The sequence below is a fragment of the Winogradskyella sp. MH6 genome (genome assembly GCF_022810765.1).
Classification (GTDB): Bacteria; Bacteroidota; Bacteroidia; order Flavobacteriales; family Flavobacteriaceae; genus Winogradskyella.
In genome coordinates this window covers 288,358-346,028 of the sequence record NZ_CP094494.1, presented here as the reverse complement: position 1 = coordinate 346,028, position 57,671 = coordinate 288,358, and the positions used below count along the sequence as shown (strand labels likewise).

The following is a 57,671-nucleotide window of genomic DNA, read 5'->3' as shown; positions in this document are numbered from 1 at the left end:
AACTGACTTTCGAATATCCTTAAGCTGTTCGAATAGTTTTTCTGTTGTCATTCCATTTTTTAGTGCAGCGGTTGAACTGGCTTGAATGGTTGGTCCATCCGCAAGTGGATCGCTAAACGGTAGACCGATTTCAATCATGTCCACACCACTTTGTTCTAAATTCTGAATAATAGAAACCGTGTCATCTATATTTGGGTATCCTGCTGTAAAGTATATGGACAATAGCTTTTTATCTTCGTTTAGTTTTTGGTTTATTCTGTTCATAATTTTATAGAAATGAGATATGAGAATATAGATATTAGACATTTATTTAAAGTCTTATGTTTCTTTTCTCACATCTAGCGTCTTTTAAAGCTTGAAATAATCAATATAATTCTGTAAATCCTTATCACCACGACCAGATAAGCTGATGACAACAATATCATCTGGTTGAAATGTTTTATGTTTAAAAACAGCCAAAGCATGAGAACTTTCTATTGCAGGAATAATACCTTCCAATTTGGTTAATTCTAATCCGGCTTTCATAGCTTCATCATCTGTTGCAGAGTAAAATTCACCACGACCAGATTTGTATAAATGCGAATGTAATGGACCAACACCAGGATAATCTAAACCTGCAGAAATAGAGTATGGTTCTGTGATTTGACCATCGTCAGTTTGCATTAACAAGGTTTTACAACCATGAATAATACCTTCTTTTCCTAATGCAGAAGTTGCTGCGCTTTCTCCAGAATGAATGCCTTTACCTGCAGCTTCTACAGCAATAATACCAACGTTTTCATCATCTAAAAAGTGATAATATGTTCCAGCTGCATTGCTACCACCACCAATACAAGCAACCACATAATCTGGGTTTTCTTTACCTTCTTTTTCTTTCAGCTGCCATTTTATTTCTTCTGAAATTACAGATTGAAATCGTGTTACCATATCAGGATATGGATGAGGTCCAATAGCTGAGCCAATAATGTAATGTGTATCGACTGGATTGTTAATCCAATCTCTAATCGCTTCGTTGGTGGCATCTTTTAAGGTTCTGCTACCTGATAATGCAGGTCTCACTTCTGCTCCCAACATTTTCATACGAGCAACGTTTGGTGCTTGTCTGGCAATATCGATTTCACCCATGTATACGATGCAGTCTAGTCCCATTAATGCACATACCGTAGCTGTAGCGACTCCATGTTGTCCAGCGCCAGTCTCGGCGATGATTCTGGTTTTGCCTAAGCGTTTTGCCATAAGGATTTGGCCAATGGTGTTATTGACCTTATGTGCACCAGTATGATTGAGGTCTTCACGTTTTAAATATACTTTGGTATTGTACTTTTCTGAAAGGCGCTTGGCAAAATAGAGTGGAGAAGGACGACCAACATAATCCTTAAGCAATTGATTGAACTCTTCTTGAAAAGACGATTCTGCCATTACTTTCAGATAGTTTTGACGTAATTCTTCTACATTAGGGTAAAGCATTTCAGGAATATATGCGCCACCAAATTCACCGTAGTAACCTTTGTCGTTGATGTTATATGTGTTTTTCATAGTCTTATTCCTGCGAAGGCAGGAATCTTAAAGTTTTAATTATGGATTCCGTATCAAGTGCGGAATGACAAATTGGTTATAAATTCTTCTAATTTTTCAATAGCCTTTAACCCAGGCTTAATTTCAAATTTGCTATTGATATCTATAGCATAGCAATATTTAGATTCCTCCCTTTGCAAGAAAGACATCACATTGTCTATTTCCTCTAATCCAATGCCTCCACTTAAAAAGTAAGGTTTTGTTGATGGATACTCTTTTAACACGTCCCAATTGAAGGTGTAACCGTTTCCGCCAGGTAATTTTCCTTTAGTATCGAATAGAAAATAATCTACCACATCTTCATAAGGTTGCAGTTGACTAAAGTCGAATTCGTCTTTGATGCTGAAGACTTTGATGATCTCATATTGAGATGCTGAATCAAGTTCAGCATGACAATGGTTTTTTAATTCTTTGCAATAGTCCGGTGATTCATTACCATGCAACTGAATTGCATCAAGTCCAAATTTTTTAATTATCTGAATAATAACGTCAACTGTCTCATCTACAAAAACACCAACTTTTTTGATGGTATTTGGTAACTCTGGAATGACACCTTCAAAATTACGAGGTGATTTATCATAAAATATAAAGCCAAGATAGTCTGGTTGCAATGCTGCAACTTCGGACGTGTTATATTTCATTCCACAGATTTTAAGTTTCATTGGTTTAGAGTATTAATGAATTCTGTTGCGCTAAGACCTGGATTATCAGTCTTCATGAAATTCTCACCAATTAAAAAGCCTTTGTATCCATAAGGCTGTAATTCTTTTATGGCATCAACAGAGCTTATTCCACTTTCTGAAACTTTTACGAAATCATTCGGAATGTGATTACTCAATGCTTTTGACGTTTCTAAGCTTACTTCAAAAGTTTTTAAATTTCGGTTATTCACACCAAGCATATCAATCGTTGGTATGATGGATTTTTGAAGTTCGTCTAAATTATGTACTTCGAGTAAAACATCTAAATCTAAGCTTTTCGCTAATTCCGAAAATTGTTTTATTTCTTCTTTAGTTAGGATTGCAGCAATCAACAAAATCACATCTGCACCATAAGCCTTAGCTTCTACAATTTGGTAGGTATCTATGATAAATTCTTTTCGTAATAATGGCAAATTGCAACTGGCTCTTGCAATAAGTAAGTCGTCTAAAGATCCACCAAAATATTTACCATCTGTTAGTACAGACATACCACAAACACCAGCATCTTTGTAACCTTTAGAGACGTCTTGCACATTTAAACTTTGATTTATAACAGCTTTTGAAGGAGAACGTCTCTTGTGTTCTGCTATAATGCCAGAAGTACTGTTTTTTAAACTTTGTGAAAGTGAAATTGTTGATCTTTCAAAAAGCACTGAAGTTTCCAATTGTTTTAAAGGAATTAGACTTTTTCGAAGTGCAACTTCTTTGCGTTTGTCAATTACTATTTTATCTAGGATGTTCATTTACTAAGTTCTATTAATTTTTCTAGACTAGATTTTGCAAGACCACTTTTTAAGGATTCATCAGCCATTGCAATACCTTCTTGGTGCGAAATCTGTTTTACCGTTGCTATGGCCAGACCAGCATTGGCGCAGACCACGCTATTTTGGGCTTCGGTTCCCTTTCCGTTAATAATCTTTTTGAAAATTTTAGCTGCTTCTTTTACAGTAGTTCCACCATAAATATCAGAAGCATCTATTTGATTTAGACCAATATCATGAGCTTCAAATAAGGTTTCGGAAGTATTGGTGATTGTTTTGGTTTTTCCCGTTAGCGATATTTCATCATAACCGTCCAAAGCATGTACTATAGCATAATTTTTATTAGTTTCTTGATATAAATAACCGTATAGTCTGAGTAATTCTAAATTAAACACACCAACCATCTGATTTTTTGGAAATGCTGGGTTTACCATTGGACCCAGCATGTTGAAAAAGGTTTTTACACCAAGCTCCTTACGTATTGGTGCCACATTTTTCATGGCAGGATGAAAAAGAGGTGCGTGCAAAACACAAATTCCAGCTTTGTCTAAACTGCGTTTTAAAAAATCAATTTCATTAGAAAATTTTATACCTAAATGCTCCATAACGTTAGAAGAGCCTGATGCAGATGAAACGCCATAATTACCATGTTTTGTTACATGTACTCCAGCACCAGCAGTGACAAACGAGGATAGGGTTGATATGTTAAACGTATTTTTGCCATCACCGCCTGTGCCACATAAATCAATAGTATTGTAGCCATCTAATTCAACAGGAATACAAAGTTCTAATAAGGCATCTCTAAAACCACGAAGTTCTTCTGTAGTAATACTTCGCATCATGTAAACGGTTAAAAAAGAAGCGATCTGGCTTTTGTTGTATACACCATTTGAGATATTTACTAAAACCCTCTTGGCTTCTTCTGCTGAGATGCTTTCTTGATTTATTAGTCTGTTTAAAATTTCTTTCATGTGTTAGATTTGAGATGTAAGACTATAGATTTGAGAACTTTTTAATTAACGTATAGTTAATTTTCTGAATTTCAGTTAGTAGTTTGAAAATTTCCGTTACTTCATTTTCATTGATGTATCCTATACGAATACTTAAATGTAATTGTGTGCTTAATTCATTTGAAGACCCATTAGCTATACTAATAAAATGTTTGAACTCTTTATTTGAATTTCTACCAGCACCTTCAGCTATATTTGAAGGAATTGAGACTGCACTTCTTTGTATCTGGCTAATTAATCCATATTTTTCTTCTTTTGGAAACAATGAGGTTAACTTGTAGACTAGTTCAACCAGTTCCATAGATTTTTGCCAAACTTTCAATTCTTTATAGTTATTCATATCTAAAGTCTATTTTCTAGTGTCTAAAGTCTAATTATTCACCCAGTTTTCTAAAATCTTTTTCCCATCTGGTGTTAATACAGATTCAGGATGATATTGTACACCCTTAACATCATAGACTTTGTGTCTTAATGACATAATCTGCCCATTAGTATCAAATGAAGTAGCCTCTAATAACTCTGGTAAATTGTTACTCACTACCCAAGAGTGGTATCTGCCAACTTCAAAGGTTTTATCTATACCTTTAAATAATGACTCATCATCAACAGAAAGCGTTACATGTGTTGCAACACCATGATAAACTGTATCTAGATTTTCTAATGTGCCACCAAACACTTCTCCAATAGCTTGTTGTCCTAAGCAAACACCAAGTATACTTTTTGTTGGTGCGTACTTAGCAATAATCTCCTTTAGAAGTCCGGCTTCGTCTGGTATTCCAGGACCTGGTGAGAGCACTATTTTATCAAAAGCATCTACTTCTTCAAGTGTTAATTTATCATTTCGTTTTACAGTGACTTCACAATTCAAGTCTTCTAAATAATGAACTAAATTGTAAGTGAAACTATCGTAATTGTCGATTACTAAAACCTTTTTCATATTAAATTTCTTTAGCAAGTTCAATAGCTTTTGTTAAAGCACCTAACTTATTATAGACTTCCTGTAGTTCGTTTTCTGGGCTAGATTTTGCGACCAATCCTGCACCTGCTTGCCAGAATAGTTTGTGATTTTTACTTAAAAATGTCCTAATCATAATGGCATGGTTAAAATTGCCTTCAAAATCCATAAAGCCTATAGCACCTCCATAAAAACTACGGCTTGTTTTTTCATATTTTTCTATGAGTTGCATGGCCATATGTTTTGGTGCACCGCTTAATGTTCCTGCAGGAAAGGTATCTGCCACGATTTGCATAGTATCAGCTCCTTTATGTTTCGTCCCTGTTACTTTACTTACTAAGTGAATTACATGCGAAAAGAATTGCACCTCTCTATAGTTTTCTACTGTAACGTTAGAGCCATGTCTACTAAGATCGTTTCTGGCTAGGTCAACCAGCATTACATGCTCGCTGTTTTCTTTGTCGTCGTTAATTAGCTTTTCAGCTATTTCTGCATCCTTAAGGTCATTTCCTGTTCGTTTAAATGTGCCTGCAATAGGATGAATTTCTGCTTTACCTTCTTTAACGATGAGTTGTGCTTCTGGCGAACTTCCGAAGATTTTAAAACTTCCGTAATCAAAATAAAATAGGTAAGGGGAAGGGTTAATACTTCTTAATGCTCTGTATACATTAAATTCATCTCCACTAAATTCTTGTGAGAACTGCTTAGACAATACTAGCTGAAACACATCACCTCTGGCACAATGTTTTTTAGCGAGCTCTACATGTTGTTTATATTCTTCATCTGTGAGGTTAGATTGAATGTCACCTTTTTCATTGAAGTTATAAGAGGCATATTGCCTTGTTTGTATAATTTGATGTATCTCATCAATGTTGTTATCAGTATCAAAACAATGCGCAAAAATGTAAGCCTCGTTTTTAAAATGGTTAATGGCGATGATGTTTTGATATACAGCATAATAAATGTCTGGAATATCAATAGATTTTTCTTTTTTAGAAATCTCAATGTCCTCAAAATACTTTACTGCGTCGTAAGCGGTATAGCCAAAGATGCCATTATTTATAAATTTGAAGTCTTCATTAGAATCTACTTTAAATCGTCTTGTGAATTTGTTGATTTCTTCTACCACACATATAGATTCTGCAAAGTTGTTTTTAGAGCTTCCGTCTGGATAAGTTTGGGAAATTAAACCGTCCTTAACCTTAATGGAAGCAATAGGATTACAACAGATATAAGAAAAACTATTGTCATTGGCATGATAGTCACTACTCTCTAATAAAATGCTATTAGGAAATTTATCTCTTATTTTAAGATAAATGCTCACAGGAGTAATAGTATCTGCAAGTATTTTTTTGTAATGTGTGTATAAACTGAATGTTTTCATTTATGATTTAAAATTAAAAAAGGCTTGTCGTGAATGACAAGCCTTTTTCTATAATATAACATACAAGGTTTCTTTCACGAACATGAGTTTGCAAAATTCCACCACCAAGTATGATTTGTTATTGTTTTCATCTGTGAGTCAAATATAGAAATGAAAATTTTTATTTCAAACTATAAAACAAAAAAGATTCTTGTCTTCATATAAATTATATACTTGAACAAGAATCTTGAAAAAATGGATTGCTATTAACCCTTAGGGAATTAAAATTTTAATTCTACATTAATATCAAATTCGTCATAGATAGCTTTATCTTTTAAAGTTTCTAATAACGAAGGTGATTTATATGTGATTTTGTGCTTTGTTCTGTCTATTTTTAAACTAGCAGTTGCAGAATTTTCAGTAACTGTCATAGGAAAAGAAATTGATTCTGTTATACCTTTTATGGTAATGTCTCCTTTAACATTGTATTTACCATTTTTACCGCTTACTGAAGTGATTTTTAAAGTCGCTGTTGGATATTCATCTACACCAAAGAAATCATCAGATTTTAAATGACCATCTAATTTGTCTTTATAATCTCCTGTTAAATCTGTGGTATTTATAGAAGTCATATCAATAGTAAAAGAACCACCTTCTAAAGTATCATCATTAAAAGATAAAGAACCTTCTTTTAGTTTAATTGTTCCTTCGTGCTCACCACCAACTTTGTAGCCTTTCCATGTTACTTTACTTGATGATACATCTACTTTTTTGTCTTTTAGCACTGTAAATGACATAAAAGAGAATGCTAAGATAAATAGCATAGCGATTTGTGAATTTTTGTTTTTCATTGTAATTGTTTGTTTTTAAGTTTTAAATGTTTGTAAATAATTGATTTTCTGATTTTCTTACTTTTTTATAGTGTTGAGTACCATCTTCTTCAGATCTATAGCCAAGAGTAACAACTACTGCAGCATTAAGATTTTTAGAATTTAGATCAAGAATTTTGTTGTATTCTTCGCTTTGAAAGCCTTCCATAGGACAGGCATCTATTCTTAATTGTGCGGCGGCAGATAATAAGTTACCCACTACTATATAAGCTTGTTTTGCTGTCCATACAGCTTTTTGTTCTTGGCTAAGTTGGCCAATTGTAGATTTTATGGTATTTGCATAATCTGCTACATCTTCTTTATTCAGATTTCTGGTATCAATAACGTTTTCAAAATAGTTGTCAACTAATTCATCTCCGAAATCGGTCATATTAGCAAGTACTATCATGTGTGATGCATCTTCTATTTGTGATTGATTCCACGATGCAGCACGTAACTTTGTACGCGTTTCTTTGTCTACTATATTTAAGATTTTGTAAGGTTGTAATCCGTAAGAAGATGCTGTTAATTGCATAGCTTTTTTGAGCGTTTCAAAATCTTCAGTAGATATTGTTTTAGAACTATCGAATTTCTTTGTGGCATAGCGCCATTTTAAGTTTTCTATAATCTTATTCATGTAAAAATTATTTTGTTGTTAGTACTTAAGTTGTATATACAAATGTTGTTTTAAAATTTTTTAACCTCTCATTTTTGTGAGCAAAAGGTTCAATGTTTTTAACTCTTTCTTACTTAAATTGTTGGTTAATTCGTTTTCTTTTTCTTCAATAATTGGATCAACTAGTTCAAGTAATTTAAGACCTCCGTCGGTTATGTAGATATCAACTTTTCTTCTGTTTTTCTCACATGTGAAACGCTCAACCAAATTCTTAAGGATGAGTTTGTCAACTAGGCGAGTGGTATTACTCATTTTACTAATCATTCTGTCTTGAATATCTTTTAAGTTAGAAGGTTCACCGTTCTTTCCTCGCAAAATTCTTAAAACGTTGAATTGTTCTATAGATATATCATGAGGTTTTAAAACAGACAGGATGCCATCCTTAAAATGATTACTTGCAAAAGACACATTTAAAACGGTCTTCTTGGCTAATGGTAAGCTGGTCTTTGTTTTTAATATTTCAGTTATATCTTTCATATACAACAATTGTATATACAAATGTATGATATTATTTTTACTTCACAATTAATTTTTTGTTAATTATTCAATTGTGTGTGTTTCTATTAATAAATTTATGTCATGAAGCGAATACTATTTTTATGTTTATTGGTTATCTGTTCTTGTAAGGACAATACTGAAGAAACTAAAGAAATAAATGCATCTGAGTTAACTCTAAATAAAGAGAAAGAAGCTAAGAGTGTATTAGATTTTGATTTAAAGATATATGACTATGATGGTTTGGAGCCATTAATCAATATGCAAGATGATAAAGTTCACGTGGTTAACTTTTGGGCAACATGGTGTGCTCCTTGTGTAAAAGAGTTACCGTATTTTGAGGAAATTAATGAAAAGTATAAAAACAATAACGTTGAGGTTTTGTTGGTGAGTTTAGATTTCCCAAAAAATTATGATACTAAGTTAAAGCCATTTATTAAAAAGCATAATTTACAATCGGAAGTAGTAGCCTTTGATGATGTAGACCAAAACCGATGGATACCTGCTATTAACAAAGATTGGTCTGGTGCATTACCAGCAACAATCATTTATAATAAAGAAAAACGACAATTCTACGAAAGGTCGTTTACTAAAGAAGAATTAGAAGCCGAATTAAAACAATTTTTAAAATAATAACCTTATGAATACTTTAAAATTATTCGCAGTAATGGTGTTGACAGTAGCATTATCTGCTTTTACAGAAACCACAGATGAAGGTGGTTATAAAATTGGAGATCTTGCTACCGATTTTAGTCTAGAAAACATTGATGGTAAAATGGTGTCTTTATCAGATTATAAAGAAGCAAAAGGGTTTATTGTTGTGTTTACTTGTAATACTTGTCCGTATGCTGTGGCTTATGAAGATAGAGTAGAAGCATTAAATAAAAAGTATGCCGATAAGGGCTACCCTGTAATTGCAATTATGCCAAACAATACAGATGTAAAACCTGGTGATAATATGGAAGCCATGAAAGCTAGGGCTAAAGCAAAAGGTTTTACGTTTCCTTATTTAATGGATAAAGGTCAAAAAATATACCCTCAATATGGTGCTACAAAAACACCACATGTATATCTTTTGGAGAAAACGAAAAAAGGAAATGTTGTAAAGTATATAGGTGCTATAGATGATAATTATAAAGATGCAAACGCAGTAAAAACTAAGTATGTAGAAAACGCTGTGGATGCCTTATTAAAAGGAAAAGAAATTGAAGTTAAAGAAACGCGTGCAATAGGTTGTACTATAAAAGTTTAGCCACAATAGAGTACTTTAAGAAAATAAAAATGTTAAAATTAAATCCGAAGTTGTAACACTTCGGATTTTTTTACGTCTATATCATAAGGAAAAGTTAAATTTGCCTACTAAAAAGTAATTGCAAAAAGTGGATTTATTACAGAAAGATTGGGTTAAACAACTAGAAGAAGACAATAATTCTGTTGTTTTAGATGTTAGAACACAAGGAGAAGTTAATGAGGGTATTATCCCAAATGCTATTCATATAGATATCTATAAAGGACAAGGTTTTATTTATGAAGTCGATGCCTTGGATAAAACTAAAAATTATTATGTGTATTGTAGATCTGGCGGTAGAAGTGCTCAGGCATGTAACGTCATGAATCAGTTAGGTTTTAAAAACACTTACAATTTAGTTGGTGGTTTTAGTGAGTGGCAAGGAGAAGTTGCCTTTAAAGAGTAAAATAAAATTAACCTAAATTACTGTTACTTATGAAAAGATTATTCATAATTAGTGGTTTACTAATTGCTATTAGTATAGCAACAAGCTGCCTAGACAATAAAATAGAAGATACAAGTGTTAAACTTGTAACGGCAGAAGAAATGCAATCTATTCTTGAGTTAGAAGATGTACAATTAGTAGATGTTCGTACGCCAAAAGAATATGAAGAAGAACGAATTGCCAATTCTCAAAATATAGATTATAATTCTCCTACTTTTGAAGAAGATATTGCTAAATTAGATAAGGCAAAACCTGTAATCCTATACTGTAAAGGCGGAACCAGAAGTGCCAAGTGTGCCAAAAAGCTCGAAGATGCTGGCTTTCAGAAGATATACGATTTAGAAGGTGGAATTTCTAAATGGAAACATTCAGATAAACTAAAAATTGAAGTAAAGTCATAAAATTTAAAACCGAACAATCGTTCGGTTTTTTTTATTCCTCTGTCATAATTCTTAAGGTTTTTATAAATTAGACGACTCTTAAGAAATAATAAAATCGCATAGATTACATTTGCGTATTAATGCTTTATTTATGACAGCAAAAAAAGTCCTTCTATTTAGCCTACTATCCTTATTTTTCTCGTTCAATATATTTTCTCAGGAACTAGATCCTGTAAAATGGGAATCTTCAATTAAAAAATTATCAAATGAAGAATATGAGCTTATCTATACAGCGTCTATAGATGAACATTGGCATTTTTATTCTATTGTTCCTGCAGATCCTGATGGTTTAGGTCCTATTGCTACAGAATTTACTTTTCTAGACAAGGAAAACAACTATGAACTCATTGGAGAGATTCAAGAATCAGAATCTATAAGAATTTTTGAAGAGGCTTTTGGTATGGAAGTGAATTACTTTGAAAACCAAGCAATCTTTACGCAACGAATAAAAGTATTAAATCCAAATATAGAAGTTATAAAGGCTGAAGTTTTTTTTCAAGCATGTGATGCTGAAAAATGCTTACAGCCAGAAAATTTTGAGCTAAATACAGCCTTAGATGGTTCTAAAATAGCTAAAGAAAAAGTTGAAATAGACGAACAAAGTAAGCAGCTATCAGAAGAGTTAAACCTTAATGTAACAGGTTGGGATAAATATGAGTCGCAAGCTGTTGAGGGCAAAAGTTATTTTACGGTATTCTTACTTGGTTTTTTAGGTGGGCTTATTGCATTACTCACACCTTGCGTGTTTCCAATGATTCCATTGACTGTATCTTTTTTTACCAAGAGTTCTACAGATTCTAAAAAAGGGTTGTTCAATTCAATACTCTATGGAGTTTTCATTTTTTTAATTTACGTGTTACTTAGTGTGCCGTTTCATATCATGGATTCTTTAGATTCAGGGATCTTAAATACAATATCAACCAACGTTACACTAAACATTATTTTCTTCGTAATTTTTGTGGTTTTTTCTTTTTCATTCTTTGGTTATTTTGAATTAACACTACCACAATCTTGGAGTGCGGCTATGGATGATAGAGCCAATAAAATTGGAGGTTTTGTTGGCATCTTTTTTATGGCTTTAACCTTAGCAATAGTCTCTTTTTCTTGTACAGGTCCAATCTTAGGAGGTTTATTGGGTAGTACTATGGCATCAGATGCAAGTGCTATGCAGTTGAGTATGGGAATGGGAGGTTTTGGTTTTGCTCTAGCACTTCCGTTTACGTTATTCGCCATGTTTCCAAAGTGGTTAAATTCCTTGCCAAAGTCTGGTGGATGGTTAAATACGGTAAAAGTAGTTTTAGGGTTTGTAGAGTTGGCACTAGCATTAAAGTTTCTTTCTAATTCTGATTTAGTAGAGCATTGGGGACTTTTAAAGCGTGAAATATTTATTGGTATATGGATAATCATTGGTATTGGCTTGGCTTTATATTTATTTGGAAAAATTAAATTTCCTCACGATGGTCCTTTGCAGAAACTTGGTAAAGGAAGAATTACAACGGCCATTTTAGTAATAGCTTTTGTTATTTATTTAATACCAGGATTAACGAATACAAAATGGGCTAATTTGAAGCTTTTGAGTGGTTTTCCACCTCCATTAACTTACAGTATTTATGATAAGCCAGAAGAGTTTACAATAACAAAATCTTTAGAAGAAGGTATTGCCTTGGCTAAAACATTGAACAAACCTATTATGTTAGATTTTACAGGTTGGGCATGTGTGAATTGTAGAAAAATGGAAGAGCAGGTTTGGACAGATGATAATGTAAATGAAATTTTAGTTAATGATTATGTTATCGTATCACTTTATGTTGATGATAGAGAAGCGTTGCCAAAAGAAGAGCAATTTCAATATTTAAGAACCAACGGAACTGTAAAAGATATTGAAACCATTGGTGATAAATGGGGAACCCTACAAACCATCAATTTCCAAAATAACTCTCAGCCGTATTATGTGTTGTTAGATCATAATATGGGCTTGTTAAATCCTCCAAGAGGAAATACACCAGATGAAGATGTTTATTACAATTGGCTTAAAACTGGTTTAGATAATTTTAATAAGTAGTTATATTTCGAAATAAACATCCTCAAACGGAACTCTAAAACGTGGGCTATAGATACCTTTTTCGTCTCTAATGCCACAACCAATAATCATATTGATTTCTGCGCCACGAGGCAAGTTTAAAATTCGTTTTACTCTCAGTGTATCGCTACCTTCCATAGGGCAGGTGTCATAGTCAATAGCTGCCATACTGGTCATAAAATTTTGAGCAGCTAACCCTGCGCTTTTATGAGCTACAATTCTCATGTCGCTCTGTCTTACTTGTCTGTAAATAGGTTTAAATAAACCCACGATTTGAAAGCTAAAGTATTTCAGATAACCCAAAATGCCCAGAAAATCAGTATAAATAGTTGGAATTAATTTTTTATAATAGTTGGTTGCCATTTTTTTGCGTTTCAATTCACGCTCAGATAAATCGTCTTTGTCATAAACCTTATTCAGAAAAGCAATGTTGGCTTTTGCGCGTTGTTTCCAAAGATCTTTTCTGGTAACAATAATCACTAACTGTTGCGCGGTTTTCGCGGCGCTTTGGTTAAAACAAGCTTCAGCAATTTCTTTTAAAGTATTTTTATTGGTGATATGGTAAAATTCCCAAAGCTGAAGATTACTACTTGTAGGTGCTAACGATGCATTTACTAAGCACTGTTTTACTTTTTCTGTATCAATAGGAATATCTTTGTAAACTCTGGTTGATCGTCTGTAGGCAATAGCTTCGGAAACTGTCTTTTCCATGGAATTAACATTTATTTTTTGAAGTACTAAAGTTATATTAAAAGTTCGTTTTCATATATCAAGAATCAAAAAATCTATTATTTTAAAAAGAAAAACATGAGCACAATAACAACTAAAAATCCATACACAAAAGAAGATATAAAAACATATAATTTAATTTCTGATAAGGAATTGAAACAAAAACTAGATTTAGCTGAAGAGCAATTTCAAAATTGGAAATCACTTCAAATTAAAGATAGATCTAAATTACTTTCTAACGTTGCTGAATTACTAGTTCAACGAAAAGAATCCTATGCTAAATTAATGACCCAAGAAATGGGAAAACCTATAACACAAGGTATTGCCGAAATAGAAAAATGTGCTTGGGTCTGTGATTTTTATGCTAAAAATGCTGATGATTTTCTTGCAGACCAGTTAATAGATGCTGATACATATGAAAGCTTTATAAGCTACGACCCTTTAGGAGTCATTTTAGCTATCATGCCTTGGAATTATCCATTTTGGCAAGTAATGCGGTTTGCTGTACCTACATTGATGGCAGGTAATACGGCTTTGTTAAAACACGCTTCCAGTACCACGCAATGTGCTATAGAAATAGAGAAATTATTTGAAGATGCTGGTTTTCCTAAAGGGTGTTTTCAAACATTATTGGTTTCACATAGTCAAATTGAAACAATATTGAACAATGATATTGTTAAAGCTGTAAGTCTAACAGGAAGTGAAGGAGCAGGTCGTAAAATTGCTGAAATTGCTGGCAAAAATCTAAAGAAAGCCGTTTTAGAACTTGGAGGCAATAATGCATGTATTGTTTTAAAAGATGCAGACTTAGATAAATATATTGATACTATGTCTTGGGCGCGTATGCAAAATGCTGGTCAGAGTTGTATTGCAGCCAAGCGATTTATTGTTGTAGAGGACATCTATGATGAATTTTTATCGAAATTTAAATCTAAAGTAGAGTCTTATATAATAGGTAATCCTACTAATAGTAAAACTGAAATAGCAACAATGGCTTCTGTAGATTTGGCAAAAGAAGTTGAGGAACAGGTTAAAAAATCTCTTGATAGAGGGGCAAAAGTAGTATATGGCAACAAACGAGACCACGCATTATATGAGCCAACAATTTTAGAAAATGTAACTACAGAAATGCCAGTTTTTAAGGAAGAAGTTTTTGGTCCTGTGGCTGCAATTATAAAAGTTAAAAATGAAGATGAGGCCTATGAGATGGCTTCAAACTCAAGATTTGGTCTTGGTAGTATGGTGTTTACAGAGCATACAGAAAAGGCTAAAAAGCGTATAGGGGAAATTGAAGATGGAGCGTTCTTTATTAACGAACTTGTAAAATCTGACCCAAGATTACCATTTGGAGGAACTAAAGCATCTGGTTATGGAAGAGAACTTTCTAAAGAAGGAATTCTGGAGTTTGTGAATGTAAAAACGGTTTACATTAATAAATAATCAAATTTTAAGTATGCTTCAACTTATCAGCATGCAATTGTCTTAACTTTTTAATTTTAGGGTCTATTACAAAAGTACAATAACCATAATCTGGATTGTTTTTATAGAAATCCTGATGTTCTTTTTCAGCTTCAAAAAATGTTTGAGCCTCGCTAAGTTCTGTTACAATAGAGTTTTTATAATATGCCGCTAATTCATTTAAGACGACTTCAGCTGTATTTTTTTGGTCATCATTATGATAAAAAATCACTGAGCGGTATTGTGTGCCTCTGTCAGCTCCTTGCTGGTTTAGAGTTGTAGGGTCGTGAGTGGTCATAAAAATGATAAGGATATCTTGATACGAAATTACATTAGCATCAAATGTGACCTGGACTACTTCTGCATGTCCTGTTAAGCCAGAACATACTTCTCTATAGGTTGGTCTTCCTGGAACGTTTCCTCCCATATAACCAGAAACCACTTTTTCAACACCTTTAACTTCTTCAAAGACAGCTTCGGTACACCAAAAACAACCTCCGCCAACAGTAGCAATTTCAATATTCTTATTCATTTACACTTTCTTTTTCTAAAACCATAGACTCTGAATTGATGCAGTAACGCAGACCACTTGGCTCTGGACCATCAGGAAATACGTGACCTAAATGGGCATCGCAAGTGTTGCACATTACTTCAACTCTAACCATACCGTAAGAGGTGTCCTTTTCATATTTGATGACATTTTCTTTAATAGGTTGTGTAAAACTTGGCCAACCAGTGCCAGAACTGAATTTAATGGTAGAATCAAATAACGGAGTGTTGCAACACACACAATTGTATTTACCAGCATCATAGGTAGTACAAAGTGCACCACTGTGAGGTCGTTCAGTGCCTTTTTGTCTGGTAATTCTGTATTGTTCTGGTGTGAGTTGTGCTTTCCATTCAGCTTCCGTTTTTTCTACTCTTTTATCTGGGTTAGGAGTTCCGTTCACAGCAAAATTTATAATGTCTTTCCAAGTAAGCATATCTTGTAGTCTTTCTTTTAATTAGTCAAATTTTTATAGTAAAGATAGTCGAAGTAACTTACATGTACTTACTGTAAGCGAGAAATAGATATATAATCTAACTTTTAAAATCTTCCGGATGTTATGAGTTTTGCTTCTAGCTTTATAGAAATCCTTATTTTTAAATCATTATAAAAAGTGTAATTTTATTTGATGAAGAAATCTATATTTTTTTTACTTCTTTTTTGGGCCTTTTCTTTTTTTAGTTTCGGCCAATTTTCTCCAAATATTTACAACTATTCTATAGCTGAATATAAGGCTAGTAATCAGAATTGGGATTTATGCAGAGCTGATAACGGAAAAGTTTACGTTGCAAACAACATTGGTTTACTTGAGTATGATGGCATAGATTGGAAGTTATTTCAATTACCCAACCAAACTACAGTAAGATCAGTTTTAGCTCATGATAACTTGATTTTTACAGGTTCTTTTGAAGAGTTTGGTTATTGGGAAGAGGATGATTATGGGAATTTAATCTACAAGTCATTAAGTGACCTTGTAAAGGATGAGATTTCTCCTAATGAGGAAGTATGGCAAATTTTAAGTTATAAGGAAAAGGTTGTATTTAGATCGTTTTCTAGCATATATGTTTATGATTTTAATAACGTAGAACGAATTCGTCCGAGTTCGGCAGTAATATCTTTGAGTTTAGTAGATGATGATTTGTTTGTGTCTACATTAAATAATGGGATATACAAGCTGGAAAACAAAAGTTTAGCACCCTTTTTTTATGATGAAAGTCTTAGGGACACCAAAATAATTTCAATAGAAAAAAAGCAAGATAGATACTTAATAATGACCTCTCTAAAAGGAAGTTATTACTTGTCTTCTAATAAGTTACGACCTACAAGATATGCTTTTAATAATGAGATAAAACAGCATCAGTTAAATAAGTATTCTACCTTGGGTAATGGAGATATGGTCTTTGGAACTATAAAAGATGGTGTATATATAGCTGATGGTGAAGGAGAAATAAAATTCCATATCAGTAAAGAGAATGGTCTTTTAAATAATACAGTTTTAGGTCAGTTTATAGATGAAAACAGTAAGTTATGGCTTGGTCTAGATAACGGAATAGCAACCATAGATTTAAAGAATACCAACTATTTTTTTAATGATATGTCTGGTAAACTAGGTGCTGTTTACGATATTGTTAAGTATCAAGGTTTATTATATATAGGTACTAATACAGGACTGTTTTATTTGGATGAGAATAATGAATTACATTTTATTGATGGATCTCAAGGTCAGGTTTGGGATTTAAAAATTATTGATGGTAACTTGTTTTGTGGTCATAACGATGGAACTTTTTTGGTTGATAAAAGCCAAATAAAAAAGATATCTGATTATACTGGTGGATGGACCATTCAAAAAGTGCCAGAGCATGATAATTTGTATATGCAGGGAACTTATGCAGGCTTAGTTAAGTTTCAGCAAAACAATGGAGCATGGGAGACGAAGCATATGGGATATACTACTATCCCTTCAAAGTTTTTAGTGTTTGAAAATCCTTATACTGCTTGGGTAGCGCATGCATACAAAGGAGTATACAAAATTAATTTCAACAAGTCTTACGATACAATAACTAAAGTTACTAATTATGGCATTAAAGGTTTAGATTCAGAATATAATCCTAGAGTATATAATTTAAAAAACGATATAGTTTTTAAAACCAATAATGGATGGCAAAAGTATGAGCCTATATTAGATTCTATTGTTCCTTTTGAGCTCCTAAATGAAAAGTTTGGTAATGATGCTTATATCATATCAGAACAATCTATGAGTCCAATAGTACTCAAAGATAAAAGTGGAGTCATAAGGTTTAAGTATTTTAATAATGATAGCGTTGAGAGAAGAATAAATAACAAACTAATTAAGAATCGTTATATAGTAGATTATGAGCACGTCTCTAAAATAGATAATTCTCTTTTTGCTCTAAATTTAGATAATGGATTTATGCTTATAGACGAAACCTTTAAAGATTCTATAATTATTTATGAGCCAAAAATAGAGACGATAAAGATTAATGGAGATAAGATACATTTATCAACTATAAAAGATGATAAGACAATTCAATTAAAACACAATGAGAGCATTAATTTAGAACTTTCATCTTCAAAATCTACTAATCATTATTTTGAATATAGCATACCTTCTTTAAATAGAGGCTGGTTTAAAATAGATAAAAGAAATCTAGAATTAAACAACATTAACCATGGAGTGTATGACATATTATTGAGAACACGAGACGATTCTGGAAATACATCAATAATACAAGAACTAAAACTAGATGTAAGTCCACCTTGGTATAAAGGCGTATTTGGTTTAATATTATATGTTGTGTTATTGTTTGGGTTTATAGGTTTGTTCTATTACTTACACCATAGAAAAATACAAAAGGAGCAGCGATTAATCCGAGTAAAGTATCAAAGGGAACAACATAAGCTATTGCGAGAGAAAACCTTGGAAAATGAAAAAACTCTGGTACAATTAAAGAACGAGTCATTGCAAAATGAATTAAAAATAAAGAGTAAGCAGTTGGCTAATAATGCAATGGCGCTTGTTAAGAAAAATGAAGTACTACAGGATATTAAACGAGAGTTAGCTGTAAATAAAGATGGCTTCAAAGACTACTACTCCTATAAGAAATTAGTAAAGAAGCTAAATAATTCAATAGAACATAAAGATGAATGGGAAGTTTTCGAAGAAAATTTCAATCAAGTACACGATGAGTTTTTTACGAAGTTAAAAACACGTCATTCTGCTCTAACCCCAAAAGATTTAAAAGTTTGTGCCTACATCAAAATGAATTTAGCAAATAAAGAAATTGCACCTTTAATGAATATCTCTGTTAGAGGTGTTGAAACACATAGGTATAGGCTAAAAAAGAAATTAAGTTTAGAAAATGATATTTCTTTGACGGATTATTTATTGAATATTAAATAATAGCTGCTTAAAGTTGTCGATTTGACATTTCTTACTACGTCATTACTACGTCACTTAGTTAAAATTTTAAGATTTTACAACGTTTTCGTTTATATTTAAACTACGTCAAATTCCGATTTTAAGCGCATTTTAAGGTCTTTAATATTTATTGGCGTAATTAAAATGTAATTAGTCCACATGTTAAATTAAGGTTAACGTTTTAACTTTAGATTTAGAAAAAACTAACTATTTCAATCTAAATGTTAATGTATGAAAACTAAATTCAGTTTAATATTACTTTTATTTGTCTCTCTAATTTCATGGAGTCAACAAATAGAGGTAAGTGGTGTTGTAACTTCAGCAAGTGATGGTATGCCATTGCCTGGTGTAAGTGTAATTGTAGAAGGTACTTCAAAGGGAGTGTCTACAGATTTTGACGGTAAATATTCCATTAATGTACAAAGTGGCCAGAAATTAAGTTTTAGCTATATTGGTTTTAAGACGCAAAGTATAGTTATAACTAACCAAACTACTCTTAATGTAACTTTAGAAGATGATGTAGAGTCATTAAATGAAGTTGTAGTTGTTGGATACGGTACACAGAAAAAGGCAGATTTAACAAGTGCAATCGCAACGATTAAACCAGAAGAATTAGCTAAGACGCCTTCAGCCCAAGTGGTTCAGGGCTTTCAGGGTAAAGTTGCTGGTGTTCAAATCAGTAGTTTGGGTTCGCCAGGTGAAACTCCTCAAATTTTAATTCGTGGTACAAATTCATTGAGTGGAGATTCTTCTCCATTATTTGTTGTAGATGGAATGTTCTACGACAATATAGATTTCTTAAACTCTAGTGAGATAGAATCTGTGTCAATTTTAAAAGATGCTTCAGCTTCTGCTATTTATGGTGTTAAGGCTGCTAATGGTGTTGTTCTTATAACGACAAAAGGTGGTAAGTTTAACAAAAAAGCGGAGGTTACTTTTTCAACATATTATGGTGTTCAGAGAGCACAAAACATCTTGAAGATGGCTAATGCTGAGCAGTTTGTGACATTTGCCATGGAATCTGGTTCAGCATCAGAAATTTCAAGTGTAGAACAAGCTATGCAAAGATTTGGTAGAAGTAGGGTAAATCCTAATATACCAAACGTTAATACAGATTGGTATGATGAAGTGTTAAGAGATGCTGAAATTGAAAATTACGATCTTCAAATTAATGGTGGGTCAGAGAATATTTCTTATTCACTGGGAGGAAACTTCTTTTTTCAAGAAGGTATTTTAGATATGAAAAACAGCTACGAGCGTTTCAACTTAAGAGCTCGTGTAGATGCTAAAGCTAATGATTGGCTAAATGTTGGAGGTAACGTTCTTTTTAGTAATGCAGTTAAATATGATGATGAGGGTTCAGCTTGGCAATTAACATATTATGCAGTACCAATCTTACCTGTTTTTGATAGTAATTTTACTGATGCAGACCCTTTACCTTATTCAGATGCAAGAGAAATAGGATATAGAGGTTCTCAGAACCCTTTCCCATTAATGGATAACTCTGATAGAAGAGGTGAGCGTAGAAGAACAACAGCTAATTTCTATGCAGATTTTAAAATTATTCCAGATCATTTAAACTTAAGGTCTAATTTATCTTATAACTACCTTGGTACAAACGAACGTATTGTTTTATTACCATACTATGTTACTGATGACTACCAGAGATCTGTAGATCAGTCATCCATAACTAGAAATAATGGTGTTACAGAAAATTACATATGGGACAATACTTTAACATATTCTAATGTTTTTGGTGAACACGATTTAACGTTAATGGCAGGTATGTCATTCAGAGATGATTATTACAGAAGCTTTGGTGCTAGTGGTAATTTTGATCCGAGTGGTGCGTTTGTTAGAAATAATGACAAGACTTGGTATATTTCTAATACAGCTGAAGACAGTAGAACTTCTTATGATGGAGGAAACAGATTCTATGGTTTCTCTTATTTCGGGAGAGCTCAATATAAATACAAAGATAAATATTTGGCATACGCTACATTCAGAGCAGAAGGTAGTAATAGATATGAGCAGAAATACGTGTATTTACCAGCATTTGGTTTAGGTTGGGAAGTGTCTAAAGAACCATTTATGCAAAATGTAGATTTTATAGATTATCTTAAGTTGAGAGCAGGATGGGGAAGATTGGGTAACAATGCTGTGGCTCCAAGTATACCAATTTCAGCATCAACTGTATCTACTGTATTTAACGATACATTCTATAACGGATTTCAATTTTCAACAGTTGCCGATGATATAGATTGGGAGTTTACAGAAGAGACAAACATTGGTTTATCCGCTTATATGTTTAATAATAGATTATCTCTAGAGGCAGATTATTTTGTTAAAAATACAGATAACTTAGTGATACCTGTATTGCCTATCGTAGGTACTGAGACAAGTTTGCAAAATGTGGGAGCTGTTAGAAATAGAGGTATAGAATTAGCAGCAACATGGAGAGATAATATTTCTGAGAATTGGGGTTACACTATATCAGGTAATTTTAGTACCATAGACAACGAGATAACAGATTTAGAAGGTCAGCCTTATATTAATAGAGGAACTGCTGAAGCACGTCAAAGATTAGTTGTAGGACAACCAATTAATGTGTTCTATGGATATCAAATTGATGGTGTATACCAAAACGATGCAGAAATTGCAGCAGATCCTGTTGCTCAGGCTGCAATATCTGATGGTGTTAATGTAGAGCCAGGCTATTTTAGATATAGAGATATTAATAATGACGGTATTCTAGATGCCAATGATAGAGCATATTTAGGATCTCCTGTACCAACTCACTATTATGGTGGTAGCTTGGGTGTAAACTACAAAAACCTTGAGTTAAATGTGTCGTTCTATGGTCAAGGTGGTAATAAAATTCTAAACACAAACAGAATGGAGGTTATCAGAACCCAAGGACGTAATATAGACGCTGAGTTGGCCATTAACAGATGGCATGGTGAAGGCACAACAAATGCATTTCCATCATCTGAAGGTTATAGAAACCTATGGAATCAAAGATTGTCCAAATTCTTTTTACAAGATGGCGATTTCTTCAGAATTCAAAACATTCAGATAGCTTATACATTAAAAGAAGATAAACTTCCAGAAATGCGTTTTACGCTTACGGCAGATAGACCATTTTTATGGACAAAAGGTTACAACGGTTTTAACCCAGAAGTTGGTTTTGACGGAAGAGATACACAGACTTATCCGGTACCTTCAGTATACAGCTTAGGTGTTTCAGTTAAATTATAAAATAACAAGCTATGAGATATATATTTAATTTAAAATTGATTGTTCTAATTTTACCTGTTTTGCTATTCAATTGCAACAATAAATTAGACGAAGAACAAGAACTTGTAGTACTGCAAGACGAGATAGATTACAGTAGTGAAGAACAAGCTTTTGGAGCACTTGTTGGCGCCTATGAGAAGTTTCAGAATGTGGGTTGGGAACAAATACCGCTTATTTCAGTCAGAGGAGATGATGTTAATGCAGGTGGATTAGGTGATCAACAAGGTTTTGCTGATACGGATAACTTTATTTACGATAATAGTTATTGGATGTATAATGTGTTTTTTGAGAATTGGTCTCAAGACATATTACAGATAACATCTCAGATAGAATCCTTAGAGAGATTTAGAGCTGGAGGTGTAGATTCTGATTTAATAGATCAATACCAGGCTGAATGCAAGGTGTTAAGAGGTTATATAACACTACAGTTATCTAGAGTTTTTGGGGATGTTTACAGAATTCAAACAACCGATCAAACTCAAATCGAGGTACTTCCAAAAGATGAATTAATGATGTGGATATCTGATGAAATGGATGAAGCAATACCTAATTTATTAGATGTGGCTCCTAATTTAAGATCTGATTTGCCAGGTGGTATAACAAAATATACAGCATTAGCTGTAAAGGCTATAGCAAATTTAGAGGTTGAAAATTATCAAAATGTAGCTGATGCTGCGGGCGAAATAATTAATTCTAGTAAGTTTCAATTATATGATGATTACTACGAATTATTCAAGATTCCTGGTAAACTAGCAAATGAAAATATTTGGGAAATACAATATTCAGATTTCGGGCAATCTTCAGGTGAAAATGTAGCTCACTTATTTGCATTCTATGGTCCTCAAAACTGGTCAGCAGCTGTTCCAGAAGCTACAAGTGGATGGGGATTTTATGAGCCAAGTTTTAAGTTTATCAAATTTATGATAGACAGAGGTGAAACAGTGAGGTTAGAAACAAGTGTGTTATTTACTGATAGAGGAATAGCGGAATTGCAAACAGATCCAGATTATGCAACTTTACCTGCTTGGATATCTAATACAACTAGAGATGGAGATGTAATTAATGACTACTCTAGAGCTTATTTTGCAAGCGGTAAGCATTATCTTCCATCAAATCAATTAACTGAAGGTAGAACCTCTTATGGTACTAATAAGAATTATACTGTTATTAGATATGCAGAAGTATTGTTAATGTATGCAGAAGCACTAACAAGAGGAGCGTCTGGTACTGCTGGTACTGCAGACAGTGCTGTAAATACTGTGAGATTAAGAGCAGGTTTAGGAACACTTTCTGGCGTGACTAGTGAGCAAGTTATGGATGAAAAATTTGCTGAGTTAGCTATGGAATGGGGAATTAGATATTATGATATGATTAGATTAGGTGAAACAGGAGAACTTAGTTACGACGGAAGAACATTCAACATGGATAAAGCATTTTTACCTTATCCACAAGCTCAGTTAGATCAAAGCTATATTCTTAATGATTACTATCAATCACAACAATAAAAAAGAAGTTATGAAAAAAACAATAATAAAAATTTTAGGAATTTTCATGATACTGTTTGTGGTATCATGTGATGAAGGCATTGATCCTATTACAGAAGTAGATCCAGGATCAGATTCAGGAGCTCCAACTGTAGAAATTATTTATCCTACAGAAGGAACTGAGATTACAGGTCTTGAATTGGTAGTACCAGTTGACATTTCATTCAGAGTAGAAGATGACATAGAAGTTAATACCATAGTCGTAACACTAGATGGAGTACAAATAGCGTCTTATAATACGTTTTTGGACTATAGAATAGTAAATGAAGAGTTTACTTATGATAGTTTAACAAGTGGAGATCATGTTTTAATAGTAACAGGTACAGATTTAGCAGGTAACTCTACTAGTGCTACAGTTAATTTTTCTAAAGCACCACCTTACGAAGCAATATTTCCTGGTGAAGTTTTTTATATGCCATTTGACGGAACTTACACAGAATTATTATCAATAACTGATGCTGGTGAAGTAGGAACACCTGATTTTGCAGGTGAAGCATTTGCAGGTTCTAATGCGTTTAGAGCAACTGAAGATTCTTATCTAACATTCCCAATAGACGATTTAATGTTTGGTGCAAATATGAGTGGTGCATTTTGGTACAAAGTCAATGCAACTCCAGACAGATCTGGTATATTAACGGTAGGAGATAATGCTGATGATAGGTTACAAGGTTTTAGATTATTCAGAGAAGGTAATTCGGCAGAACAAAGAATAAAACTCAATGTAGGAACAGGTGATGGCGAAAGCTGGAACGATGGTGGATTAATTGATGTAGCTGCTGGTGAGTGGGTTCACGTAGCATTTACTATTTCACCAACTCAAACAGTAATCTACCTTAATGGTGTGGCAGTAAACACAGGCTCGCCTGCTAATGCTATAGATTGGACAGGTTGTACTGAAATTCATATTGGCTCTGGTGGACCAACATTTGATTATTGGAACCACTTATCTGATGATAGTGCAATGGATGAACTAAGATTATTTAATACAACACTTTCTCAAGCTGAAGTGCAAAACATGATCAATGTAACTAATCCATACGAACCAATGTATAATGGTGAAACTTTTTATATGCCTTTTGATGGGTCATACACAGAGTTAATCAGCTTAAACATGCCAACAGAGGTTGGTGCACCAGGTTTCGCAGGTGAGAGTTATCAAGGTTCTGATGCTTACATGGGCGCTGCCGATTCTTATTTAACTTTCCCGATTGATGGCTTATTCGGAACAGATTCTTTTAGTGCTACGTTTTGGTATAAAGTTGATTCTACACCAGATAGATCTGGTATTTTAACAGTAGGTGATGATGCTGATGACAGATTCCAAGGCTTTAGATTATTTAGAGAAGGAAGTGCTACTGAACAGAGAATAAAAGCCAATGTTGGTATTGGTGGTGGTGAGAGTTGGAATGATGGTGGTGTTATCGATGTAACTGCTGGCGAATGGGTTCATATCGCACTTACAGTTTCGGCTACAGAAAGTAAAATCTATTTCAACGGTGTAGAGCAATTGTCATCAACATTTGCAACTAGTGTAGATTGGACAGGTTGTAGTGAAATAGTAATTGGTGCTGGTGGTCCAACGTTTAGTTATTGGAATCACTTATCTGATTTAAGTGCATTTGACGAATTAAGATTATACAATGTTGCTTTAACACAAGCAGAAATACAGGATATGCTTTAAAATTTCATATTTTAATTAATTGGTTTAAGTCTAAATTTTTTAATTATCCTTATTTCAAATTTTTAGCGGCATTTTTCTAAAATGCCGCTAAATTCTTACGCAAATTTTAAATGAAAAAATTCCATAAAATACTTTTTTTGATGGTTATAGGATGCATTTTAATATGCTGTAAATCTAATAACCAAAAAGAAGATCAAAATAAAGTTAATAATAGTGCAGCTGTAAAACATAGGTATGCAGACTTATCAGAAAGTGCATTATTAGATACCATACAATACCAAACGTTCAATTACTTTTGGGATGGTGCTGAGCCTAATTCTGGTTTGGCTAGAGAACGTTTGCATATGGATGATGCGTATCCAACATCGCCAAAAAATACAGTCACAACTGGTGGGAGTGGTTTTGGACTCATGGCCATTTTAGTTGGAGTTGAGCGTGGTTGGATTTCAAGAGAAGAAGCTTTCAATAGATATACTAAAATTGTAAATTTTTTAGAAAAAGCTGATCGTTTTCATGGAGCATGGTCGCATTGGATAGATGGTGAAACAGGCAAAATGTATCCATTTGGTAAAAAGGATAACGGAGGTGATTTAGTTGAAACTGCATTCTTAGTACAAGGTTTATTGACCGTTGCTGAATATTTTAAAAACGGAAACGAACAAGAAAAAGAATTAGTAGCCAAAATTGATAAACTATGGAGAGAAGTAGAGTGGAGTTGGTATACCAAAGGGGGTGAAGATGTATTGTATTGGCACTGGTCACCAGAATATGAATGGGAAATGAATTTTCCTGTTGGAGGATATAACGAATGTCTCATTATGTACGTTCTTGCTGCATCATCACCAACGTATCCAATTACAAAAGAAGTATACGAAAAGGGATGGGCAAGAGATGGAGAAATTGTTTCAGACAAATCATATTATGATGAAGCATTGGTTTTGGATTATTATGAGCATAGTGATGCACCAATAGGGCCTTTATTTTGGGCGCATTATTCTTATTTGGGCCTAAACCCCAAAGGACTTTCGGATCAATACGCTGATTATTGGGAGCTGACTCAAAATCACGCTAAGATTCACCATAAATATGCAATCGATAATCCTAAAAATTATAAGGGATATGGTGATAGTCTTTGGGGTTTTACCTCAAGTTATTCTATGAAAGGTTATGCTGGTCATAGACCTGGTGATGATCGTGGTGTTGTTTCTCCCACTGCAGCGTTATCCTCCTTTCCATATACACCAAAAGCGAGTATGAATGTTCTGGAAAATATTTATAAAAATCATGATAGTTTGGTTGGAAAATATGGTCCATACGACGCTTTTAGTTTAGAGTATAATTGGTATTTGCCAAGATATTTGGCTATAGACCAAGGACCTATTCCGGTTATGATAGAAAATTACAGAACAGGATTGTTGTGGAAGTTATTTATGCAAAATAAAGATGTCAAAGTTGGTTTGGATAAACTAGGATTTAAATATTAAATAGAATTAAAGATAATGAAGAAGCTTAGTTTCATTTTACTATTATTAGTCGTATTAAGTTGCGGAAAAGATAATGGGCCAGGTTACCAAGAGCCTTATGATCCAAATGATGATGACCCATTCATACCGTTGTCTGATACAGAAATGATGGACTTAACTCAACAGGAGACCTTTAAGTATTTTTGGGATTATGCCGAAAGTAACTCAGGTGCTGCGAGAGAAAGATATCATCCTAACGATCCATCCAATAGTCAAAATGTAGTAACTACAGGTGGAAGTGGATTTGGACTTATGGCAATTTTAGTTGGTATTGAAAGAGGTTATATATCTCAATCCGAAGGTGTGGCAAGGTTAACACAAATATTAAATTTCTTTGAAAACGCAGATCGCTTTCACGGAGCTTGGCCGCATTGGATAGATGGAGGTACGGGTAATGTAATACCTTTTAGTGCTCAAGACGATGGAGGTGATATAGTGGAAACAGCATTTTTAGCTCAAGGTCTCATTTGTGTAAAAGAGTATTTTGAAGGTGGTACAGCAGATGAAGAGACTTTAGCGGCACAAGCCGACGCACTTTGGAAAGGTGTAGAATGGGATTGGTACACCAATGGACAAAATAAATTATTGTGGCATTGGAGTCCTAACAGTGGCTTTGCCATTAATCTAGAATTAAAAGGTTATAATGAAACTTTAATAGCTTTTGTGCTAGGTGCAGCATCTCCAGATTATACGATCCCTTCTGAAGCTTATCATCAAGGTTGGGCAAGTAATGGCAATATTGTGTCTTCAGCAAGCCAGTATAATATTCCTTTAATTTTAGATCACGTTGGTACAGGAACAGGACCTTTGTTTTGGGCACACTATTCCTATTTAGGATTAAACCCTAATAATCTATCAGATCAGTATGCTAATTATTGGGATTTAAATGTTAACCATACCAGAATTAATTATCAATACTGTGTAAGCAATCCTGGAAATTATGTGAGTTACGGACAAGATTGTTGGGGATTAACGGCAAGTTATACCAGAAATACAGATGGTTCTGTAGGATATTCTGCTCACGATCCTGAGAATGACACAGGTGTAATTTCACCAACAGCCGCAGTTAGTTCTATTCCATACACACCTGCTCAGTCATTAGCAGCAATGCATTTTTTCTATGAAAATGATTTAATGGGTCCTGCTGGTTTTTATGATGCTTTTAGCCCACAATACGATTGGATTACTGAACGCTATTTGGCAATAGACCAAGGACCACAGATTATTATGATAGAGAATTATCGTTCAGGTTTGTTGTGGAATTTATTCATGCAAAATGAAGATGTTCAAAATGGTTTGGATGCTTTAGGATTTACATATTAAAAATACAGAGATGAATCTATACAAAAATATATTGACCTTATGTTTAGTTGCTTTCGCTATGCTGGCAACTGCTCAAGAGGATTTGTACAAAGAAAAAATTCATATTAAGGAAAATGATACTTTGCAATATCGCATCATGTATCCAGAAAATTTTTCAGAAGATGAGCAATATCCTGTTGTGTTGTTTCTTCATGGAGCAGGCGAACGTGGTGAGGATAACAAAAAACAGCTTGTTCACGGTAGTAAATTGTTCACAGACCAAACCAACAGAGGAGCATTTCCTGCCATTGTAATTTTTCCGCAGTGCCCAAAAAGTGATTATTGGTCTAAAGTTGATGTAGATAGGTCAACAAATCCAATAGGTTTAAACTTCAAGTACGAAACAGGTCCAACAACTTCAATGGGATTGGTCTTGGATTTAATGGATGAGTTTATTGAAAAACCTTTCGTTAAAAAAGAAAAAGTATACGTTGGAGGTCTATCTATGGGAGGAATGGGAACTTTTGAAATCCTTTACAGACGACCAGAAATGTTTGCGGCAGCCTTTGCCATTTGTGGTGGAGGTGATCCGGAATCTGCAAAAGAATATGCTGATAAGACCGAAGTTTGGGTATTTCACGGAGCTAAGGACGATGTGGTAGATCCTCAACTTTCGCTTGATATGGTCAGTGCTATTTTAAAATATGGTGGCAAACCAAATTTTACTTTATATGCAGACGATAATCACAACAGTTGGGATTCTACGTTTGCAGAACCAGAATTGTTAAAATGGCTTTTCTCTAAATCAAAAAAATAAAAATGATAAAACTTAGACTAACTAAAAACATAAAAGCCATAGCAATTGCACTTGGTGTTATAACCGTTTTTTCTTGCAATACCAACACAGAAAGTAAATCTGCTTCAGGCTCAAAAAGTGAAAACCCTTATCAGGAAAAAGTAGATTCAATTATTAGCTTAATGACTTTAGATGAAAAATTAGGCCAATTGAATCTTCCTGCTACAGGTCCAATTACTACAGGTGCTTCAAAAAGTACTGATGTAGTTAAAAAAATAGAGGATGGAAAGATAGGTGGTCTTTTCAATATAAAAGATCCGAAAAATATTTATGAAGTTCAGAAAATAGCTGTTGAAAAAAGCCGATTAGGTATTCCTCTTATTTTCGGAATGGATATTATTCACGGCTTTAAAACCACATTCCCGATACCATTAGGTTTATCAGCATCTTGGGATATGGAAATGATTGAAAAAACAGCTCAAATTGCAGCAAATGAAGCGAGTGCCAATGGTATTAACTGGACATTTTCGCCTATGGTAGATATCTCTAGAGATCCTCGTTGGGGAAGAGTTTCTGAAGGAAATGGAGAAGATCCTTACTTAGGAAGTGAAATTGCTCGCGCTATGGTTCGTGGTTATCAACAAGATGATTTGTCCGCAAACAATACTTTAATGTCTTGTGTTAAGCATTTTGCACTATATGGAGCACCAGAAGCAGGTAGAGATTACAACACAGTAGATATGAGTCGTATACGTATGTATAACGAATATTTACCACCATACAAAGCTGCTGTTGAAGAAGGTGTTGGTTCTGTTATGGCTTCATTTAACGAAATAGATGGTGTTCCTGCAACAGGTAACAAGTGGTTACTTACTGATTTATTACGTGATGATTGGGGCTTTAACGGTTTTGTTGTTTCGGATTATACAGGAATTTACGAAATGCGTGCTCACGGAATGGGAGACGAATATGATGTAACTTCTCTAGCTCTTAAAGCTGGATTGGATATGGATATGGCAGGAGATGCAGCTAATATAGACGCTTCTTATATCAAAGACCTTAAAGGAGCTTTAGATCAAGGAAAAATATCGATGGGAGATATTGATAAAGCTGTTGCTCGTATACTAACAGCAAAGTATCAATTAGGCCTGTTTGATGATCCATATAAGTATTGTAGTGAGGAAAGAGCAGAAAAGGAAACTCTTACTCAAGAAAATAGAGATTATGCGCGTCTTGTAGGTGCAGAATCTACTGTATTACTTAAAAATGATAACCAAGTTTTACCATTAAAAAAATCAGGTACAGTTGCAGTCATAGGACCTTTGGCAAAAGCAGCTAATAATATGCCAGGAACTTGGTCTGTGTCGTCCGATCATAGCAAAGCCATTTCGGTTTGGGATGGATTACAGCAAACCGTTGGTAACGACGTTAACTTATTGTATGCTAAAGGAAGTAATTTAGATTATGATTTAGAGTTAGAAAAACGAGCTACAATGTTTGGGAAAGATATTCCACGAGATGGTAGAAGTGACAAACAGATGTTAGATGAAGCATTAGCAATTGCTAAAAAATCTGATATTGTTGTAGCCACTATAGGAGAATCTGCTGAGTTTAGCGGTGAGAGTAGCAGTCGAACAGATATAGGTATTCCACAAATACAAAAAGACTTATTGCAAGCCTTATTAAAAACAGGTAAACCTGTGATTTTAGTCCTGTTTACAGGAAGACCTTTAACGTTAGTTGAAGAAAATGAAACCGTTCCTGCAATTCTTAACGTTTGGTTTCCTGGAAGCGAAGCTGGTTTATCCATTTCAGATGTGTTGTTTGGAGATGTAAACCCATCTGGTAAACTAACAGCAACATTCCCAAGAAATGTTGGGCAGGTTCCGTTATTCTACAACCATAAAAATACTGGTCGTCCATTAGGAAACAAAGAAGGTAATTTTGAAAAATTCAAAACTAATTATTTAGATGTTCGTAATGAGCCATTGTATCCATTTGGTTACGGTTTAAGCTATACTACTTTTGACTATAGTAATGTAAAACTAGACAAAACTTCAATGACTATTAATGACACAATTAGTGTGTCTGTAGATATTACAAATTCGGGTGATTATGACGGAAAAGAAGTTGTTCAGCTTTATATCAGAGACTTGGTTGGTACAGTTACAAGACCTGTTAAAGAACTTAAAGGATTCCAAAAAGTATTTATAAAGAAAGGTGAAACAAAAACAGTAAACTTTACCATTTCTGTTGAAGATTTAAAATTCTATAACTCTAACTTAGATTTTGTTGCAGAGCCTGGTGAATTCCAAGTAGCTATTGGAACAAACTCTGATGTTGAGTTTAAGAATTCATTTAACCTATTAGATTAATAGCTAATTATGCCACATATGACAAACAAAATAACAATTATGTACTTGTTTTTCTGTGTGGCTTTCCCCTTTTTGTGTTTTTCTCAATCAAAAACAATTAATTATGGTTGGCAATATTCTGAAAATAAAACCCATTGGCAAACGGTAAATATTCCGCATACTTGGAATGCTAAAGATGCGTTTGATGATGAGGCTGGTTACCGCAGAGGATTAGGCTTTTATGAAAAACAAATCTTTGTGTCTTCAAAAGAAAAAGAACAGATTTTCTACTTAAAATTTAATGCTGTCAATCAAGAAGCTACCGTTTATGTAAACGGAAAAAAAATAACCAATCACAAAGGCGGTTACACGGCTTTTAATGTTGAAATCACATCGTTTCTAAAATTTGATGCATACAATTTAATTGAAGTTGAAGTCGATAATTCGCATAATGTAGATATTCCACCATTAGATGCAGACTTTACTTTTTATGGTGGTATTTATCGCGATGTGGAATTGATAAAAGTCCCAAAACAACATTTTAGTTTAAAGGATTTTGCATCCGATGGTTTTTATGTCAATTATTACAACGTTTCCAACGAAAAAGCTGGTGTAGAAGTCGACGTATTAATAGATAATTTTGAAACCAAAACCGATGCAGATTTATATCTTGAAATTTTTGATGCCGTAGGAAATCGTGTTAGAGAAGAACATCAAGGATTAACTTTAAACTCCAATAAAACTGAAACCGTTAAGGTCAAGTTTCCTGAAATTAAAAACCCAAAATTGTGGTCGCCAGACAATCCTTATTTATACAAATTACAACTAACCTTAAGTGATAAAAACGGAACCATTTTAGACCAAAAACAATCTAATTTAGGCTTTCGTTGGGCAACTGTAGATCCTGAAAAAGGCTTTTTCCTAAACGGAAAACCAATAAAATTAATTGGTGTAAATCGTCATCAAGATTATAAAGATTACGGAAATGCAGTGCCAATCGAGTTGCAAAAACAAGATATTCATCTTATCAAAAATATGGGTGCCAACGTCATTCGTTTTGCACATTATCCGCACTCAAGAGAATTGTATGAGCTTTGTGATGAGCTTGGAATTTTAGTTTGGACGGAAATACCCATTGTTAATAAAGTTACAGATTCTGAAACCTTTTTTGAGGTTTCAAATACAATGCAAAACGAACACATAAAACAATATTACAACTATCCAAGTGTGGTAATGTTTGGCTATATGAATGAGATTTTTCTGCGTTTAGCATTCGATAGAAAATCTACTGAAGAGGAAAAGAAAGCATTAAAAACAACAACTTTAAAACTCGCCAACCAGCTAGAGAATTTAACCAGAAGTCTAGCTCCAAACCATATTACGGTTATGGCTTGTCATCTCAATGAAGTTTATAACGAGACGGGAATAGCAGATTTGCCAATGCTTTTAGGTTGGAACCTGTATTTTGGTTGGTACGATGCTCAAATTGAAGATTTAGGAAAGTTTTTAGATGACCAATATCAGCGTTATCCAAAACGTTCGATGTTGTTATCGGAATATGGTCCTGGCGCAGATGTTAGAATTTTTACCAAGACACCAAAAAAGTTCGATTTTTCTACCAATTATCAAGCAAAACTACATCAATCCTATTACAAACAAATTACAGATAGACCGTTTATGACCGGAATGACAGCTTGGAATTTTGCAGATTTTGGTTCCGAATTTCGTGGTGATGCTATTCCGCACGTTAACCAAAAAGGATTAGTGCAATACGACAGAACACCAAAGGATATTTATTATTGGTACAAATCGGTTTTAGATGAAGATGCACCATTTATTTATATCGCAACAGATAATTTAAAAGGATTGACTTTGTTTGAAGAGGAAGCTTTTCCTGTTCAAATCTATTCCAATCAAAATGAAGTCAATGTCAGTTTGAATGGTAACAATTTAGGTGATTTTAAAGTTGAAAATGGTTTTGCCTCTATTGAAATGACTTTCACAAATGGTAATAATTCTATTGTAGTTTCAACAGAAAGCATTTCCGAAGAAAAAACAATAAAAGTCAATAGGATTGAAGCTTTTGATTTTAAAAACTTCAAACGTTTCGGCATTAATTTAGGTGCACATTTCAACTTTTATGATGAAGAAAGGGACATCACTTTTGTACCAGACCAAGAATATAAAAAAGGATGGTTTGGTTATAAAGATGGTTCAGCTTTTGGGATGACCAAAGATAAAAATCAAGGTCTGCCACATAATATTAAAAACACTGATGCAGAGCCGTTATTTCAAACCTTGTTAGAAGGTTGTGCAGAATATCAACTAGACGTTCCTGAAGGCAATTATAACGTGAAATTATACTTCGTAGAACCACAAATTAAGTCAGCTGAAAATATTTATAACCTTTCAGAACAATCTTCAGAAAGTAATAAAACACAACGCATTTTTGATGTGTACATTAACGATGGATTAATCGAAAAACAATTGAATTTAGCCCAAGCCTATCCCGAAAAGTATGGTGTAACGCTTCAGGCAATTATTCAAACAAAAAAAGGACTAACTTTAAAACTCAACGCTATTGAAGGTTTGCCAGTTATTAGCGGTATTTTAATAGAAAAAATAGACTAAATGAAATTTATAATAAAAGTATTTGTATTCTTTTTTGTGTTATCACTTTCAGCACAAAACAAAGCTACATACACTTATTCCATAAAAGGAAAAGATACCTTAAAATTGGATGTTTATACGCCTAAAAATATTAAAATAACAGATACGTTGCCTGTATTACTTTGGATGCATGGTGGTGGATTTGCAGTCGGCCACAGAGATTATATAGATGATGAAAATTTAGTAAAATACGCTGCAAAAGAGCAAAATTATATTGGGATTTCAATTTCTTATAGATTACTAAGAAAGGGGACAACAACAGGTTTTGGATGTGATTGTACTAAAGACGAAAAACTTGAAACCTTTAAACAAGCTGCTATCGATTATATGGATGCTGCAAAATATGTGGTTGAACACGCTAATGAGCTTCAAATAGATACTACAAAAATAATTGCAGGAGGTAGTAGTGCTGGTGCTGAGGGTATTCTTAACGCAGTTTTTATGCGTGAGTATTTTGTAGATAATTCTGAAGATTATAAAAATGTAAAATTCGCTGGTGTTTTTTCGTGTGCTGGTGCTATTGTTGATGCAAGCTATATGTCGCCAGAAAATGCTGTGCCAACTGTTTTATATCACGGCACAAAAGACCAACTGGTACCTTACGGGAATGCGCCACATCATTATTGTGCACCAACAAAAGATGGTTATATAATGCTAGATGGTTCTAAAATTATTGCCGATAAATTAGAGGAATTTGAAACGTCTTTCTATTTCAATATTGTCAAAGAAGCACGTCATGAAATTTCCAGAATTCCTTATGAAGAATTAGATATTGTGTTCAACTTTTTTGAACGTACAGTGCTTAATGATGAAGTCATTCAAACAAAAATCATAAAAACTAAAGAGTAATGCGATATATTTCGTTCATATTATTAGTGTTTTTGGCATTTCAGTCTTGTAAAGAAAACAAGTCAGAAGTTGTCAATGCAGATGTAACTGAAAACTCAAGACGACCAAACATCATTTACATAATGGCAGACGACCACGCAGCTCAAGCCATTAGCGCATATGGTCATCCTATTGGTCAACTGGCACCAACACCAAACATTGATAGATTGGCAAAAAACGGTGCAATTTTCAAAAATAACTTTTGTACCAATTCTATTTGCGGACCAAGTCGTGCTGTAGTTTTAACAGGAAAACATAGTCACGTTAATGGATTTAGAATGAATGGCGACCGCTTTGATGGTTCACAACAAACGCTTCCAAAATTGCTGAAAGAAGCAGGTTACAATACTGCCATTGTCGGCAAATGGCATTTACACGGTTATCCTGAAGGCTTTGACCACTGGAATATTTTAAATGATCAAGGAAACTATTACAATCCGCAGTTTATAAAGATTCAAGATACGGTTTACATCAACAAAAAACACATTGATACCACCGCGCATTGGACGACCAAGTTACCAGATACCACTGTGGTTAAAGGCTATGCAACCGACTTAATTACAGATTACGCAATTGATTATATAGATAAAAAGAAAAACAGCGAACAGCCTTTCTTTTTAATGGTGCATCACAAAGCGCCACATCGCAATTGGATGCCAGCATTACGTCACGTTAATAAGTATGATTCGGTGCAATTTCCATTACCTGATACGTATTTTACAAAGCACGAAAATTCAACTGCTTCAAAAGACCAATTACAAACTATTTATCGTGATATGTACGAAGGTCACGACCTTAAAATGACTAAGGAAAAAGGTAGTCCAGAATTAGCTTGGAATCCTTGGAAAACAGATTTTGAACGAATGACACCAGAGCAACGTGCTGCTTGGGATAAAGCCTATCAGCCAAAAAATGATGCTTTTCACGATGCTAATTTATCTGGAAAAGCATTAGCAGAATGGAAAGGACAGCGTTATCTACAAGAATATTTGTCAACTATAGCTTCGGTAGATGAAGGTATCGGTAAGTTGTTAGATTATTTAGATACTAATGGTTTAACCGAAAATACTATTATAGTTTACACGTCTGACCAAGGCTTTTATTTAGGCGAAAAAGGATGGTTTGATAAGCGTTTTATGTATGAGGAATCTTTGAAAATGCCATTATTAATACAATATCCTGAAAAAATTAAACCAGGAACTGTGGTTGAAGGCTTAACACAAAATCTCGATTTTGCAGAAACCTTTTTAGATTTTGCAGGTGTTGATGTTCCTAGTGATATGCAAGGAAAATCCTTTGCAGGTTTATTAGATGGTACTGAAAAAGATGAAGATTTTAGAGATGCGATTTACTATCATTATTACGACTATCCAGCATTCCACATGGTAAAAAAGATGTATGGTGTACGTACCAATCGTTATAAATTAATTCACGTGTACGACGACATTGATGAGTGGGAATTATACGATTTACAAACCGACCCAAAAGAGTTAACCAATCTCATTGATGACAAAAATTATGACGAGATTGAAGCCAAACTAAGAACACGTTTAGCCGAATTACAACAACAATATAAGGTTACCGAAAAAGAATTTGAAAAAGCACCAAAGCAACGTGTAGATAATGCTTACAAACAATTTGACAGATTAAGAGGTAACACAGGATCAAAATATCATCATCATTAAAATGAAACATCTCTGATTAATCTCAAGTCACTAAGTGAACATAACAATAAGATGTTCCATCTGACGATTGAAAAACAATAAAAATTAACAGATGAAATTAAGACACACTATACAACTCGCATTCCTAGTTATAGCAATGATATCTTGCAAACAAAAGCAAGAAAATACTATTGTTTCAGATGATAATAAAACTGAAACAGCAGCAACAGATACCACGCAAACCTACATCAATCCGCTAGATATAGACTACACTTATATGGTTTATAATTCTGCCAGAAACCAATCCTATCGTTCTGGCGCAGATCCTGCGGTAATTGAGTTTAAAGGCGAATATTATATGTTTGTCACACGTTCGTTTGGATATTGGCATTCTATAGATTTAGTCAACTGGAAATTCATTAAACCGCAAAAATGGTTTTTTGAAGGCAGCAACGCACCAACAGCATTCAACTACAAAGATTCTTTAGTTTATTTTGCTGGTGATCCTGCTGGTTACGGAAGTATTTTATACACCGACGACCCTAAAAAAGGGTTATGGACACCAACTGCTTCAATTTCAAATAACATTCAAGATTCCGAATTATTTATTGACGATGATGGCAAGTCGTATCTCTATTGGGGAAGTTCTAACGTGCATCCTATTCGTGTAAAAATGTTGAATAAAGATGATCGCTTTTTAGAAACTGGCGTTAGAGAAGAATTGATAAATTTAGATGAAGAAAAGCACGGATGGGAACGTTTTGGCGAAAACAACTTTCATCCAACCTTAAAAGAAGGTTATATGGAAGGCGCTTCAATGACCAAACACAACGGAAAATACTATTTACAATACGCAGCACCAGGTACGCAGTTTAACGTGTATGCAGATGGCGTTTACATTGGCGATTCGCCACTTGGACCTTTCACTTATATGAAAAATAATCCGATGAGTTTTAAACCTGGTGGATTTACCAATGGTGCAGGACACGGTATTACAGTAAAGCAAACCAATGGTCAATACTGGCATTTTGCGACTATGGCGTTAGCATCTAACGCACAATGGGAACGTCGTTTATGTATGTTCCCAACCTATTTTGACGATGATGGTTTAATGTATAGCAATACGTCTTACGGCGATTATCCTCGTTTTGGACCAAATCATCCAACAAAAGCTGGCGAGCATAATGGTTGGATGTTGTTATCGTATAATGGCAATGTAACGGTGTCTTCTTCGCTTCAACAAATAATGAAATTCACATCTAATAATGATGAGGTTGAAGTCAAAGAAATACCGACAGAAACGAATACCGAAGGACAAATAATAGCAAATGTATTAACCGATGAAAATCCTAAAACTTTTTGGGTTGCAGAAGCAAATGACAGTAAACAATGGATTACAATCGAATTATTAAATGAAGGAACCGTCCACGCCATTCAACTAAATTATCACGATCACGACTCTGGAATTTACACACGTGTTGAAGGTTTAAAACATCAATTTACTATTGAAACTTCAGAAGACGGTGAAAACTGGAAAACGGTTGTAGATAGAAGTAAATCTGAGATTGACGCACCAAACGCATATCTTGTTTTAGACAAACCGGTAAAGGCAAAATACGTTAGATATAACAATGTAAAAGTACCAGGAAATAACTTTGCAATGTCAGAAGTTAGAGTTTTCGGATTAGGTTTAGGTGAAGCACCAAACAAAGTTTCTAACTATAAAATCAACCGCGAAAAAGACCGTAGAGATATTTCATTTTCTTGGGATAAAGTTGAAGGTGCACAAGGGTATAACATCCGTTGGGGAATAGCACCAGACAAACTTTACCAATCTTGGCAAGTTTACGATACTAATTCTCATTTTATGCGCTGCTTAGATAGAGATACACCGTATTATTTTACCATTGAAGCTTTTAATGAAAACGGAATTTCCGAACAGACTGAAATTATTTTTGTAGAGTAAAGATGAGGCATATTATAACCCTTTTAATTGTTTTAATAACATTTTCAGTCGCATCACAAGACCTGAAAATAATGACTTACAACATAAAATTAGATTACCCAAAAGAAGGTAAAAACAGTTGGACGAATCGTAAACCTTTTATGGTTAAACAAATTAAATTTCATGAGCCAGATGTTTTAGGTGTTCAGGAGGCTATGCCCAATCAAATGAAAGATTTAGATAGTTTGTTGACCAATTATAGTTTTGTTGGTGTTGGTAGAGATGATGGTAAGGATGAAGGCGAATATTCAGCTATATTTTACAAGAAAAATGACTTAGAAGTTGTGGAATCTTCAACATTTTGGTTGTCACAAACACCAGATAAAGTGAGTATGGGTTGGGATGCGGTTTGTAATCGTGTGTGCACTTATGCGTTATTTCAGGATAAAAAGACAAATAAAAAATTCTGGGTATTCAACACACATTTTGATCACGTTGGTAAGGAAGCAAGAACAAAAAGTGCTGTTTTAATTTTAGATAAAATAAAAAGCTTAAATATTGAAAATCATCCAGTGTTTTTAACAGGGGATTTTAATATGGAGCCAGATCACGAAAGTATTGATTATATAACTCAAACTCTAAAGGACTCAAAAGCGATTTCAGAAATAGATTTTGGACCAGAAGGCACATTTAACGGGTTTCATTTTGACCAACCTGTAACGCGAAGGATTGATTATATCTTCGTTTCAGAAGATGTTGAAGTTAACAAATATGCAGTGTTAAGTGATAATTGGAATATGCAATATCCATCGGATCACCTACCTGTTTTAATAGAAGCAAAACTAACTAACTAACTAATTATACAACAATGAATAAAAAAGCATTCTTATTATTGATTACAGCCATATCTGCTCTTGGCGGATTGTTATTTGGCTATGATACAGGCGTTATTAATGGCGCTCAATTTTATTTAAGTAAATATTTTGAACTCGATGCAACTTTAAAAGGCTGGGTTGTAGGAAGTGCCTTATTAGGTTGTTTTGTTGGAGCCATCGTTGCAGGACCTTTAAGTATAAAAATTGGTAGAAAATGGTCGTTAATTATATCAGCAGTTTTGTTTTCAGTGTCGGCATGGGGTTCAGGATTACCAGAAATGCTTCCAGAAACTGTAACTATGTTAGTGGTTTTTAGGATCATAGGAGGACTAGGGATTGGAATTGCTTCAATGAATGCACCAATGTACATTGCTGAAATAGCACCAAGTAACATTAGAGGAAAAATGGTAACTTATTATCAATTGGCTATTGTAGTTGGTTTTTTTGTCGTGTTTTTGGCAACCTATTTTATTGGAAATAGTTTAACTGAAGCTCAGAATTTAGAGTTTGGTTGGCGAAGAATGTTTTGGTCAGAACTTGTGCCGAGTTTATTGTTTTTAGTACTGTTGTTTTTTGTTCCTAAAAGCCCAAGATGGTTGGCAATTAAAGGAGAAGACGATGCAGCTTTAAGTATTTTAAATAAAGTACATGGAGAGGAACAGGCTAAAAACGAAATAGAAGAAATTAAGGCTTCATTGGTGAAAAAAGAACAAAAAGTAAAAGTTAACTATTTCTCAAAAGCCATATTGGCAATTATAGTCATAGGTACAACATTGTCAGTCTTACAGCAATTTACAGGAATTAATGCTGTACTATACTACGGAGCTGATATTTTTGAAAAAGCTTTAGGCTTTGGTAAGGAAGATGTTTTAGCACAACAAATATTATTGGCATTTGTGAATCTTGTATTTACGTTTGTAGCCATGTACACAGTTGATAAGTATGGAAGAAAGCCATTGTTGTATGTAGGTTCTGTGGGTATGATAATTGGCTTTTTGTTATTAGGAGTGTCACTGCAACAAAATACAGTTGGTTTGGTTTCTTTAATTGGAGTTTTGGTGTTTATTGGCTCGTTTGCCTTATCAATGGGACCAGTTGTTTGGGTAATATTATCAGAAATGTTTCCTAATAAAATACGTAGTGTGGCAATGTCTGTAGCTGTTGCTGCACAATGGGCAGCCAACTATTTGGTATCACAAACCTTCCCAATGGTAATGGAAAGTGAAGCCAATAACAGTGCTCCTTGGAATGGCTCAATGCCGTATTTTATATTTATAGCATTTATTATAGTAATCATCTTTTTAACCTATAAGTTTATTCCAGAAACAAAAGGAAAATCTTTAGAAGAGATTGAGGCTTTTTGGGAATAAACATAAATCAAAGTATTACAATTAAAAAACCCATTCAAAATGTTATGAATGGGTTTTTTTGTGGTGGAGTCGGAGAGAATCGAACTCTCGTCCAAACAAGTAACCAAAGGGCTTTCTACACGCTTAGTCTTTTCTTGTTTTTTCGATGCAAAGCTGGCTAAAGACAGCCTACTTTACACTTAGCTTTTTAATCTCAAAAGGGCATCAAAGCACTACCCAATCTTGGTCAATTTTTACGATGCCTCTAAAAAGAACGCCACTAACCAAGGCTTTCTGGAGACATTTAGCCTTCCTACCTTGTAGGAATGAAGCTTGAAATCTTACTGTAATTCAGATTAAGCAGCTAAAGCGTAGTTATTCTCGCCGTTTAAAATTTGGTCTAGCCTTTTACGTGTTTCAAAACCATTACACGACGTGCTTACCGTTTAATTAATCTCGCTGTCAAAACCAGTCGACCCCAAAATTTTAAAGGTAAAGGAGCGCGAAGTTACAAAAAAAGTTGTGCAACCTCTTAAATCCATTTATTTTCGTGCAAAAATTATTCCATATTATAAATTGGCATTTTGTCAGTTTTCAAAATAGTATTTACATGAAATTCGCCATTATAAAAGAACGTAAAAATCCACCAGACAGACGTGTTGTATTTTCTCCAGAAACCTTAGCAGAAGCCAGAGGAAAATTTCCAGAAGCTGAGTTTGTTGTTGAGTCTTCGGATATACGTGTGTTTCCAGATGAGGCTTATGCCAAATTAGGTTTTACAGTTACAAATGATGTGTCCGATGCTGACGTGATGATTGGCGTAAAAGAAGTTCCAGTTGAAAATTTAATTCCCAATAAAAAGTACTTCTATTTTTCGCATACCATTAAAAAGCAACCTTACAACCGTAAGTTGCTAATGGCAATGTTAGAGAAGAACATAGAAATGTACGACCACGAAACTATTGTAAAACAAAGTGGTGCTCGTTTAATTGGTTTTGGTCGTTATGCTGGTTTGGTTGGTGCGTATAACGGATTTAGAGCTTTAGGACTTAGAGACGGTTTGTTCAATCTGCCAAAAGTAGAGACACTTGCAGATTTAGAAGAAGTAAAAGCTCAACTTGATAAAATTACCATTCCAAATATTAAAATATTACTCACTGGAACCGGAAAAGTAGCCTATGGCGCTAAAGAAATTTTAGACCATTTAGGAATAAAGCAAGTTAGTGATGCTTTGTATTTAACTTCAGAATTTACAGAACCCGTTTATGTTATGGCAGACGTAATGGAATATGCCAAGCGTAAAGATGGTAAAGTAGGAGAAAAGCATAAATTCTATAAAGATCCAACAGGTTACGAAAGTAATTTTATGCCTTACGCAAAGCAAACCGATTATTTTATAGCAGGTCATTTTTATGGTAATAATGCGCCATATTTATTTACACGAGAAGACGCTAAGCATCCGGAATTTAGAATTAATTTGGTAGCCGATGTGTCTTGCGATATTGATGGTCCTGTGGCTTCAACCATTCGTCCTTCAACCATTGCAGAGCCATTTTATGGTTACAATCCACAAACTGAGCAAGAAGTGGCTTTTGATGCCAAAGGAGCAATTACCGTTATGGCTGTAGATAATTTACCTTGCGAGTTACCAAAAGATGCTAGTGAAGGCTTTGGTGAAACCTTTGTTGAGCATGTTATTCCTGCTTTTTTCAATAATGATGAACGTGGTATTTTAAAACGAGCAAAAATCACAACTGCCGATGGTAAGTTAACAGAGCGTTTTAAATATCTTCAGGATTATGTAGAAGGGAAGTAACAAAGCCTAAGTCATAAACCTAGGCTTTGAATTTGTGTTTAAGATTTTAAAATATCAATTACAATATCCATTTCCTCAATTAACTTAGCTGTAGAACCTCCATAGCCAACGGATTTTAATCTTATTTTTCCATCTGGTCCTATGATAACTTTTGTAGGTATACCATCAACTTCATATTTTTCGGCAACTTCAAAATCTCTTGAGTTTTCCTTTTGGGTATCATAAATAACATTGAAGGTATAGTTGTTTTTGGATATAAACCCTTCAACATCTTTTTCTCTATTCTTGCCTCTTTCAAAAGTGTCGATAAAAAGAAATTCTACATTTTCATCATCTTTATATTTAGTGACTACTTTTTGCATTCCTGGAAATGAAGCTTTGCAAGGACCACACCAAGTTGCCCAAAAATCTAAGATAACTACTTTGCCTTTAAGGTCTTTTAATGCAATGCTTTCTCCTCTCATGTTTTTTAACGCAAACTGTGGAGCATCTTCACTAATCATTTTAGATTTAATTTCAGAAATCAATAGCTGTTTTCCTTCTTCTTTTAGTTGAGAAATCTTTTCTTCTAAACCATCTGAGGAATTGTTGACTTCCCTGTAAGCAGTTTCGTAGGCCTCAACAATATCTGTATTGTAGTTTCCTAGTTTTATGAACTTTCCTGCTTTTTCTATGGTAGTATCGTAGCGGTTGTCTGCCATTAGGTACGAAATATACCTTGCATTGGCTTCTGTATCTGTTGCCTTAGGATCGTGAGCTTTTTCTTGGTATACTATAGCTTCTTTAACATCTCCTTGCTTAAATTTTACCAAGGCATAAGTATCTGCAAACATACTGTACATAGACTCTAGCCCTTTTTCATAATTTTTTTGGGTTGAATAAACAGGCTTTCCTTTTGTAGGGTCTTTTTGCAAATTTTCAACAATTTCTAATGTCATTTTAGAAAGTTCTTCGGCACCCTCAATATTTTCGCCTTTTTCGGCTAAAGACCAAGCAACGTTGTTAAAATCATAGGCCATTCTTTGTTTATCGTCTACCATAGCACTGTATTTTTTGAAGTTGTCCATACCACCTTCATTAAAATATGCTAATGCTAGACTGGTTGCCATACTATTACTGAAATTATCCATTTTAGTATTGCGCTTGGTGTAATCTTCAAATAGTTGAAGTTTTTTGTCTAGATTAGGTTCTTTGTAGAATTGTTTTGAAAGCTCATAGTTTGCTGTTTGGCCTTCAGGAAATTTTTCAAGGATGATAGTTTTTATAGAATCTGATTTTGGTTTTTCTTCTAGAGTAGAATAAAAATTCATCATATCCATATACTCTAGTTCAGATTTATCTGTTTTTTTAGATAGGTTTGTTATAAAGTCTTCAATTAGAGGCTTTGCTTTTACTTTATTATTCTGATATGCAAGTTGAAGATACGATGTTTCCCACTCATCTTTAAGGTTTGGGTATGTGCTTAAGTCTTCTTTTATAGTCTTCTCAACAATAGTATTTTCGACTTTTACACCATAGTAACTTCCATTTCTTATAGAGTAAAAAGCAGCAGCAGAATTACTTCCTGGTATTTGTTTTCCTTCTGCGTCATATAATGGCAATATGTAACCTTTTTCGTCATTGGTGTCGTAATCTTCACCTGATTTAAAAACAAAAGCTATAGCATTTGCTGAATCTGGAATTTTAACAGAAGCCTTTTGTTCATTATTTTCAGTTTTAAAATCTAAATCTAAGGGATAGTTTTTTGTATTAACCATATAGTTTAGAAAAGCGTCTGATACACTATCTTTTTTGTAAGTGATATCAATGGTTTCTCCAGGTTGGGGTTTTTCTGTGGAGATGGTGAGTAAACCAATAGTTTTTTGTGTTGTTTCATTTTTCTTCTCGTCATTTTTGCAGGAAGCAAGTATTAAGATGCTTGCTAAGCATAAATAGATTGTTTTTTTCATTTTAGTTTTTTGTAAGATTCATCTAAATATAGCTATTAATAGGTGATTAGCTGAGGTTTTTAACTTTCATTTTTTTCGGAAGTATAAATAAAATTGAACATCCAATATCCAACTACTAAAAAGCCACCAAAACCCAAAGTGAAGAGCCAAGCTGTTATATTTTGGAATGGTGAAAATAGGATTTCAAAAACATCAGAAATTAATACTTGTGGATTACTGATGATTTCCCATGAATTGTATCTAAGAAATCGACCAAGGTAAACACCAAAACCACATAGAAATATAATAATTAACATGATGGTTTCTGTTGGTATCTTTTTGAATTGAATTTTAATAAGCCTTTGCATATCTAATAAAGAAAGGTAGAAGAGTAGCAAGCCGCTGAGTGCAAAAGATAAAACCACCAAAACGTCTAACCACAGCAAATGATTGTTTCCAACTCTTATATGTATTAGGTCTGTAACAATATAAGGAGCATTAGGTAAAAACGCTAACCAAACTAAAAACCAAAAGCTTAGCTTTAGTTTACTTAAGTTAGATTTTGTGTTTAAATACATTGTTATGGTGTACGGAATAATTGCCAAAAAGACATTCCAAACTAAGAAAAGGTAGAAGAAGGATTTGTTTAGCTTTATTCTTACCATTAGTGTAATGATGCTAAAAGCTAATGCAACTGTGACTAATGATAGTGTTTTAAACTTTGATTGTATGAGTGTTTTTATAGTTTCCATTGTAATATTCTATGATTAAAACTGTGATAATTCCTAAGGTATAAGCCACTAAATCACCAAATTGAAATGTGCTACCAAAAATGAGATTTGCAGCAGTGCTATCTTGTAAATTAAAGTAGGCTAAGAATGGTGTGAGTTGGAGCAATTCTATACCATAAGCAATAAAGAGGACGACCAATGCTGAGGCCCTCACACTCATATTGGTGCATCCTCTAAATATTGCATATAGTAAAATAACCACCAGATAATCACCAAAGGTGTAGCGGATAAATCCGGTTTTTATGATAAAGGCTATGGCTAGCTCTATTAAGAATAGCGTATGTGCTAAGACCAAATATTTTTTATTGAATTGTAATTTCATTTTATGACGATTTTTTCTCCTAAAAATTTAGGTTGTACATTAAAAACTAAATCGAGACTGGCTTTAGATCTTGCCAAGTATTCTCTAAAATGAGAATTGTAAACATCCTTAGCATTAAAGCCTACAGCATCAATGCTATATTGCTTTGCGATATAAATAGCACGCTGATTATGGAACTTTTGAGAGATAATGGTTATTGAGGTTTGACCAAAAATCTCTTTTGCTCTTACAACAGAATCTAAGGTTCTAAAGCCTGCATAATCTAAGAAGATTCTGTCCTCAGGAATTCCTTTAGCAATGAGATCTTTTTTAAAATCTGTAGGTTCATCATAATCTTTTCGACTATTGTCTCCACTTACCAAAATGTATTCAATTTTTCCTGCTTTATAGAGTTTAACTACAGCATCAATTCGGTATTTGTAGAATAGATTAATATTTCCACTTGCAGCATATTTTCCTGTGCCAAGTAACAAACCAACTTTGTTCTTCGGAATAGCGTTTACACTATCATAAACTTGATGTCTGGTTTTAAAACTCATCCAATGATAGGTACTAACGACACCAATACTTATAACTACTATGATAAGCAGAGCAATTTTTAATTTCTTCATGATTGGCAGAGGTTTAAATTGTATAACTCAGGTTTAGAAAAAATGGCTTCTCTAAAATCTTTAATTGAGATATTCAGTAATTTTTTATAATCAAAATGATGGAAAGGATTTGCACGTTTACCAGTTTTATATGATCTGTAATAAAAGTCATAGTAGTCTGGTAGAATAGCAATACCAAGAATAATTGCTCCATACAAATACGGACTGCGCTTGCCATTACCATAGCAAAGGCATTGTAGTGCTATTTCGTCTTCAACCTTTGTGCTATAGCCACAGAGTACATGGTAACAATCGTGACGTTCTACTTTTGGAATCAATTCAAAATTGTTTTTATCTAAAAAATCACCGAGATGCTTTCCGAAGGAAGATTGTGGCATTTTTAATAAATCGGATTTTGAAATATTCCACGACTCGTGATGCTTAAACATTGCGGTGTAAATGCGTTGCGAATGTTGAAATAACCAAATAATAAGTTGTTTTCTTAAATGTTTTGATGTTTTAAATAGGTTGTTCATGGTAGTTGGGTTTGATTTGGTTCAACGGCAAATGTTTTCTTTTTAGAGGGTTTTAATTTTCTTTTCCAAAGGAATAAGGCTAAAAAATAAACGGTTGAGAAATAGTAAATAGCAAAAATTGATTTGTTAAAAGTGATAATAAATGCCATACAAATTACTGTTAGAGCAATGATGTAATAAGGAAAGCATAGTTTAAATATGTGTTTTGCATCAGTTGATGTGTTGAATGACCAAAACACGCATGCAATGCTTATCCTTACAATAGTATAGGTTGCTAAAACGATAAATGTTAAACCAAAGATTACTAATACAACCATATTACTTTAGATTTAGTTTAAAGTTGTCATACTTTAGTTCTTGCCAATCGTTATTGTAGAGTTCCATGCAATAGTTTTCATATTTTTTCTGAATTCTATCACGTGAGTTTTTGTCTAAAGTCCTAGTTTCTGCCTCTTCTTTAAGTAAAAATGTGTTGTTATCAGACAAATCAATCAGATAGTTAATATCCATAGATTTGGCGTACTTAAAGTTGTAATTGGTAATATGATAATCCCAATTAATCATTGCAGCTACAACCAATACTACAAATGCTGCTTTGGTGTTTAGCCTAAATAAATACCAGATGTTTTTTGTTTTATCAATTTTTATGAGCGTGGTTATAAGACCTGTTAGGGTTAAAACGAGATATACCAAAACACCAATACGTTTATAGGTTAACCCAAAATAATAGATGTATTGACTGTTTTTTACTGCAATGCTCAGCACCAATACAGCATTAAGAAGTATCCATACAAATGCTAAGTTTTTCACCGTTCTATTTTCTTTATAGAAGTTAAGATCTCCTCTAAATACATAGAGTAAAATGATGATAGCTATAACAATAGAAGCTATTAAGGCATTAATGCCACTATGCACTTGAGTTGAAAATACAGATGCTCTAATATCTAAATTGGTAAGAATAAATGTGATGTCTGTTACAAGAAAAATAACGATAAGAATATTAAGTAACGCAATTAGGATGATGCCAAGTTGGTTTTCATGTTTCAATTGTGGTATTGAAAAATCTTTTGTTTTGAATAAAAGGTTACTAGTTTTTAAATCTTGAGATGTAGCAGGTTCTACTTCAATTGGTTTATGAATGTTTGCAAATAAATAGTACCCAAGTCCAGCAAAGAGCAGCCATTGAATATTGATAAAACTAAAATCAATCTTCTCTATGAGGTTATTAAAAATTGGATTACCGTTTTGGTACAATCCAATAAATATGATAACAATTGCTGCGGGAATGATAATAATTTTTGTCAGATGAGTATAGTCAATTTCTTTTTTTGATTCTACCTTTTGTGTGGTTTCATCTACTGTGAAATTACGATGAAAAAATCCTGCGATGGTTGTATATAAGCCATTTAACCAATTAACATAAATAGAAGCTTTGTTTTGTGATAACAACCCAATAAGTGTAAAAAAGGACACCATATTTGCAATGATGGCAAGTGCAGAGTCATGAAAAAAGACAGCAAGCCCTGTAGCTAAATAAAAGCCAGAATAGATGATGGTTCTTTTACTTTTAAAGTCATCTTTGTTGTTGATAACAAGTACGATAAGCGTAAGGATGCTAAATAAAAAGAGGTTTAATCCAATGCTTTTGTCATAAAATAATGTGCTAAATAATAGCGCTGAGATAAATAATATTAGTTTTTTCATTTTTTTGATTTATTAAAGTACTTTGTATTTCAAAGTAAAAGATTAAAAAAATTTATATAACGTTCATTCGTTTAATGTCTTGTTTGTAAGCAGGTGGTAAAAGAATTTCCTTTATCATCCAATCTAGTTTTATGCTTCTAAAAAGTTTGTAAACTGAAACCATTGGTGTTAATAGTGATGTTTTTCTCAAACCGAGCATTTGTCTTACGGAGTCTGGTAATAACAAAATTTGCGATTCCAATAAAAGGCGGTATCTAAAAAAGCCTAAATGTTTTCTGTATTGCCTATAGAGGTCTTTGGTTAATTTGCTGTTATTTAGATTTTTACTCAAATGAGTTTTTCGTTCAATTAGAAAATCAGAGTAGGTAAGTGGTAAACCTTCTAGTTTCATTCTATGACCAACATTATTGAATACATTCAAAACTTCTTGTTTTTCAATAACTGTAAGCGGTCTTTGAAGTAATTCATATGAATGAATAGAGTACTCTATAAGCATAAAGAGTACATCTTTGTATGCCCATTCTGGTATGTTCTGACCTCGACTTTTTTCTACCGAACCATGAATAGAGTTAATGGTATCAATAGCTTTTATGGCAGCGTTTTTTTCTGAAAAGACAATAGCTCTAGCATAATTAACTGTTGATAATAAACGACCTAAAGGATCCTTTGGTAATTTACCCGTAAAATAGAGCCAATCCACAGCCTTGTTAAGCGCAAATTCAGCAGAAGCACCAGCAAAAACCATTAAAATGGTATCGCTTTTGCCCCAAATTTCTCTAACAATAGAATCTTTATCTACAAAATGCTCCATAACTTTTAAGTCTTGCTAATCAATTTTTCTAGCGCTTCAATATGTTTTTTAAATTCTGCTTTTCCGAGTTTGGTTGCACTATATCTGGTATTTGGTTTACGACCAATAAATTGTTTTTCAACTAAAATATATTCTGCATTTTCTAGAGCCTTGGTGTGGCTTGCCAGATTACCATCTGTTGCTCCAAGTAGTTCTTTTAATGTTTTAAAATCTGCGTACTCGTTTACCATAAGAACAGACATAATACCAAGTCGTATTCTATGATCAAATAGTTTATTTATATTGTTAATTATACTCATCACTTTCCTGCGAAGGCAGGAATCTTAGTTATTAATTAAATATTTAGTAATAATCTTATATAAGCCAAATATTATTATAAGAATATTGGCTATGATTAGTAAATAATAAGAAACAAATGCTATTTTCTCTAACCAAGTCATACTACCTAAGCTAAAATATGGACCTTTACTTATATCCCACATATCTTCATAACCCATAATGATAAGACCAATAATAATATAGAGAACAATATCTATTACTACAATTATAAAAATCCAGATAATTTTATCTAATGTTTTCAAGAGGTTGATTTTTAATTTCTGTCATACTTAAAATGCATCCACGTGCCATAAATAATATGCATTATTCCAAAACCAATAACCCAAAGCCAAAATCCATAACCAGGATAGTAGCTTGCAATTAATCCCAATAAAATCTGAATATACCCTAAATATCTAATATCGCCTAAACTATATTTTGAAGCACTTACTAAAGCTAAACCATAAAAGATAAGCATTAAACCACCAGTTTGCCCATAACGTCCTTGATCTAAAATAATAAGACAATAAATGCCTCCTACAAGTAATGGAATGAGAAAATTAAACAGTAGACGTTGTGATGAACTGTCCCATATCTTTTCGTCATTCTTCTTAGCCTTTCTTACTGTAAGGATTATACCTGTTAGAGCACTCAATAAAGCAATCATCATTAATACAGCCATACAAGTCCAAAATACCCAACCATGAAATATATATAGTTTACCATCGCTGTATGTATTTACAAGCCAAAATGCTATATACGCACCGATTAAAGCATATATTCCTGCTAAGATGCCTGACAAGCCACTTAATGAAATAAAACGCGAGGATTTATTCATTAAATGTTTTATCTCGCTAATGTCTTTTAAATAGTCTTCGTTGCTCATAATTTAAAGTACTTTGAAATACAAAGTAAAATAAATTATTTCAATTCAGCAAAACAATTTTAGAAGATATTAACTAAATTTATATTCTAAGAATTAAATAAAGCAAATTATGTTTGGACTTCTTTTGACAATAGCTAATATTTCTGGTGGTATACTACTTGGACTCGCTACACTAGATAAATGGGATGGTGAGAGTAATTTTTTTAATAAAATAGCAGGTGTGTTAGCACCATTTCAAACTGTGATTGGCGGAGCACTTGTGGTGCTACCCATATTAAAATTCAGCTTACTTGGCATTGTGAGTATTTTAGGAGGGATATTATTACTTACCCATGTTTTTGGAAAAGTACCAGCTTTAGAAACGAGTTTACGTAAATTGTCTGATAAGCTGATGCCTTTTAAGGCAATAATTGGTATAGCCCTTTTGGTTTTAGGGATCTTAAGTTTGTTTTAATTGAATCCTGCTGAAGACTATATTTTAAAACAAGATGAGCCTTACAAAACTATTTTGTTACAGCTTCAAGCTATAATAGAGGCAGTCTTACCCAATGCAGAATTACTTTTCAAATGGCGAATCCCGTTTTACTATAATGACGGCATTCCTATATGCTTTCTTAATAAATCTAAAGACTATGTAGATTTTGCCTTTTGGCATTTTGATAAATTGGAAAAATATACAGAGTATTTTATAGATGCGAATAGAAAATCCATACGTTCACTCCGTTTTAAATCTGTTGAAGATATTAATGATGAAGTTCTTGTCTATGTGCTACAAAAGCAGTTAGAGATCAATACTAATCCGTTTAAGCTTATTCTGGGTAAGAAAAAGACTTAAATTTTCATCATTTTAGCTTTTTAACAGCTCTACTCAATTTTCTGTTTAAATTGATACTAAGACTAAGCCTATGGTTTGAAATACCACTTATTGAGTTTTTAAAACTAATACCATAACCATAGGTAAGATTGAACATTCCACCAATGCTTGCGCCAAATTCTGGTAAAATTCTAAATTCAGATTCATTATTTTGATAGTAATTAAGAGCAGATAATCTTATTGAAAAGAAAGTTATTGAAATCTCATAGCCTAATTTTGGTGCAATTATAAAATCTTCGTTGCTCTTTAAATTGGTTTCAAAACCAACTCTAAACCCTTCAAATCCTACAATGGGAAGGATCTTGGGTGGAAAATTAGCACTGACTTTACCCACGGAAATATTAAATTCGGTAAATATTTCTTTTTGAATAAGAACGCCAGGAGAAAAAACAAATTCTATTTTTTCAGGTTCTTTTGATAATTGAGTTTCACCCGATTGAGAAAAACTCTGACTACTTAAAAATATAAAAATGATTAAAAAAATACGTTTAATCATCATTATAAGCTAGTCACTACTTTACGAATCTTTGTTAGGTTGGTTAATAAGCCTTCAAGATTATCTAAATGTAACATGTTTGCACCGTCACTTTTAGCATTAGCAGGATCAAAATGTGTTTCTATAAATAAGCCATCTACATTATTCACAACACCAGCTCTGGCAATAGTCTCAATCATGTCTGGTCGACCACCAGTTACACCAACAGTTTGGTTAGGTTGCTGTAAAGAATGTGTAACATCTAAAACGGTAGGTGCATATTGGCGCATGGTTGGTATACCTCTAAAATCTACAATCATATCTTGGTAGCCAAACATAGTACCTCTATCAGTGATCCAAGCCTTATCGCTACCAGAATCTTTTACTTTTTGTACAGCATGTTTCATCGATTCAGGACTCATAAATTGTCCTTTCTTCAAGTTAACAACTTTGCCAGTTTCTGCAGCAGCAACAACTAAATCTGTTTGTCTTACTAAAAAAGCAGGAATCTGTAATACGTCAACATATTCAGCAGCTTTAGCCGCATCAGATACTTCGTGGATGTCTGTTACCGTTGGTATATCGAAGGTTTCTGAAACTTTCTTAAGAATTTTTAAAGCTTTTTCGTCTCCTATTCCTGTAAAACTATCAATTCTGCTTCGGTTGGCTTTTTTAAAACTGCCTTTAAATACATAAGGAATTTGTAGCTTATCAGTAATTGAAACTACCTTTTCGGCAATACGTAGTGCCATATCTTCTCCTTCAATAGCACAAGGGCCACAAAGCAAAAAGAAATTGTCGGAATCTGTGTGTTTTAACTTAGGAACTGTTGTCAAAGCTTTAGACTTAAATGTTAAGTTGCAAAGATAACATTTTAAAACACCTTTTTAATACTATTTCGTATAATCCAAAGCGACATTATAAAGTTGCCAAAAACTAGAGCTCCACCATAAAAGAGCAAACGTTTAGCAGATTCTGACCAATTCATAATATTTAGTAAATTGAATAAATAGGCAAGAATAAGATAAGAAGATAGACAAACAAACACAATGCCTAAAGAGAAATTAAGATTTCTGTTTGGTTTAATCAATTGCCATAAAAAGGGAATGCCAAACAATAATATTGGGTATGCAGAAATCCCTTCACTTCTATTAATAGTGGTAAACCAATAGGCAATTATACTAATAAAATAGAGGTATGGAATAAACTTGGTGTATTTGCTAATTGCATTCATCTGTTTTCAAATTTTAGGGTTCAGACGTAAACAGCCCAATTAGCGGTTGATTGTTAAGGCTTTTACTATTAATCAATTTTATAACGACAATTTACAAACTCAAATTGTAACATATTTAAAATATAACATATAATTAACGAAGTAAAAGGAATATGATGTACCTTTGCGCGCTTAAAATCAGCATCAGTTATGACGAAGATTAAAAACATTGCAATTATTGCGCACGTTGACCACGGAAAAACCACCTTGGTAGACAAGATTATGTACCATTGTCAGTTGTTTCGTGAAAACGAAAACACAGGAGATTTAATTCTCGATAACAATGATTTAGAACGTGAAAGAGGTATTACTATTACATCTAAGAACGTTTCTGTGGTTTACAAAGACACAAAAATAAATATCATTGATACACCTGGTCACGCCGATTTTGGAGGTGAAGTAGAACGTGTGTTAAATATGGCTGATGGTGTTTTGCTATTGGTTGATGCTTTTGAAGGACCAATGCCACAAACACGTTTTGTGTTACAAAAAGCTATAGATTTAGGACTAAAACCTTGCGTTGTTGTAAACAAAGTTGACAAAGAAAACTGTACACCAGAAGAAGTGCACGAAAAGGTGTTTGATTTAATGTTTGAGCTTGGTGCTGAAGAGTGGCAGTTAGATTTCCCAACGGTTTATGGTTCTGCTAAGAACAATTGGATGAGCGAAGATTGGCAAAAGCCAACTGAAAATATCGAACCGTTGTTAGATATGGTAATTGAGCATATTCCTGAGCCAAAAATCGAAGAAGGTACAACGCAGATGCTGATTACGTCTTTAGACTTTTCGAGCTTTACAGGACGTATCGCTATTGGTCGTTTAACCAGAGGAACATTAAAGGCTGGTCAACCAATTTCTTTGGTAAAAAGAGATGGTTCTATAGTAAAAAGTAAGATTAAAGAACTTCATACATTTGAAGGCTTAGGCCGTTTAAAAGTTGAAGAAGTACAAGCAGGTGATATTTGTGCTATTGTAGGTTTAGAAGGTTTTGAAATTGGTGATACAGTTGCTGATTTTGAAAATCCTGAAGGGTTAAAAACCATCGCTATAGATGAGCCAACAATGAGTATGTTGTTTACCATTAACGATTCGCCTTTCTTTGGTAAAGATGGTAAATTTGTAACGTCTCGTCACATTAAAGATCGTCTTACTAAAGAGCTTGAAAAGAATTTAGCGCTTAGAGTAGAGGAAACCGATAGTGCTGATAAGTTTATGGTGTTTGGTCGTGGTGTATTGCATTTATCAGTATTGATAGAAACTATGCGTCGCGAAGGTTATGAACTACAAATTGGTCAGCCACAAGTTATCATCAAAGAAATTAATGGTGAAAAATGTGAGCCTTTTGAAGAAATGACGATTGATTTACCAGAAAATGTATCAGGTAAAGCCATTGAAATGGTAACGATGCGTAAAGGTGAAATGCTAAGCATGGAAGCTAAAGGTGATCGTATGGTATGTGAGTTTATAGTGCCTTCTCGTGGTATTATTGGTTTACGTAACCAGTTGTTAACAGCAACTGCTGGAGAAGCTATTATGGCACACCGTTTTAAAGAATATCAACCTATAAAAGGTGGAATTCCAGAGCGTCAAAATGGTTCTTTAGTATCTATGGAAAATGGTACTGCAATTCCGTATTCTATAGATAAATTACAGGAAAGAGGGAAGTTCTTTATCGATCCAGGAGAAGATATTTACGAAGGGCAGGTTATTGGTGAAAACTCTCGTCAAGATGATATGACGGTTAACGTAACTAAGACCAAAAAGTTAAGTAACGTACGTTCTGCAGGTGCAGATGATAAAGCTAAGATTGTACCAGCAATTAAGTTTTCGTTAGAGGAGGCTTTAGAATATATTCAGAAGGATGAATACGTTGAGGTAACACCAAACCACTTAAGAATTCGTAAGATTCTATTAAAAGAAGTAGATCGTAAGCGAAATAAGAGTCTATAAAAACCAGTTAATTAAAATATTAAAAGAGAAATGCCTAAGGGTGTTTCTCTTTTTTGTTTAAAAGTATACACATGGAACTATTTGGAATTACAATTACAGAATATATAGGCTATTTAGCGTCTTTTATGGTATTGTTGTCCTTTACAATGAAAGATGTAAAGAAACTACGTATGGTAAACATGGCAGGTTGTATTCTGTTTGTTGTTTACGGATTTTTAATGCCAACGCTTCGTGTTGGTTTACCAATTATTATTGCTAATGCTGCTATTTTAGGTGTTAATATGTTTTATTTGGTTAAAGCGAAAAGTAAGATAAAACCACTTTAGAGTGTTTCACCTTTTTGATTGAAATCTGTAATTTCTCTGATTTTATATGGTCTTGTATTTTGTGTTTCGTAATAGGTTCGCATTTGTAAATCTATTGCTATACCTGTTGTAAAGAGTTGAACACCTACTAATAGCAGTAATACTCCTAAGATAAGAAGTGGTCTGTCACCAATATCATTACCTAGAATTTTTTCAATCAATAAGTAAATATTAATTACAGCACCAATAGCAAAAAATAAAATTCCAAGGTTTCCTAGAAGATACAAGGGTTTTTGTAAATAATTACGTTGGAATAGGATTAGGAGAATATCATTTATCACTTTAAAAGTTCTCCCTAAGCCATATTTAGATTTTCCGTGTATTCTTCGGTTATGATTTACATTTATCTCACCTACACGAGCGCCATTAAGATATGCTAATAGCCCTATAAATCGGTGCATTTCACCATAGAGATTTAATTCTTTGGCAATGTTATTTTTAAAAATCTTTAAAGCACATCCATGATCTTTTATATTAAGTTTGGTCGCTTTTCTGATTAAGAAATTGGCAATCTTAGAGGGCAGTTTTTTTAAGAAACTATCTTTTCTATTGTTCCTAATTCCAACAACTACATCCCAATTTTCGCTTTGCAACTTTTGGAGCATAGTAGGTATATCATTGGCATCATTTTGCAAATCACCATCCATAGTTACAATGTATTCTCCCTTAGCATTATCGATGCCAGCAGCCAAAGCCGAACTCTGGCCATAATTTTTACGAAGCTCTATGAGTGTTACTTTTGGATAATTTAAAGTTTTAATGGTATTTACAGTCTTATCTGTAGAAAAATCATCAACCAAAATAATTTCAAAATGGTAATTTTCTAATGCTTTATTTATATTATGAAGTAGTGGTTTAACGTTTTCTTCTTCATTATAAAGAGGTATTACCAAAGAGAGAGTAATTTTTTCCGAGTTCATGAATTAGCTGTGTAACACAAAGCTATTATTTTTTAATTAATGTATCATTGTATTGCGTGAAAAATAATTCTTCATGTTGATTGAAAAGAAAGAAAGTATAAATTCGTATTTTATTGTTTATGTTGATATCTATTTTAAACTCTATTTCGCATAAAAGAGCGCTTATATTTACCCTTTGTTTTATAGCCTTAGTTGGAATTTTGTTGTCCTTTCAAGGATTTGATGTTTGTGATGAAGGGTTGGCGCTTACTGTGTATCAACAGGTTTTTAATTGCCCAAGTTGCATTGAGTTTAATTTTTATAGATGGTTTGCGGCTGTTGTAGGTGGGTTATGGTACTTAATTTTACCAGATGGAGGAATATGGTCATTTAGAGTATTGACTGTAATAGGTTTTTTGGTTTCAGGATATTTTGTGTTTAAAATATTTAAAGGATATTTAAAACCTTATCAGATTGCAATTGGAGTTATCCTGTCTGCTTTTATTAGTGATTTTGGTTATTTAGTGTTTTATCATAATCATTTAACTATTGTGCTTTATGTTTTAATAGTTTTCTTCTTGCATAAAGGAATTGTGAACAAAAGGTTTGTAAACCTGTTTTTTGTAGGATTTTTAACCGTTTTTTGTGTCTTGAGTAGACTGCCTAATATTACATTATTAGCACTTACGATTACATTCTTTTATCCATACTTTAGTGAAGCTGATAGAATAAAGAAAAAGCGACTTGTATTTAACTTTTTTAAGTATTATACATTAGGTATAGTTATTGGGATTTTATGTTTTCTAATTATTGCATTTTTCTTAAATCATCAAAACTCTTTACTCAACTCATTATACAGTACAATTGGTCATGGAACGGCGAGTGATGGAAATCATAATGTATGGACACTCCTAAGTGTGTATTTTAAAAGCTATTGGATTGTCTTAATCTCAGGGGTTAAATATGTACTTATAGCAATTGTGTTTATAGGAATTAAAGGCTTCATAAAAAGCAAGTATTTAAGTTTAGTGATAAACTTCATTTTTCTATTTGTTTTTCTCAGGTTTTTCAAAGGACGAGATATTTTTGAGTTGTACTTTTTCATTTTATTAGCTAATACGCTTTTGTTGATTAATAAAAATACTAGTTTGTCATTGAAATTATTGTCTGTTATGGCTTTAATAGTGGCTTTAGTTTTACCTTTTGGTAGTGATGGAGCACTGAGTAATATGGGTTATGTTTCTATTTGGTTAGCCATGCCATTAACTATAGCTTCCTTAAGTGATGTTAATTTAAGTGTTTTCAAGAGGTTTAGTTTTAGAGGCTTTAAAATAGAGGTTGATAAAATCACTCTTTCTGTTCTCTTTTTTATAACTCTAATAGCATATGCTTCAAATAAAATATATAAAATAAG

The 57,671-nt window shown here is 33.5% G+C and carries 55 protein-coding genes and 1 other RNA gene (2 of these 56 only partly in view); 26 read left to right on the top strand and 30 right to left on the bottom strand.

The genetic code is table 11. The features are described from left to right. The 11 genes from trpA to MST30_RS01595 all read right to left on the bottom strand — a co-directional run. On the bottom strand, positions 1-264 hold the start of the coding sequence (trpA, locus tag MST30_RS01645) for a tryptophan synthase subunit alpha (RefSeq protein WP_243472673.1). The gene continues 507 nt to the left of window position 1, outside the view; 264 of the gene's 771 nt are visible here — the first part of the coding sequence; the start codon lies at positions 262-264; its stop codon lies beyond the left edge, outside the window. Between the two features lie 84 nt (positions 265-348). Then, complete coding sequence (gene trpB, locus MST30_RS01640) at positions 349-1,536, bottom strand: tryptophan synthase subunit beta (protein ID WP_243472672.1); 1,188 nt, start codon at positions 1,534-1,536, stop codon at positions 349-351. Between the two features lie 53 nt (positions 1,537-1,589). Continuing rightward, positions 1,590-2,237 carry a phosphoribosylanthranilate isomerase gene (locus MST30_RS01635; RefSeq protein ID WP_243472671.1) on the bottom strand — a complete coding sequence of 216 codons (648 nt, stop codon included), beginning with the start codon at positions 2,235-2,237 and terminating at the stop codon, positions 1,590-1,592. After that, positions 2,234-3,019 carry an indole-3-glycerol phosphate synthase TrpC gene (gene trpC / locus MST30_RS01630; RefSeq protein WP_243472670.1) on the bottom strand — a complete coding sequence of 262 codons (786 nt, stop codon included), beginning with the start codon at positions 3,017-3,019 and terminating at the stop codon, positions 2,234-2,236. Before trpC ends, MST30_RS01635 begins: the two co-directional genes overlap by 4 nt. Further along, the gene (trpD, locus tag MST30_RS01625) at positions 3,016-4,008 is read right to left on the bottom strand and encodes an anthranilate phosphoribosyltransferase (RefSeq protein ID WP_243472669.1); all 993 of its coding nucleotides are present in this window, start codon (positions 4,006-4,008) and stop codon (positions 3,016-3,018) included. Before trpD ends, trpC begins: the two co-directional genes overlap by 4 nt. Before the next feature lie 22 nt (positions 4,009-4,030). After that, a complete protein-coding gene (locus MST30_RS01620) occupies positions 4,031-4,387 on the bottom strand; it encodes a four helix bundle protein (protein ID WP_243472668.1) in 357 nt (118 codons plus the stop codon). Between the two features lie 30 nt (positions 4,388-4,417). After that, positions 4,418-4,984, bottom strand: coding sequence for an anthranilate synthase component II (locus MST30_RS01615; RefSeq protein WP_243472667.1), 567 nt, complete (start codon positions 4,982-4,984; stop codon positions 4,418-4,420). Position 4,985: 1 nt separating this feature from the next. Continuing rightward, positions 4,986-6,386, bottom strand: a complete 1,401-nt coding sequence (locus MST30_RS01610; protein WP_243472666.1) for an anthranilate synthase component I family protein — start codon at positions 6,384-6,386, stop codon at positions 4,986-4,988. A gap of 260 nt (positions 6,387-6,646) precedes the next feature. Further along, complete coding sequence (locus MST30_RS01605; protein ID WP_243472665.1) at positions 6,647-7,216, bottom strand: YceI family protein; 570 nt, start codon at positions 7,214-7,216, stop codon at positions 6,647-6,649. 22 nt (positions 7,217-7,238) lie between these two features. Further along, a complete protein-coding gene (locus MST30_RS01600; RefSeq protein WP_243472664.1) occupies positions 7,239-7,871 on the bottom strand; it encodes an NAD(P)H-dependent oxidoreductase in 633 nt (210 codons plus the stop codon). A 60-nt stretch (positions 7,872-7,931) separates the two neighbouring features. Continuing rightward, a complete protein-coding gene (locus tag MST30_RS01595) occupies positions 7,932-8,387 on the bottom strand; it encodes a MarR family winged helix-turn-helix transcriptional regulator (RefSeq protein ID WP_243472663.1) in 456 nt (151 codons plus the stop codon). A 102-nt stretch (positions 8,388-8,489) separates the two neighbouring features. On the opposite strand from MST30_RS01595, the gene MST30_RS01590 reads away from it, so the two are divergent. The 5 genes from MST30_RS01590 (at position 8,490) to MST30_RS01570 (ending at position 12,640) form a co-directional block, all read left to right on the top strand. Beyond that, entirely contained in the window at positions 8,490-9,038 is a 549-nt protein-coding gene (locus MST30_RS01590; protein ID WP_243472662.1) for a TlpA family protein disulfide reductase, read from the top strand. A 7-nt stretch (positions 9,039-9,045) separates the two neighbouring features. Continuing rightward, positions 9,046-9,657 (top strand): thioredoxin family protein, encoded by a 612-nt coding sequence (locus MST30_RS01585; RefSeq protein ID WP_243472661.1) that lies wholly within the window; start codon positions 9,046-9,048, stop codon positions 9,655-9,657. 127 nt (positions 9,658-9,784) lie between these two features. Next, complete coding sequence (locus MST30_RS01580) at positions 9,785-10,099, top strand: rhodanese-like domain-containing protein (RefSeq protein ID WP_243472660.1); 315 nt, start codon at positions 9,785-9,787, stop codon at positions 10,097-10,099. 29 nt (positions 10,100-10,128) lie between these two features. After that, the gene (locus MST30_RS01575; RefSeq protein WP_243472659.1) at positions 10,129-10,539 is read left to right on the top strand and encodes a rhodanese-like domain-containing protein; all 411 of its coding nucleotides are present in this window, start codon (positions 10,129-10,131) and stop codon (positions 10,537-10,539) included. 130 nt (positions 10,540-10,669) lie between these two features. Further along, positions 10,670-12,640, top strand: a complete 1,971-nt coding sequence (locus MST30_RS01570) for a protein-disulfide reductase DsbD family protein (protein WP_243472658.1) — start codon at positions 10,670-10,672, stop codon at positions 12,638-12,640. Here MST30_RS01570 and MST30_RS01565 read toward each other — a convergent pair whose 3' ends face one another. Further along, on the bottom strand, positions 12,641-13,369 hold the full coding sequence (locus tag MST30_RS01565; RefSeq protein ID WP_243472657.1) for a nitroreductase family protein: 729 nt from the start codon (positions 13,367-13,369) through the stop codon (positions 12,641-12,643). Between the two features lie 96 nt (positions 13,370-13,465). Here MST30_RS01565 and MST30_RS01560 point away from each other — a divergent pair, with 96 nt between their 5' ends. Next, complete coding sequence (locus MST30_RS01560; protein WP_243472656.1) at positions 13,466-14,827, top strand: NAD-dependent succinate-semialdehyde dehydrogenase; 1,362 nt, start codon at positions 13,466-13,468, stop codon at positions 14,825-14,827. A 7-nt stretch (positions 14,828-14,834) separates the two neighbouring features. Here MST30_RS01560 and msrA read toward each other — a convergent pair whose 3' ends face one another. Together msrA and msrB are read right to left on the bottom strand one after the other, a co-directional pair. Further along, positions 14,835-15,377 carry a peptide-methionine (S)-S-oxide reductase MsrA gene (msrA, locus tag MST30_RS01555; protein WP_243472655.1) on the bottom strand — a complete coding sequence of 181 codons (543 nt, stop codon included), beginning with the start codon at positions 15,375-15,377 and terminating at the stop codon, positions 14,835-14,837. Continuing rightward, a complete protein-coding gene (gene msrB, locus MST30_RS01550; RefSeq protein ID WP_243472654.1) occupies positions 15,370-15,828 on the bottom strand; it encodes a peptide-methionine (R)-S-oxide reductase MsrB in 459 nt (152 codons plus the stop codon). Before msrB ends, msrA begins: the two co-directional genes overlap by 8 nt. A 192-nt stretch (positions 15,829-16,020) precedes the next feature. Here msrB and MST30_RS01545 point away from each other — a divergent pair, with 192 nt between their 5' ends. From MST30_RS01545 to MST30_RS01480, 14 genes are all read left to right on the top strand, one after another. After that, positions 16,021-18,813, top strand: a complete 2,793-nt coding sequence (locus MST30_RS01545; protein WP_243472653.1) for a helix-turn-helix and ligand-binding sensor domain-containing protein — start codon at positions 16,021-16,023, stop codon at positions 18,811-18,813. A gap of 249 nt (positions 18,814-19,062) precedes the next feature. After that, positions 19,063-22,089: a SusC/RagA family TonB-linked outer membrane protein gene (locus MST30_RS01540; RefSeq protein ID WP_243472652.1), complete on the top strand. Its 3,027-nt coding sequence runs from the start codon at positions 19,063-19,065 to the stop codon at positions 22,087-22,089. Between the two features lie 11 nt (positions 22,090-22,100). Next, positions 22,101-23,633, top strand: a complete 1,533-nt coding sequence (locus MST30_RS01535) for a RagB/SusD family nutrient uptake outer membrane protein (RefSeq protein ID WP_243472651.1) — start codon at positions 22,101-22,103, stop codon at positions 23,631-23,633. Between the two features lie 10 nt (positions 23,634-23,643). Beyond that, entirely contained in the window at positions 23,644-25,353 is a 1,710-nt protein-coding gene (locus MST30_RS01530) for a LamG-like jellyroll fold domain-containing protein (protein ID WP_243472650.1), read from the top strand. Between the two features lie 140 nt (positions 25,354-25,493). After that, on the top strand, positions 25,494-26,837 hold the full coding sequence (locus MST30_RS01525) for a glucoamylase family protein (protein WP_243472649.1): 1,344 nt from the start codon (positions 25,494-25,496) through the stop codon (positions 26,835-26,837). Between the two features lie 15 nt (positions 26,838-26,852). Beyond that, positions 26,853-28,199 (top strand): glucoamylase family protein, encoded by a 1,347-nt coding sequence (locus tag MST30_RS01520; protein WP_243472648.1) that lies wholly within the window; start codon positions 26,853-26,855, stop codon positions 28,197-28,199. Positions 28,200-28,209: 10 nt separating this feature from the next. Further along, a complete protein-coding gene (locus MST30_RS01515; RefSeq protein ID WP_243472647.1) occupies positions 28,210-28,995 on the top strand; it encodes a carboxylesterase family protein in 786 nt (261 codons plus the stop codon). Between the two features lie 2 nt (positions 28,996-28,997). After that, positions 28,998-31,349: a beta-glucosidase BglX gene (gene bglX / locus MST30_RS01510; protein WP_243472646.1), complete on the top strand. Its 2,352-nt coding sequence runs from the start codon at positions 28,998-29,000 to the stop codon at positions 31,347-31,349. Positions 31,350-31,367: 18 nt separating this feature from the next. Continuing rightward, positions 31,368-33,959, top strand: coding sequence for a glycoside hydrolase family 2 TIM barrel-domain containing protein (locus tag MST30_RS01505; RefSeq protein WP_243472645.1), 2,592 nt, complete (start codon positions 31,368-31,370; stop codon positions 33,957-33,959). After that, positions 33,960-34,847, top strand: coding sequence for an alpha/beta hydrolase (locus tag MST30_RS01500; RefSeq protein ID WP_243472644.1), 888 nt, complete (start codon positions 33,960-33,962; stop codon positions 34,845-34,847). Beyond that, positions 34,847-36,571: a sulfatase family protein gene (locus MST30_RS01495; protein WP_243472643.1), complete on the top strand. Its 1,725-nt coding sequence runs from the start codon at positions 34,847-34,849 to the stop codon at positions 36,569-36,571. The genes MST30_RS01500 and MST30_RS01495 overlap by 1 nt, the downstream gene beginning before the upstream one ends. 91 nt (positions 36,572-36,662) lie before the next feature. Further along, positions 36,663-38,516, top strand: coding sequence for a family 43 glycosylhydrolase (locus MST30_RS01490; protein ID WP_243472642.1), 1,854 nt, complete (start codon positions 36,663-36,665; stop codon positions 38,514-38,516). Between the two features lie 71 nt (positions 38,517-38,587). Further along, entirely contained in the window at positions 38,588-39,349 is a 762-nt protein-coding gene (locus MST30_RS01485; protein ID WP_346346974.1) for an endonuclease/exonuclease/phosphatase family protein, read from the top strand. A 14-nt stretch (positions 39,350-39,363) separates the two neighbouring features. Beyond that, positions 39,364-40,740, top strand: a complete 1,377-nt coding sequence (locus MST30_RS01480) for a sugar porter family MFS transporter (RefSeq protein ID WP_243472640.1) — start codon at positions 39,364-39,366, stop codon at positions 40,738-40,740. A 61-nt stretch (positions 40,741-40,801) separates the two neighbouring features. Here MST30_RS01480 and ssrA read toward each other — a convergent pair. Continuing rightward, positions 40,802-41,199, bottom strand: a transfer-messenger RNA (tmRNA) gene (gene ssrA, locus MST30_RS01475). Between the two features lie 130 nt (positions 41,200-41,329). Here ssrA and MST30_RS01470 point away from each other — a divergent pair. Further along, positions 41,330-42,535: an NAD(P)-dependent oxidoreductase gene (locus tag MST30_RS01470; RefSeq protein ID WP_243472639.1), complete on the top strand. Its 1,206-nt coding sequence runs from the start codon at positions 41,330-41,332 to the stop codon at positions 42,533-42,535. Between the two features lie 38 nt (positions 42,536-42,573). Here the strand turns inward: MST30_RS01470 and MST30_RS01465 are convergent, their stop codons facing one another. Genes MST30_RS01465 through MST30_RS01415 form a run of 11 tightly spaced genes read right to left on the bottom strand, consistent with a single transcriptional unit; the run spans position 42,574 to position 50,421 of the window. Beyond that, on the bottom strand, positions 42,574-44,484 hold the full coding sequence (locus MST30_RS01465; RefSeq protein ID WP_243472638.1) for a TlpA family protein disulfide reductase: 1,911 nt from the start codon (positions 44,482-44,484) through the stop codon (positions 42,574-42,576). A 59-nt stretch (positions 44,485-44,543) separates the two neighbouring features. Then, on the bottom strand, positions 44,544-45,215 hold the full coding sequence (locus tag MST30_RS01460) for a DUF1361 domain-containing protein (RefSeq protein ID WP_243472637.1): 672 nt from the start codon (positions 45,213-45,215) through the stop codon (positions 44,544-44,546). Next, positions 45,178-45,576, bottom strand: coding sequence for a ribosomal maturation YjgA family protein (locus MST30_RS01455; protein ID WP_243472636.1), 399 nt, complete (start codon positions 45,574-45,576; stop codon positions 45,178-45,180). Before MST30_RS01455 ends, MST30_RS01460 begins: the two co-directional genes overlap by 38 nt. Beyond that, positions 45,573-46,187, bottom strand: a complete 615-nt coding sequence (locus MST30_RS01450) for a SanA/YdcF family protein (protein ID WP_243472635.1) — start codon at positions 46,185-46,187, stop codon at positions 45,573-45,575. Before MST30_RS01450 ends, MST30_RS01455 begins: the two co-directional genes overlap by 4 nt. Next, entirely contained in the window at positions 46,184-46,702 is a 519-nt protein-coding gene (locus MST30_RS01445; RefSeq protein WP_243472634.1) for a Coq4 family protein, read from the bottom strand. Before MST30_RS01445 ends, MST30_RS01450 begins: the two co-directional genes overlap by 4 nt. Then, positions 46,699-47,019, bottom strand: coding sequence for a hypothetical protein (locus tag MST30_RS01440; RefSeq protein ID WP_243472633.1), 321 nt, complete (start codon positions 47,017-47,019; stop codon positions 46,699-46,701). The genes MST30_RS01445 and MST30_RS01440 overlap by 4 nt, the downstream gene beginning before the upstream one ends. Position 47,020: 1 nt before the next feature. Beyond that, positions 47,021-48,406 (bottom strand): DUF4153 domain-containing protein, encoded by a 1,386-nt coding sequence (locus tag MST30_RS01435; protein WP_243472632.1) that lies wholly within the window; start codon positions 48,404-48,406, stop codon positions 47,021-47,023. A gap of 52 nt (positions 48,407-48,458) precedes the next feature. Next, positions 48,459-49,217, bottom strand: coding sequence for an oxygenase MpaB family protein (locus tag MST30_RS01430; protein WP_243472631.1), 759 nt, complete (start codon positions 49,215-49,217; stop codon positions 48,459-48,461). A 5-nt stretch (positions 49,218-49,222) separates the two neighbouring features. Beyond that, positions 49,223-49,516, bottom strand: coding sequence for a winged helix-turn-helix domain-containing protein (locus MST30_RS01425; protein WP_243472630.1), 294 nt, complete (start codon positions 49,514-49,516; stop codon positions 49,223-49,225). Between the two features lie 24 nt (positions 49,517-49,540). After that, complete coding sequence (locus tag MST30_RS01420) at positions 49,541-49,798, bottom strand: hypothetical protein (RefSeq protein ID WP_243472629.1); 258 nt, start codon at positions 49,796-49,798, stop codon at positions 49,541-49,543. An 11-nt stretch (positions 49,799-49,809) separates the two neighbouring features. Continuing rightward, entirely contained in the window at positions 49,810-50,421 is a 612-nt protein-coding gene (locus MST30_RS01415; protein ID WP_243472628.1) for a hypothetical protein, read from the bottom strand. 109 nt (positions 50,422-50,530) lie between these two features. Between MST30_RS01415 and MST30_RS01410 the strand changes: the two genes are divergently transcribed. Together MST30_RS01410 and MST30_RS01405 are read left to right on the top strand one after the other, a co-directional pair. After that, on the top strand, positions 50,531-50,875 hold the full coding sequence (locus tag MST30_RS01410) for a hypothetical protein (RefSeq protein WP_243472627.1): 345 nt from the start codon (positions 50,531-50,533) through the stop codon (positions 50,873-50,875). Beyond that, positions 50,876-51,256 carry a DUF1801 domain-containing protein gene (locus MST30_RS01405; RefSeq protein ID WP_243472626.1) on the top strand — a complete coding sequence of 127 codons (381 nt, stop codon included), beginning with the start codon at positions 50,876-50,878 and terminating at the stop codon, positions 51,254-51,256. 7 nt (positions 51,257-51,263) lie between these two features. Here the strand turns inward: MST30_RS01405 and MST30_RS01400 are convergent, their stop codons facing one another. The 3 genes from MST30_RS01400 to MST30_RS01390 are packed head-to-tail and all read right to left on the bottom strand — an operon-like array spanning position 51,264 to position 53,004. Next, positions 51,264-51,791, bottom strand: coding sequence for a hypothetical protein (locus MST30_RS01400; RefSeq protein ID WP_243472625.1), 528 nt, complete (start codon positions 51,789-51,791; stop codon positions 51,264-51,266). Positions 51,792-51,793: 2 nt separating this feature from the next. Then, entirely contained in the window at positions 51,794-52,606 is an 813-nt protein-coding gene (kdsA, locus tag MST30_RS01395) for a 3-deoxy-8-phosphooctulonate synthase (RefSeq protein ID WP_243472624.1), read from the bottom strand. A 38-nt stretch (positions 52,607-52,644) separates the two neighbouring features. Further along, positions 52,645-53,004 carry a hypothetical protein gene (locus tag MST30_RS01390; protein ID WP_243472623.1) on the bottom strand — a complete coding sequence of 120 codons (360 nt, stop codon included), beginning with the start codon at positions 53,002-53,004 and terminating at the stop codon, positions 52,645-52,647. Between the two features lie 189 nt (positions 53,005-53,193). On the opposite strand from MST30_RS01390, the gene typA reads away from it, so the two are divergent. Both typA and MST30_RS01380 read left to right on the top strand, forming a co-directional pair. Next, entirely contained in the window at positions 53,194-54,993 is a 1,800-nt protein-coding gene (typA, locus tag MST30_RS01385; protein WP_243472622.1) for a translational GTPase TypA, read from the top strand. A 71-nt stretch (positions 54,994-55,064) separates the two neighbouring features. After that, positions 55,065-55,319, top strand: coding sequence for a uroporphyrinogen decarboxylase (locus tag MST30_RS01380; RefSeq protein ID WP_243472621.1), 255 nt, complete (start codon positions 55,065-55,067; stop codon positions 55,317-55,319). Here MST30_RS01380 and MST30_RS01375 read toward each other — a convergent pair. Beyond that, complete coding sequence (locus MST30_RS01375; protein WP_243472620.1) at positions 55,316-56,278, bottom strand: glycosyltransferase family 2 protein; 963 nt, start codon at positions 56,276-56,278, stop codon at positions 55,316-55,318. The two genes, MST30_RS01380 and MST30_RS01375, sit on opposite strands and share 4 nt — an antisense overlap. 119 nt (positions 56,279-56,397) lie before the next feature. Here MST30_RS01375 and MST30_RS01370 point away from each other — a divergent pair, with 119 nt between their 5' ends. Beyond that, a protein-coding gene (locus MST30_RS01370; RefSeq protein ID WP_243472619.1) for a hypothetical protein crosses the window boundary here: on the top strand, positions 56,398-57,671 show its 5' portion. It continues 490 nt past the right edge of the window; only the first 1,274 of its 1,764 coding nucleotides appear in the window; the start codon lies at positions 56,398-56,400; its stop codon lies off the right edge, out of view.

Coding starts and splice junctions, on each gene's coding strand:
- trpB (WP_243472672.1), bottom strand. CDS start 1,536: ATGAAAAACACATATAACATCAACGACAAAGGTTACTACGGTGAATTT.
- MST30_RS01635 (WP_243472671.1), bottom strand. CDS start 2,237: ATGAAACTTAAAATCTGTGGAATGAAATATAACACGTCCGAAGTTGCA.
- trpC (WP_243472670.1), bottom strand. CDS start 3,019: ATGAACATCCTAGATAAAATAGTAATTGACAAACGCAAAGAAGTTGCA.
- trpD (WP_243472669.1), bottom strand. CDS start 4,008: ATGAAAGAAATTTTAAACAGACTAATAAATCAAGAAAGCATCTCAGCA.
- MST30_RS01620 (WP_243472668.1), bottom strand. CDS start 4,387: ATGAATAACTATAAAGAATTGAAAGTTTGGCAAAAATCTATGGAACTG.
- MST30_RS01615 (WP_243472667.1), bottom strand. CDS start 4,984: ATGAAAAAGGTTTTAGTAATCGACAATTACGATAGTTTCACTTACAAT.
- MST30_RS01610 (WP_243472666.1), bottom strand. CDS start 6,386: ATGAAAACATTCAGTTTATACACACATTACAAAAAAATACTTGCAGAT.
- MST30_RS01605 (WP_243472665.1), bottom strand. CDS start 7,216: ATGAAAAACAAAAATTCACAAATCGCTATGCTATTTATCTTAGCATTC.
- MST30_RS01600 (WP_243472664.1), bottom strand. CDS start 7,871: ATGAATAAGATTATAGAAAACTTAAAATGGCGCTATGCCACAAAGAAA.
- MST30_RS01595 (WP_243472663.1), bottom strand. CDS start 8,387: ATGAAAGATATAACTGAAATATTAAAAACAAAGACCAGCTTACCATTA.
- MST30_RS01590 (WP_243472662.1), top strand. CDS start 8,490: ATGAAGCGAATACTATTTTTATGTTTATTGGTTATCTGTTCTTGTAAG.
- MST30_RS01585 (WP_243472661.1), top strand. CDS start 9,046: ATGAATACTTTAAAATTATTCGCAGTAATGGTGTTGACAGTAGCATTA.
- MST30_RS01575 (WP_243472659.1), top strand. CDS start 10,129: ATGAAAAGATTATTCATAATTAGTGGTTTACTAATTGCTATTAGTATA.
- MST30_RS01570 (WP_243472658.1), top strand. CDS start 10,670: ATGACAGCAAAAAAAGTCCTTCTATTTAGCCTACTATCCTTATTTTTC.
- MST30_RS01565 (WP_243472657.1), bottom strand. CDS start 13,369: ATGGAAAAGACAGTTTCCGAAGCTATTGCCTACAGACGATCAACCAGA.
- MST30_RS01560 (WP_243472656.1), top strand. CDS start 13,466: ATGAGCACAATAACAACTAAAAATCCATACACAAAAGAAGATATAAAA.
- msrA (WP_243472655.1), bottom strand. CDS start 15,377: ATGAATAAGAATATTGAAATTGCTACTGTTGGCGGAGGTTGTTTTTGG.
- msrB (WP_243472654.1), bottom strand. CDS start 15,828: ATGCTTACTTGGAAAGACATTATAAATTTTGCTGTGAACGGAACTCCT.
- MST30_RS01545 (WP_243472653.1), top strand. CDS start 16,021: ATGAAGAAATCTATATTTTTTTTACTTCTTTTTTGGGCCTTTTCTTTT.
- MST30_RS01540 (WP_243472652.1), top strand. CDS start 19,063: ATGAAAACTAAATTCAGTTTAATATTACTTTTATTTGTCTCTCTAATT.
- MST30_RS01535 (WP_243472651.1), top strand. CDS start 22,101: ATGAGATATATATTTAATTTAAAATTGATTGTTCTAATTTTACCTGTT.
- MST30_RS01530 (WP_243472650.1), top strand. CDS start 23,644: ATGAAAAAAACAATAATAAAAATTTTAGGAATTTTCATGATACTGTTT.
- MST30_RS01525 (WP_243472649.1), top strand. CDS start 25,494: ATGGTTATAGGATGCATTTTAATATGCTGTAAATCTAATAACCAAAAA.
- MST30_RS01520 (WP_243472648.1), top strand. CDS start 26,853: ATGAAGAAGCTTAGTTTCATTTTACTATTATTAGTCGTATTAAGTTGC.
- MST30_RS01515 (WP_243472647.1), top strand. CDS start 28,210: ATGAATCTATACAAAAATATATTGACCTTATGTTTAGTTGCTTTCGCT.
- bglX (WP_243472646.1), top strand. CDS start 28,998: ATGATAAAACTTAGACTAACTAAAAACATAAAAGCCATAGCAATTGCA.
- MST30_RS01505 (WP_243472645.1), top strand. CDS start 31,368: ATGACAAACAAAATAACAATTATGTACTTGTTTTTCTGTGTGGCTTTC.
- MST30_RS01500 (WP_243472644.1), top strand. CDS start 33,960: ATGAAATTTATAATAAAAGTATTTGTATTCTTTTTTGTGTTATCACTT.
- MST30_RS01495 (WP_243472643.1), top strand. CDS start 34,847: ATGCGATATATTTCGTTCATATTATTAGTGTTTTTGGCATTTCAGTCT.
- MST30_RS01490 (WP_243472642.1), top strand. CDS start 36,663: ATGAAATTAAGACACACTATACAACTCGCATTCCTAGTTATAGCAATG.
- MST30_RS01485 (WP_346346974.1), top strand. CDS start 38,588: ATGACTTACAACATAAAATTAGATTACCCAAAAGAAGGTAAAAACAGT.
- MST30_RS01480 (WP_243472640.1), top strand. CDS start 39,364: ATGAATAAAAAAGCATTCTTATTATTGATTACAGCCATATCTGCTCTT.
- MST30_RS01470 (WP_243472639.1), top strand. CDS start 41,330: ATGAAATTCGCCATTATAAAAGAACGTAAAAATCCACCAGACAGACGT.
- MST30_RS01465 (WP_243472638.1), bottom strand. CDS start 44,484: ATGAAAAAAACAATCTATTTATGCTTAGCAAGCATCTTAATACTTGCT.
- MST30_RS01460 (WP_243472637.1), bottom strand. CDS start 45,215: ATGGAAACTATAAAAACACTCATACAATCAAAGTTTAAAACACTATCA.
- MST30_RS01455 (WP_243472636.1), bottom strand. CDS start 45,576: ATGAAATTACAATTCAATAAAAAATATTTGGTCTTAGCACATACGCTA.
- MST30_RS01450 (WP_243472635.1), bottom strand. CDS start 46,187: ATGAAGAAATTAAAAATTGCTCTGCTTATCATAGTAGTTATAAGTATT.
- MST30_RS01445 (WP_243472634.1), bottom strand. CDS start 46,702: ATGAACAACCTATTTAAAACATCAAAACATTTAAGAAAACAACTTATT.
- MST30_RS01440 (WP_243472633.1), bottom strand. CDS start 47,019: ATGGTTGTATTAGTAATCTTTGGTTTAACATTTATCGTTTTAGCAACC.
- MST30_RS01435 (WP_243472632.1), bottom strand. CDS start 48,406: ATGAAAAAACTAATATTATTTATCTCAGCGCTATTATTTAGCACATTA.
- MST30_RS01430 (WP_243472631.1), bottom strand. CDS start 49,217: ATGGAGCATTTTGTAGATAAAGATTCTATTGTTAGAGAAATTTGGGGC.
- MST30_RS01425 (WP_243472630.1), bottom strand. CDS start 49,516: ATGAGTATAATTAACAATATAAATAAACTATTTGATCATAGAATACGA.
- MST30_RS01415 (WP_243472628.1), bottom strand. CDS start 50,421: ATGAGCAACGAAGACTATTTAAAAGACATTAGCGAGATAAAACATTTA.
- MST30_RS01410 (WP_243472627.1), top strand. CDS start 50,531: ATGTTTGGACTTCTTTTGACAATAGCTAATATTTCTGGTGGTATACTA.
- MST30_RS01400 (WP_243472625.1), bottom strand. CDS start 51,791: ATGATTAAACGTATTTTTTTAATCATTTTTATATTTTTAAGTAGTCAG.
- MST30_RS01390 (WP_243472623.1), bottom strand. CDS start 53,004: ATGAATGCAATTAGCAAATACACCAAGTTTATTCCATACCTCTATTTT.
- typA (WP_243472622.1), top strand. CDS start 53,194: ATGACGAAGATTAAAAACATTGCAATTATTGCGCACGTTGACCACGGA.
- MST30_RS01380 (WP_243472621.1), top strand. CDS start 55,065: ATGGAACTATTTGGAATTACAATTACAGAATATATAGGCTATTTAGCG.
- MST30_RS01375 (WP_243472620.1), bottom strand. CDS start 56,278: ATGAACTCGGAAAAAATTACTCTCTCTTTGGTAATACCTCTTTATAAT.